Annotated in this window: 46 protein-coding genes (2 of these 46 cut by a window edge); 17 read left to right on the plus strand and 29 right to left on the minus strand. The window is 67.4% G+C overall.

What is annotated here, in order from left to right:
- From DB459_RS06660 to coxB, 6 genes are all read right to left on the minus strand, one after another.
- Positions 1-670, minus strand: the 5' portion of a protein-coding gene (locus DB459_RS06660; RefSeq protein WP_253712120.1) for a cytochrome c oxidase subunit 3. Its footprint begins 188 nt before the window's first position; the window shows 670 of its 858 coding nt (coding positions 1-670); it begins with the start codon at positions 668-670; its stop codon lies off the left edge, out of view.
- Positions 671-829: 159 nt separating this feature from the next.
- Positions 830-1,459: a cytochrome c oxidase assembly protein gene (locus DB459_RS06665; RefSeq protein WP_371926960.1), complete on the minus strand. Its 630-nt coding sequence runs from the start codon at positions 1,457-1,459 to the stop codon at positions 830-832.
- 15 nt (positions 1,460-1,474) lie between these two features.
- Positions 1,475-1,642 (minus strand): CoxF protein, encoded by a 168-nt coding sequence (locus DB459_RS06670; protein WP_253712122.1) that lies wholly within the window; start codon positions 1,640-1,642, stop codon positions 1,475-1,477.
- Between the two features lie 36 nt (positions 1,643-1,678).
- The gene (locus DB459_RS06675) at positions 1,679-2,617 is read right to left on the minus strand and encodes a heme o synthase (RefSeq protein ID WP_253712123.1); all 939 of its coding nucleotides are present in this window, start codon (positions 2,615-2,617) and stop codon (positions 1,679-1,681) included.
- Positions 2,618-2,686: 69 nt separating this feature from the next.
- Complete coding sequence (gene ctaD / locus DB459_RS06680) at positions 2,687-4,303, minus strand: cytochrome c oxidase subunit I (protein ID WP_253712124.1); 1,617 nt, start codon at positions 4,301-4,303, stop codon at positions 2,687-2,689.
- 84 nt (positions 4,304-4,387) lie between these two features.
- Positions 4,388-5,227 carry a cytochrome c oxidase subunit II gene (coxB, locus tag DB459_RS06685; RefSeq protein ID WP_253712125.1) on the minus strand — a complete coding sequence of 280 codons (840 nt, stop codon included), beginning with the start codon at positions 5,225-5,227 and terminating at the stop codon, positions 4,388-4,390.
- A gap of 616 nt (positions 5,228-5,843) precedes the next feature.
- Between coxB and DB459_RS06690 the strand changes: the two genes are divergently transcribed.
- The 3 genes from DB459_RS06690 (at position 5,844) to lepB (ending at position 8,757) form a co-directional block, all read left to right on the plus strand.
- A complete protein-coding gene (locus DB459_RS06690; protein WP_253713443.1) occupies positions 5,844-6,326 on the plus strand; it encodes an invasion associated locus B family protein in 483 nt (160 codons plus the stop codon).
- Positions 6,327-6,547: 221 nt separating this feature from the next.
- Positions 6,548-7,990, plus strand: coding sequence for a metalloprotease TldD (gene tldD / locus DB459_RS06695; protein ID WP_253712126.1), 1,443 nt, complete (start codon positions 6,548-6,550; stop codon positions 7,988-7,990).
- A 59-nt stretch (positions 7,991-8,049) separates the two neighbouring features.
- On the plus strand, positions 8,050-8,757 hold the full coding sequence (gene lepB, locus DB459_RS06700) for a signal peptidase I (RefSeq protein WP_253713444.1): 708 nt from the start codon (positions 8,050-8,052) through the stop codon (positions 8,755-8,757).
- 33 nt (positions 8,758-8,790) lie between these two features.
- Here the strand turns inward: lepB and DB459_RS06705 are convergent, their stop codons facing one another.
- From DB459_RS06705 to DB459_RS06715, 3 genes are all read right to left on the minus strand, one after another.
- Entirely contained in the window at positions 8,791-9,318 is a 528-nt protein-coding gene (locus DB459_RS06705; RefSeq protein WP_253712127.1) for a PAN domain-containing protein, read from the minus strand.
- A gap of 303 nt (positions 9,319-9,621) precedes the next feature.
- Complete coding sequence (locus DB459_RS06710) at positions 9,622-10,992, minus strand: glutamate--cysteine ligase (protein ID WP_253712128.1); 1,371 nt, start codon at positions 10,990-10,992, stop codon at positions 9,622-9,624.
- 90 nt (positions 10,993-11,082) lie between these two features.
- Positions 11,083-11,571: a MarR family winged helix-turn-helix transcriptional regulator gene (locus DB459_RS06715; protein ID WP_253712129.1), complete on the minus strand. Its 489-nt coding sequence runs from the start codon at positions 11,569-11,571 to the stop codon at positions 11,083-11,085.
- Positions 11,572-11,733: 162 nt separating this feature from the next.
- Here DB459_RS06715 and gstA point away from each other — a divergent pair, with 162 nt between their 5' ends.
- Positions 11,734-12,333 carry a glutathione transferase GstA gene (gene gstA, locus DB459_RS06720; RefSeq protein WP_253712130.1) on the plus strand — a complete coding sequence of 200 codons (600 nt, stop codon included), beginning with the start codon at positions 11,734-11,736 and terminating at the stop codon, positions 12,331-12,333.
- 168 nt (positions 12,334-12,501) lie between these two features.
- On the opposite strand, the gene DB459_RS06725 is transcribed toward gstA, so the two are convergent.
- The 3 genes from DB459_RS06725 to DB459_RS06735 all read right to left on the minus strand — a co-directional run bounded on the left by DB459_RS06725 (position 12,502) and on the right by DB459_RS06735 (position 17,869).
- Positions 12,502-14,715 carry a 3-hydroxyacyl-CoA dehydrogenase NAD-binding domain-containing protein gene (locus tag DB459_RS06725; protein ID WP_253712131.1) on the minus strand — a complete coding sequence of 738 codons (2,214 nt, stop codon included), beginning with the start codon at positions 14,713-14,715 and terminating at the stop codon, positions 12,502-12,504.
- Between the two features lie 71 nt (positions 14,716-14,786).
- On the minus strand, positions 14,787-15,995 hold the full coding sequence (locus DB459_RS06730) for an acetyl-CoA C-acetyltransferase (protein ID WP_253712132.1): 1,209 nt from the start codon (positions 15,993-15,995) through the stop codon (positions 14,787-14,789).
- Positions 15,996-16,078: 83 nt separating this feature from the next.
- Positions 16,079-17,869 carry an acyl-CoA dehydrogenase C-terminal domain-containing protein gene (locus DB459_RS06735; protein WP_253712133.1) on the minus strand — a complete coding sequence of 597 codons (1,791 nt, stop codon included), beginning with the start codon at positions 17,867-17,869 and terminating at the stop codon, positions 16,079-16,081.
- 344 nt (positions 17,870-18,213) lie between these two features.
- On the opposite strand from DB459_RS06735, the gene DB459_RS06740 reads away from it, so the two are divergent.
- The 3 genes from DB459_RS06740 (at position 18,214) to DB459_RS06750 (ending at position 23,557) form a co-directional block, all read left to right on the plus strand.
- The gene (locus tag DB459_RS06740; RefSeq protein WP_253712134.1) at positions 18,214-21,699 is read left to right on the plus strand and encodes a hypothetical protein; all 3,486 of its coding nucleotides are present in this window, start codon (positions 18,214-18,216) and stop codon (positions 21,697-21,699) included.
- Between the two features lie 158 nt (positions 21,700-21,857).
- The gene (locus tag DB459_RS06745; protein ID WP_253712135.1) at positions 21,858-22,784 is read left to right on the plus strand and encodes a sulfite exporter TauE/SafE family protein; all 927 of its coding nucleotides are present in this window, start codon (positions 21,858-21,860) and stop codon (positions 22,782-22,784) included.
- Positions 22,781-23,557, plus strand: coding sequence for a TIGR02186 family protein (locus DB459_RS06750; protein WP_253712136.1), 777 nt, complete (start codon positions 22,781-22,783; stop codon positions 23,555-23,557). Before DB459_RS06745 ends, DB459_RS06750 begins: the two co-directional genes overlap by 4 nt.
- 49 nt (positions 23,558-23,606) lie before the next feature.
- On the opposite strand, the gene DB459_RS06755 is transcribed toward DB459_RS06750, so the two are convergent.
- Together DB459_RS06755 and DB459_RS06765 are read right to left on the minus strand one after the other, a co-directional pair.
- Positions 23,607-24,947, minus strand: a complete 1,341-nt coding sequence (locus DB459_RS06755) for an NRAMP family divalent metal transporter (RefSeq protein WP_253712137.1) — start codon at positions 24,945-24,947, stop codon at positions 23,607-23,609.
- A gap of 371 nt (positions 24,948-25,318) precedes the next feature.
- A complete protein-coding gene (locus DB459_RS06765) occupies positions 25,319-26,275 on the minus strand; it encodes a DMT family transporter (RefSeq protein WP_253712138.1) in 957 nt (318 codons plus the stop codon).
- A gap of 172 nt (positions 26,276-26,447) precedes the next feature.
- On the opposite strand from DB459_RS06765, the gene DB459_RS06770 reads away from it, so the two are divergent.
- Entirely contained in the window at positions 26,448-27,326 is an 879-nt protein-coding gene (locus DB459_RS06770) for a LysR substrate-binding domain-containing protein (protein ID WP_253712139.1), read from the plus strand.
- 3 nt (positions 27,327-27,329) lie between these two features.
- On the opposite strand, the gene pdeM is transcribed toward DB459_RS06770, so the two are convergent.
- Both pdeM and DB459_RS06780 read right to left on the minus strand, forming a co-directional pair.
- On the minus strand, positions 27,330-28,043 hold the full coding sequence (gene pdeM / locus DB459_RS06775) for a ligase-associated DNA damage response endonuclease PdeM (RefSeq protein WP_253712140.1): 714 nt from the start codon (positions 28,041-28,043) through the stop codon (positions 27,330-27,332).
- Positions 28,044-28,113: 70 nt separating this feature from the next.
- Positions 28,114-30,672 (minus strand): ligase-associated DNA damage response DEXH box helicase, encoded by a 2,559-nt coding sequence (locus DB459_RS06780; RefSeq protein ID WP_253712141.1) that lies wholly within the window; start codon positions 30,670-30,672, stop codon positions 28,114-28,116.
- A 233-nt stretch (positions 30,673-30,905) separates the two neighbouring features.
- Here DB459_RS06780 and DB459_RS06785 point away from each other — a divergent pair, with 233 nt between their 5' ends.
- Positions 30,906-32,339: an outer membrane protein gene (locus tag DB459_RS06785; RefSeq protein ID WP_253712142.1), complete on the plus strand. Its 1,434-nt coding sequence runs from the start codon at positions 30,906-30,908 to the stop codon at positions 32,337-32,339.
- A gap of 441 nt (positions 32,340-32,780) precedes the next feature.
- Entirely contained in the window at positions 32,781-34,160 is a 1,380-nt protein-coding gene (gene ltrA / locus DB459_RS06790; protein WP_253711515.1) for a group II intron reverse transcriptase/maturase, read from the plus strand.
- A gap of 382 nt (positions 34,161-34,542) precedes the next feature.
- On the opposite strand, the gene DB459_RS06795 is transcribed toward ltrA, so the two are convergent.
- Positions 34,543-35,466, minus strand: coding sequence for a class I SAM-dependent methyltransferase (locus DB459_RS06795; RefSeq protein WP_253712143.1), 924 nt, complete (start codon positions 35,464-35,466; stop codon positions 34,543-34,545).
- 55 nt (positions 35,467-35,521) lie between these two features.
- Between DB459_RS06795 and DB459_RS06800 the strand changes: the two genes are divergently transcribed.
- Both DB459_RS06800 and DB459_RS06805 read left to right on the plus strand, forming a co-directional pair.
- Positions 35,522-36,571 carry a ligase-associated DNA damage response exonuclease gene (locus DB459_RS06800; protein ID WP_253712144.1) on the plus strand — a complete coding sequence of 350 codons (1,050 nt, stop codon included), beginning with the start codon at positions 35,522-35,524 and terminating at the stop codon, positions 36,569-36,571.
- Positions 36,568-38,241, plus strand: coding sequence for a cisplatin damage response ATP-dependent DNA ligase (locus DB459_RS06805; protein ID WP_253712145.1), 1,674 nt, complete (start codon positions 36,568-36,570; stop codon positions 38,239-38,241). The genes DB459_RS06800 and DB459_RS06805 overlap by 4 nt, the downstream gene beginning before the upstream one ends.
- Positions 38,242-38,245: 4 nt before the next feature.
- Here the strand turns inward: DB459_RS06805 and DB459_RS06810 are convergent, their stop codons facing one another.
- Both DB459_RS06810 and DB459_RS06815 read right to left on the minus strand, forming a co-directional pair.
- Positions 38,246-38,572, minus strand: a complete 327-nt coding sequence (locus DB459_RS06810; RefSeq protein ID WP_256519311.1) for an acetate--CoA ligase family protein — start codon at positions 38,570-38,572, stop codon at positions 38,246-38,248.
- A gap of 28 nt (positions 38,573-38,600) precedes the next feature.
- The gene (locus tag DB459_RS06815; protein WP_253712147.1) at positions 38,601-39,389 is read right to left on the minus strand and encodes an enoyl-CoA hydratase; all 789 of its coding nucleotides are present in this window, start codon (positions 39,387-39,389) and stop codon (positions 38,601-38,603) included.
- Between the two features lie 132 nt (positions 39,390-39,521).
- On the opposite strand from DB459_RS06815, the gene DB459_RS06820 reads away from it, so the two are divergent.
- Together DB459_RS06820 and DB459_RS06825 are read left to right on the plus strand one after the other, a co-directional pair.
- Positions 39,522-40,562 carry a thermonuclease family protein gene (locus DB459_RS06820; protein WP_253712148.1) on the plus strand — a complete coding sequence of 347 codons (1,041 nt, stop codon included), beginning with the start codon at positions 39,522-39,524 and terminating at the stop codon, positions 40,560-40,562.
- A 122-nt stretch (positions 40,563-40,684) separates the two neighbouring features.
- On the plus strand, positions 40,685-42,184 hold the full coding sequence (locus DB459_RS06825) for a M48 family metalloprotease (RefSeq protein WP_253712149.1): 1,500 nt from the start codon (positions 40,685-40,687) through the stop codon (positions 42,182-42,184).
- A gap of 161 nt (positions 42,185-42,345) precedes the next feature.
- Here DB459_RS06825 and DB459_RS06830 read toward each other — a convergent pair whose 3' ends face one another.
- From DB459_RS06830 to DB459_RS06850, 5 genes are all read right to left on the minus strand, one after another.
- Positions 42,346-43,194 carry a CarD family transcriptional regulator gene (locus tag DB459_RS06830; protein WP_371926882.1) on the minus strand — a complete coding sequence of 283 codons (849 nt, stop codon included), beginning with the start codon at positions 43,192-43,194 and terminating at the stop codon, positions 42,346-42,348.
- A 440-nt stretch (positions 43,195-43,634) separates the two neighbouring features.
- On the minus strand, positions 43,635-43,973 hold the full coding sequence (gene fdxA / locus DB459_RS06835) for a ferredoxin FdxA (RefSeq protein WP_253712151.1): 339 nt from the start codon (positions 43,971-43,973) through the stop codon (positions 43,635-43,637).
- 110 nt (positions 43,974-44,083) lie between these two features.
- Positions 44,084-44,362, minus strand: a complete 279-nt coding sequence (locus DB459_RS06840; RefSeq protein ID WP_253712152.1) for an RNA-binding S4 domain-containing protein — start codon at positions 44,360-44,362, stop codon at positions 44,084-44,086.
- A gap of 27 nt (positions 44,363-44,389) precedes the next feature.
- Complete coding sequence (locus DB459_RS06845; protein ID WP_253712153.1) at positions 44,390-47,692, minus strand: helicase-related protein; 3,303 nt, start codon at positions 47,690-47,692, stop codon at positions 44,390-44,392.
- 354 nt (positions 47,693-48,046) lie between these two features.
- A complete protein-coding gene (locus DB459_RS06850; RefSeq protein ID WP_371926883.1) occupies positions 48,047-48,913 on the minus strand; it encodes a DUF3108 domain-containing protein in 867 nt (288 codons plus the stop codon).
- A 636-nt stretch (positions 48,914-49,549) separates the two neighbouring features.
- Between DB459_RS06850 and rpmB the strand changes: the two genes are divergently transcribed.
- Positions 49,550-49,840, plus strand: a complete 291-nt coding sequence (gene rpmB, locus DB459_RS06855; protein WP_253712154.1) for a 50S ribosomal protein L28 — start codon at positions 49,550-49,552, stop codon at positions 49,838-49,840.
- A gap of 97 nt (positions 49,841-49,937) precedes the next feature.
- Here rpmB and DB459_RS06860 read toward each other — a convergent pair whose 3' ends face one another.
- The 3 genes from DB459_RS06860 to cobS all read right to left on the minus strand — a co-directional run bounded on the left by DB459_RS06860 (position 49,938) and on the right by cobS (position 54,101).
- Positions 49,938-51,014 (minus strand): esterase-like activity of phytase family protein, encoded by a 1,077-nt coding sequence (locus DB459_RS06860; protein ID WP_371926884.1) that lies wholly within the window; start codon positions 51,012-51,014, stop codon positions 49,938-49,940.
- A gap of 121 nt (positions 51,015-51,135) precedes the next feature.
- Positions 51,136-53,037 (minus strand): cobaltochelatase subunit CobT, encoded by a 1,902-nt coding sequence (gene cobT / locus DB459_RS06865; RefSeq protein WP_253712155.1) that lies wholly within the window; start codon positions 53,035-53,037, stop codon positions 51,136-51,138.
- Positions 53,038-53,102: 65 nt separating this feature from the next.
- On the minus strand, positions 53,103-54,101 hold the full coding sequence (gene cobS / locus DB459_RS06870) for a cobaltochelatase subunit CobS (protein ID WP_253712156.1): 999 nt from the start codon (positions 54,099-54,101) through the stop codon (positions 53,103-53,105).
- A gap of 269 nt (positions 54,102-54,370) precedes the next feature.
- Here cobS and DB459_RS06875 point away from each other — a divergent pair, with 269 nt between their 5' ends.
- Positions 54,371-55,012: a DedA family protein gene (locus DB459_RS06875; RefSeq protein WP_253712157.1), complete on the plus strand. Its 642-nt coding sequence runs from the start codon at positions 54,371-54,373 to the stop codon at positions 55,010-55,012.
- A 5-nt stretch (positions 55,013-55,017) separates the two neighbouring features.
- Here the strand turns inward: DB459_RS06875 and DB459_RS06880 are convergent, their stop codons facing one another.
- On the minus strand, positions 55,018-56,244 hold the full coding sequence (locus DB459_RS06880) for a citrate synthase family protein (protein ID WP_253712158.1): 1,227 nt from the start codon (positions 56,242-56,244) through the stop codon (positions 55,018-55,020).
- Positions 56,245-56,319: 75 nt separating this feature from the next.
- Here DB459_RS06880 and DB459_RS06885 point away from each other — a divergent pair, with 75 nt between their 5' ends.
- A complete protein-coding gene (locus tag DB459_RS06885; protein WP_253712159.1) occupies positions 56,320-57,465 on the plus strand; it encodes a citrate synthase/methylcitrate synthase in 1,146 nt (381 codons plus the stop codon).
- Here DB459_RS06885 and DB459_RS06890 read toward each other — a convergent pair.
- On the minus strand, positions 57,438-57,671 hold the end of the coding sequence (locus tag DB459_RS06890) for a J domain-containing protein (protein ID WP_253712160.1). The gene runs 402 nt beyond the window's last position; 234 of the gene's 636 nt are visible here — the last part of the coding sequence; its start codon lies off the right edge, out of view; the stop codon is at positions 57,438-57,440. The two genes, DB459_RS06885 and DB459_RS06890, sit on opposite strands and share 28 nt — an antisense overlap.

Genomic DNA, 57,671 nt, shown 5'->3' on the forward strand with positions numbered 1-57,671 from the left:
CGAGCACGTGGAAGCCGTGAAAGCCGGTGGCCATGAAGAAGGTCGAGCCGTAGATGTGGCCGGCGAAGCTGAAGGTCGCGTGGCTGTATTCGTAGGCCTGCACGCAGGTGAAGGCGGCGCCGAGCACGATGGTCAGCAGCAACCCCTGCTTGACCGCGTTGCGGTCGTTCTCGAGCATCGCGTGGTGGGCCCAGGTCACCGTGGTGCCCGAGGTCAGCAGGATCAGCGTGTTGAGCAGCGGCAGATGCCAGGGATCGAAAGTCTCGATGCCCTTGGGCGGCCACACGCCGCCGAACAGCGCCTCGCGGGAGAAGTGGACCGGGTCGGCCGGGAACAGGGCGGAATTGAAATAGGCCCAGAACCAGGCGACGAAGAACATCGCCTCGGAGGCGATGAACAGAATCATGCCGTAGCGGTGATGGAGCTGAACCACCCGGGTGTGATCACCCTTGTACTGCGCCTCGCGGATGACGTCGCCCCACCAGCTGGCCATGGTGTAGAGCACCCCGATGAAGCCGACGCCGAAGACGATCGGTGCGCCGGCGAACATGTGGTGCATCCACGCCACCGCGCCGAATGCCGTGATGAAGGCCGCGAGCGACCCCACCGCCGGCCATGGGCTCGGATCGACGAGATGGTAATCGTGATGCTTCACATGCCCCGTGGCCATTGCCTCTCTCCATTCGCGGGCCGCGGTCGTCGGCCCATGTTGCTCAGTCGATCAAGTGGACGCGTCCCCCGCGGCCGCGCCAAGTCCATCCCAAGTCCAGTCCGTCTCAAGTCCAGTCCGTCTCAAGTCCAGTCCGTCTCAAGTCCAGGTCCGGCCGCCCTACAGATTGCCCCGCCGCGCACCCTGCTCGCTGGCCGCGACCGGCTGCGCCTCGCTCTCGCGCACCGGATAGAAGGTGTAGGACAGCGTGATGGTGCCGATATCCTTGTTGTCGGCGTCCTCGGCGATCTTCGGATCGACATAGAACACCACCGGCATTTCGCGGCGCTCGCCCGGCGCCAGCGTCTGTTCGGTGAAGCAGAAACAGTTGATCTTCTGGAAATACGATCCGACGGTCAGCGGTGCGACGTTGTAGGCGGCCTGCCCGGTGGTGCGCCGCGCCGACTGGTTGGTGACGGTGTAATAGGCCGTCACGACCTCGCCGATCCGGACATTGATCTCGGTGGCTTCGGGCTCGAACTTCCACGGCAGCCCGCCGCCGACATTGGCGTCGAAGCGAATCGCGATGCTGCGACCGAGAGCGCCCTCCGGCGCCGATGTGGCGACCTGGGTCGTGCCGTTGAAGCCGGTGGCGCGGCAGAACCAGTTGTAGAACGGCACCGCGGCGTAGGAGGCGCCGATCATCAGGGCCACGACGCCGCCGCAGATCGCCGCCACAGCGGCGTCGCGGCCGAGCCCGCGCGCGGATTGCGGCTTGGGCGACGACGATGGCTGGGGCTCGGTCACGATCAGATCCCTTCCCGGCTACAGCGGACGGTGCAGCACCGCCGGCCCCTTGACCAGGGTGACGGCGAAAAACAGCAGCACCAGGATGCCGAGCGTCCAGGCGATCGCCAGCGAGCGCTCGCGGCGGCGGCGCTTCTGCTGCTCGGTGAGCACGATGCCCTCTTCCGGCTGGTCGCGATCGTCCATCGGCGCGCTATGCATCCTTTACCAGAGACCTAAGTTCTACCAGCCGTGCGCCATCAGCGGCCGCAGCAGAGCCTCGACCAGAAGCGTCGCGAACAGGGCGAACAGGTAGATGATCGAGAAGCCGAACAGCCGCCGCGGCCCGCGCAAGGCGCCCCGCCCGGTGCGAACGCGATAGACGTCGATGGCGAGCCACAGCATCCAGGCGCCGAGCGCCAGCGACACCACGCCATAACCGGCGCCGAAATAGCCGAGCGGCCAGGGCGCGGCGGCCACGGCCACCAGCAGGATCGTGTAGAGCAGGATCTGAAGCCGCGTCGCATCGGCGCCGGCGACCACCGGCAGCATCGGGACTTGCGCGCGGGCATAGTCGTCGGTGCGGAACAGCGCCAGCGCCCAGAAGTGCGGCGGCGTCCAGAAGAAGATGATCAGGAAGAGCAGAGCGGGCTCGACCGCCAGCGATCCGGTCGCCGCCGCCCAGGCGACCACCGGCGGCAGGGCGCCGGCGGCGCCGCCGATGACGATGTTCTGCGCCGTCGAGCGCTTGAGCCACATCGTATAGACGACGACATAGAAGAAGATGGTGAAGGCGAGCAGCGACGCGGCGATCCAGTTGACCAGGATGCCGAGCACCATCACCGAGAAGAAGGCCAGCGTCATGCCGAAGGCCAGCGCCTCCTGCGGCGTCACCCGGCCTTGCGGAATCGGACGCAGTGCCGTGCGCGACATCAGCGCATCGATATCGCGGTCGTACCACATGTTGAGGGCGCCCGAGGCGCCGGCGCCGACCGCGATGCACAGGATCGAAGTGATCGCCAGCACCGGATGCACGCCGCCCGGCGCCAGCATCAGCCCGACCAGCGCCGTGAAGACGACCAGCGACATCACCCGCGGCTTGAGCAGGGCGACATAGTCGTGAACCCCCGCCTCCGAAATGTGCGGTGTCAGTTGCAGCGAAGTGTGGTCGACGATGGACAACTGGGCTTTTCCTCGACGCTCCCGGTCAGCACGGCCGCAGGCGCAAGCGTGCGGCCGTGCTGATTGCTCTTACTGGATCCGCGGCAGAACCTCGAACTGGTGGAACGGCGGCGGCGACGACAGGGTCCATTCCAGCGTGGTCGCGCCGGCACCCCACGGATTGTTGGCCGCCTGCCGCTTCTTCATGAAGGCCTCGATGACGCCGTAGAAGAACACGACGACGCCGAAGGCCGCGATATAGGACCCGATCGAGGAGACCAGATTCCAGCCGGCGAAGGCGTCGGGGTAGTCGACATAGCGGCGCGGCATGCCCGACAGGCCGAGGAAGTGCTGCGGGAAGAACACCAGGTTGACGCCGACGAAGGTCACCCAGAAGTGCAGCTTGGCGATGCCCTCGTTGTACATGTAGCCGAACATCTTCGGGAACCAGTAGTACCAGCCGGCGAAGATGGCGAACACGGCGCCGAGCGACAGCACGTAATGGAAGTGCGCCACGACGTAATAGGTGTCCTGCAGCACGCGGTCGACGCCGGCATTGGCCAGCACCACGCCGGTGACGCCGCCGACGGTGAACAGGAAGATGAAGCCGATAGCCCAGATCATCGGCGCGCGGAATTCGATCGAACCGCCCCACATCGTGGCGATCCAGGAGAAGATCTTCACCCCGGTCGGAACGGCGATCACCATGGTTGCGGCGACGAAATAGGCCTGCGTCGCCGACGACATGCCGACCGTGTACATGTGATGGGCCCAGACCACGAAGCCGATGCCGCCGATCGCCACCATCGCATAGGCCATGCCGAGATAACCGAACACCGGCTTGCGCGAGAAGGTCGAGACGATCTGGCTGATCATGCCGAAGCCCGGCAGAATCAGGATGTAGACCTCGGGGTGGCCGAAGAACCAGAACAGGTGCTGGAACAGCACCGGATCGCCGCCGCCTTCCGCCGAGAAGAAGGTGGTGCCGAAGTTGCGGTCGGTCAGCAGCATGGTGATGGCGCCGGCGAGCACGGGCAGCGACAGCAGCAGCAGGAACACCGTCACCAGCACCGACCACACGAACAGCGGCATCTTGTGCAGCGTCATGCCGGGCGCGCGCATGTTGAAGATGGTGGTGATGAAGTTGATCGAGCCGAGGATCGACGACGCGCCGGCGAGGTGGAGCGAGAGGATCGCGAAGTCCACCGCCGGACCGGGATGGCCGGAGGTCGAGAGCGGCGCATACATGGTCCAGCCGGCGCCGACGCCGTTACCGCCGGGCTCGCCCTCGACGAAGACCGAGATCAGCAGCAGCGCGAAGGAGGCCGGCAGCAGCCAGAACGAAATGTTGTTCATGCGCGGAAAGGCCATGTCCGGCGCACCGATCATCAACGGCACCATCCAGTTGCCGAACCCGCCGATCATCGCCGGCATCACCATGAAGAAGATCATGATCAGGCCGTGCGAGGTGACGAAGACGTTGTAGGTGTGGCTCTCGTGGAACAGCTGGACGCCCGGATACATCAGCTCGATCCGGATCGCGATCGACATCGCCGCACCGATCACGCCGGCGATGAGCGCGAACACCAGGTACATCGTGCCGATGTCCTTGTGGTTGGTCGAATAGACGTAGCGGCGCCAACCGGTCGGATGATCGTGGGCGTGGTCGTCGTGGGCGGTATGTGCGTTCGATGCAGCGGTGGCCATTGTCGTCAGATCCTTTGAACCCGAATGGTTCTGAACCCTGGTGCGGTTCGTCGCCCTTGTTCCGAGATTGCGGGCGCCGCGCGCTTACTGCGCGGCGGCGCCAACCGAGGCATATGCGTTGGTGCCGGCCGAAGCGTACTTCTTCTTGGCTTCCTCGACCCAGCTCGCGAATTCCTTGTCGCTGACGACGCGGATCGCGATCGGCATGAAGGCGTGGTCCTTGCCGCAGAGCTCGGAGCACTGGCCGTAATACATGCCGACCTTGGTGGCCTTGAACCAGGTCTCGTTGAGACGACCCGGAATGGCATCGATCTTGATGCCGAAGGAGGGGATGGCGAAGGAATGGATGACGTCGGCGCCGGTGGTCTGGACCCGGATCACCTTGTTGACCGGCACCACCATCTCGTTGTCGACGGCGAGCAGGCGCGGCTGCTTGTCGGTCGCCATCAGCGAATCATATTCGAACTTGCCGTTGTCCGGATAGGCGTAGCTCCAGTACCACTGCTTGCCGGTCGCCTTCACGGTCAGATCGGCCTTCGGCACGTCGAGCTCGAGGAAGAGCAGCCGGAACGACGGCACGGCGATCGCCACCAGGATCAGCACCGGAACGATGGTCCACACCACCTCGATCAGGGTGTTGTGCGTCGTCCGGGACGGCGTCGGATTGGAGCGGGCGTTGAACTTGATGACAACCGTCACCAGCAGCGCCAGCACGAACAGCGTGATGGTGACGATGATCCAGAGCAGGAAATTGTGAAACCAGGTGATGTTCTCCATCACCGGGGAGCCGGACGGCTGCAGCGAATATTCCCAGTTCGACGGCTGCCCGACCTCGGCCATGGCCGAACTCGCGAACGCCAACCCACATGCGGCAACCGCCAGACCCAGAATTCGGCGGCCCCACCGTCCCCTCGACATCTTCATGTCGCCTGCGCTCCTGTCCAAGACCTCGATCCGACACTTCCTCCGGCCGCCGCGTCGTTCGAACGGCCTCGCGCGATCTGCATCGGTCGATTCCGTGTCGGTCGATCATCGGCGAGAGGGCGCCGGTAGCTCGCTTGCGCTCAGCCACCCGCCAATGCAGGTAGGAACGCCTCGAGTTTGCAGTGTTCACAAATCATAATTCTCCGGCCATCGCAATGCAGGAAAGTGCAGCGGCGAGGTGATCGCCCCTGCCTCGGCGCGAAGCCATGGCCTCGAGGCCAGCCGGCATCAACCGCCAGTTAACGAGCAACAACCATTACGCGCGCTTGACAGGCGCGGGCCGCGATGTACCCACGCTGACGATCAACGCCGCGCAGGCGATTCGGGCCCCATCCGGCTCCTGGCGAAGCGAGGGTGTTTTCACCGGCTGCCGCCTTCAAGGTGCCGTCATTGCCCTGTCAGCCTGCGGGGAAGATCGCCATTTTGTTGCCAAGGATCGACCCTGATGGGCGCTTCGAGACCTCACCACCCCGATGCCAACCGCCCGGCCGCGACGGGGCCTGCCGCTCCGACACCGACCCGCCGGCGGCGCGGTTCGCCGGCCTTCTGGCTGGTCATGGCCGGCCTGATCGCCCTCAGCTTCGGTTTCACCACTGGAACCGCCCTCGCCCAGGGCGCGGTCCGCTCCGTTCATGGCGACTGGCAGATCCGCTGCGATACCCCGCCGGGAGCCCAGGCGGAACAATGTGCCCTGATCCAGAGCGTGGTGGCGGAAGACAGGTCCAATGCCGGCCTGACCGTCATCATCCTCAAGACCGCCGACCAGAAGAGCCGGCTGATGCGGGTGGTGGCACCGCTCGGGGTGCTTCTGCCCTCCGGCCTCGGCCTCAAGCTCGACAATAATGATGTCGGCCGCGCCGGGTTCGTCCGCTGCCTGCCCAATGGCTGTGTCGCCGAAGTGGTGCTGGACGAAAACCTCCTGAACCAGCTCAAGACCGCCAAGACGGCGACATTCATCATCTTCGAGACGCCGGAGGAAGGCATCGGCTTTCCGCTCAGCCTCAAGGGCCTCGGCGAGGGCTTCGACAAGCTGCCCTGAATAACCGCTTCATTTGCCGCACAGTCATAAATTTTCTAGTGGATTGAACGACTTGACGTTCGCTTCCCGAGCCCGCGACCGGGGAACGGCGAACACGGGATCTTGCGCGGCTTCCGCTGGTTCTCGACCGCGGCAATCCCTATGTTGGTGGGCAAGACCCTGACCGCCAACGCTGCGACCGCCGCGCCGCCCGGGCGTTCCCCGCTGCAATCGGAGTTTCCATGACTCAGCAGACCGACAGCCCCGCCTCCCTCAGTTCCCTGCTCGATCGCGCCGGTCTCGATCGCGACGCGGTGCGCGGCGAGATGACCCGCGGCCTCGACGGCGCCGACGACGGCGAACTGTTCCTCGAATACAGGCAGTCGGAAGGGCTGATGTTCGACAACGGCCGCCTCAAGCAGGCGACCTACGACACCGCCCAGGGCTTCGGCCTGCGCGCCGTCAAGGGCGATGCGGTCGGTTACGCCCATGCCTCGGACATGTCGATGCCGGCGCTCGCCCGCGCCGCCGATGCCGTCCGCGCGGTGCGTGGCGGCTACAGCGGCAACTTCGCGGCAGCGCCGGCGCACAGCAATGCCAGGCTTTATGGCGACGACAATCCGCTCGACGGCGAGGCCTTCGAAAGCAAGGTCAAATTGCTCGCCGAGATCGACGCCTATGTCCGCGACAAGGACCCGCGGGTGCGGCAGGTCTCGGTGAGTCTCGGCGCCACCTGGCAGGTGGTGGAGATCTTCCGTCCCGACGGCGAAAGCTATCGCGACATCCGCCCGCTGGTGCGGATCAACGTTTCGGTGGTGGTCGGCTCCGGCGATCGGCAGGAGACCGGCAGCCACGGCTATGGCGGCCGCGAGGCCTATGCCCGCTTCATCGAAACCAAGGCCTGGCGCGATGCCGCCGACGGCGCGTTGCGCCAGGCCCTGGTCAATCTCGAATCGGTGCCTGCGCCGGCCGGCGAGATGGACGTGGTGCTCGGCCCGGGCTGGCCGGGCGTGATGCTGCACGAGGCCGTCGGCCACGGCCTCGAAGGCGATTTCAACCGCAAGCAGACCTCCGCCTTCGCCGGACTGCTGGGCCAGCAGGTCGCCGCCAAAGGCGTCACGGTGGTCGATGACGGCACCATCGCCGCGCGCCGTGGTTCGCTGTCGATCGACGACGAGGGCACGCCGACCAGCCGCACGGTGCTGATCGAGGACGGCATCCTGGTCGGCTACATGCAGGACCGCCAGAACGCCCGGCTGATGAACATGAAGCCGACCGGCAACGGCCGGCGCGAAAGCTACGCCCACATGCCGATGCCGCGCATGACCAACACCTACATGCCCGCCGGGCCGCACGACCCGGCGGCGATCATCGCCTCGGTCAAGAACGGCATCTACGCCGTCAATTTCGGCGGCGGCCAGGTCGACATCACCTCGGGCAAATACGTCTTCCAGTGCACCGAGGCCTATCGCATCGAGAACGGCAAGATCGGCGCCCCGGTCAAAGGCGCCATGCTGATCGGCAACGGCCCCACCGACCTGCACCGCATCACCATGGTGGGCAACGACCTCGAGCTCGACGCCGGCATCGGCACCTGCGGCAAGAACGGCCAGGGCGTGCCGGTCGGCGTCGGCCAGCCGACCTTGCGCATGGACCGCATCACCGTCGGAGGAACCGGGGCGTGAGCAGCGAGACGACGACGACCGCCAGGACCGTGCGTAACTGGACCGGCGCCGCCGCCCAGATGGTCTCGGTGTTCCTGCTGGTGATGGCGGCAAAGGGCGCCATCGCCGAGCCGTTCTATGTCCCGTCCGGTTCGATGGAGCCGACGCTGCTGATCGGCGATGCGCTGCTCGCCAGCAAATATCCCTACGGCTACAGCGCCGCCTCGGTGCCGCTGAACGTCTCGCTGCCCTCGACCTCGCGGGTGCTCGGCGCCCTGCCGGAGCGCGGCGACGTCGTGGTGTTTCGCTGGCCGGGCGACCATTCGCAGGTCTGGGTCAAGCGCGTGGTTGGCCTGCCGGGCGATCGCATCCAGATGAAGCAGGGCGAACTGTTCATCAACGGCACGCCGGCGACGCTCAAGCCCGACGGCACCGGCGAGGCCGAGAACGACGACGGCTCCAAGGCCGCCGCGCCGCGCTATGTCGAAATCCTGCCCGGCGGCCGCAGCCATCCGATCCTCAAGCTGCGCGCCCACGGCTTCCTCGACAACACGCCCGAAATCACCGTGCCGGCCGGGCGCCTGTTCGTGCTCGGCGACAACCGCGACAACTCCGCCGACAGCCGGGTGCCGCTGGCCGAGGGCGGCGTCGGACTGTTGCCGGTGGACAATCTCGTCGGCCGCGTCGAGACCGTGCTCGGCTCCTGGGACATCGCCCAGCACCATCGCTCGCCGGCGACCTGGCTCGACGCGCTGCGGGGCTCGCGCTTCCTGACCATCGTGCGGTAAGCGTCATCGGAGCGAGGGTGCGAACGACCTCGCTCAGCGCACCACGCCGGATGTGAAGCCCGGCTTGCGGCGCGGCGGCTTGATCTGGTTCTTCAGGAAGCACCGCGGCTCCCGACCGAGATAGCCCGGCCGCGCATAGGTCCAGGCCCGACACTTGTTGTCGCCGACACAGGCGGCCCGGCAGGCCTCGTCCTTGTCGCTCGCCTTCATCTCGAAACTGCGATAGTCGCCGCCGAAGCGATCGGTCGACATCTCGACTGCGCCGGTCCGCTGTTCGACCACGCCCGCGCCGCGCACGCCCGAGACGCAGCAATTGCTCTCGATCCGCGGCGGCACCGCGCTCTTCAGCCAGCAGGTCGCCTCGGCCGCAGCGTAGGTCGGATAGTTGAAGCTCCAGGCGCGACAACGCCGGTCGCGCTCGCATTGAAGCGCGCAATCCGCCGGATCGCCCGACAGCACCGGAGAATGCGCATAGTCGCTACCCGGCCGGTCGTAATTGACCTGGGCGAAGCTTGCCGGCGCTACAACCGCCACAATCAACGCCGTCAGCATGGCGCGCATCAGCGGCCGCACTCCTCCGAGCGACGGCCGGCGCGCGCGACAGCGTTGGGGGCGGACCATTCCGGACTCTCTCGGCGAGGGCGACAAACCGGCAAGCGGGTGTTGAAGCAGGGATCGACGTCGGATCGTCTTCGCGGGCCTGGGCTCGCAAGCGATCCGCTTCATTAAGACGCCAGCTTTCTGTACGCCAGATGAACGGGCCCGCCGCAACGGCGGCACCGTCATTCAGGATGTTCGTTTCAGGACATGTTCGTTTCAGGACTTTGCCGATCGGCGGCACGCCGATTGCGGCAGCTGCCCGGTTCAGAAGGCGAACTCCTCATAGGCCGGGTCGACCGAACCGCCCCATGCCCCATGATATTTCAACAGCATCTCCTCGGCGGGGGTCCTGCCGGCAGCGATGATCTGATCGAGCGGCTCGAGATAGCGGGATTCGTCGCGCCCGGTCTGGTCGACTTGGCCGCGGCGGCGCAGTCCGGCATGGGCCAGCACCAGGCATTCCTTCGCGATCTCGAATAGATAGCGATCGCCGATCCTGGCCTTGAAGCCGAGCCGCGGCACCTCGTCGCGCAATTGCTGGCGCTGCGCCGCGCTCCACGGGCGCACCAGGTCCCAGGCAGCCGAGAGGCTGTCGTCGTCGTAAAGCAATCCGACCCAGAAGGCAGACAAGCCGGGCAGACGGCCCCACGGCGCGCCGTCGGCGCCGCGCATTTCGAGATAGCGCTTGAGCCTCACCTCGGGGAAGATCGTGGACAGATGGTTGGCCCAGTCGGACAGGGTCGGCCGTTCACCGGGCAGTTTCTCGTTACGGCCTTCGAAAAAGGCGCGGAAGGAATCCCCGGCGACGTCGATATAGGAATCGCCGCGCTTGATGAAATACATCGGCACGTCGAGGGCATAATCGACCCAGCGCTCGAACCCCATGCCGTCCTCGAACGCCCAGGGCAGCATGCCGGAGCGATCCGCATCGGTGTCGCGCCAGATCTCCGAGCGGAACGACAGGAAGCCGTTGGGCTTGCCCTCGGTGAAGGGCGAGTTGGCGAAGAGGGCGGTGGCGACCGGCTGCAGCGCCAACGAGACCCGCAGCTTCTTCACCATGTCGGCTTCCGAGGAGAAGTCGAGATTGGTCTGCACCGTGCAGGTCCGGTACATCATGTCGAGCCCGAGACTGCCGACCTTCGGCATGTAGCTGGTCATGATCTGGTAGCGGCCCTTGGGCATTTTCGGAATCTCGCCGCGCGACCAGGACGGCGTCATGCCGAGGCCGAGAAAGCCGATGCCGAGCGGGGTCGCGACCTCGCGCACCTGGGCGAGATGCGCCATCAGCTCGCCGGCGGTCTGGTGCACGGTCTCCACCGGCGCGCCGGAGAGTTCGAACTGGCCGCCGGGCTCGAGCGAAATGGCGCCGCCGCCGGTGACATCGAGCAGGCCGATGATGTTGCCCTGCTCCATGATCGGTTCCCAGCCGAGCAGATCCTCCATGCCCCGGAGCAGCGCCTCGATGCCACGGCCGCCGGCATAAGGCACCGGGCGGTGTCCATCCAGCGTGAAGGGCGTCTTTTCGTGCTCCGTGCCGATGCGGAATTCGGCGGCGGGCTTGCAGCCGGCCTCGAGCCACGCGACGAGATCGTCGCGGCTCTGGAGCGGGGTCATGTCGATCTGGTCACGAGCCATGGAAAGTCCGGTCGAGAACCGCGGCAGCGTCGCAGGCGCGCGGTCGGGAATGGGGACCGCCTGCGCCGGCGGCCAAGGGTGAATAAAAGCTCATCGGACGCCCGCGGCGTCTTTGCCGGGCAGGAGCGCGGCATCGTTGCAGGAGCAGCCCAGGCGGTCGAGCAGATCGCAGAGTCTCAGCGCGTCGCCGTCGGAGAGCTTGGAACCGATGTGGCGCTCGATGGCCGCCGAATAGGCCTGCCACATCTTCTTCTGCAGCTCGCGGCCGGCCTCGGTGATCTCGATGAACTGGCCGCGCTTGTCCATCTTGCATTCGCGGCGGACGGCGAGTCCCTCGTCGACCAGACGGTCGATCAGCCGCGACGTCGAATATTGCGGAATCAGCATCTGCCGCTCGAGTTCGACGGGACGCATCTCGCCGCGCGGCGAGCGCGACAGCTCGAACAGCGCGTCATACCAGGCGAGCGGCGGAAACCCGGCCTTCTTCAGGTCATGCTCGACGGCGTCGAGCACCCGGCTCTGCACCCGCATCAGGCGGATCCAGGCGGCTGTCGCTTCGCTCGAGGGTTTACGCTTCATGATCCCGTCATGGTGGTTCGCCGCGACTATAGCCCGGTCAATGCAGCTGCATCAATATTGACAGTTCCGTGCAGGCATTTAAACGCATGCGGCAACGAACCCATTTCTCCGGTGGAGTGGATTTGCCACTCGCCACCTTCGGACCATCCAGGGAGGCCCATGATGAAACTTTATTATACGCCCGGCGCCTGCTCGCTGTCGCCCCATATCGCCCTCAAGGAGGCCGGCCTGCCGCACGAACTGGTCAAAGTCGATCTCAGGGCCAAGAAGCTCGCCAATGGCGAGGATTTCACCAAGATCAATCCAAAAGGCCAGGTGCCGGCCCTGCAGCTCGATAACGGCGAGTTGCTGACCGAGGGGCCCGTCATCGTCCAGATGATCGCCGATCATGTGCCGGAGAAGAAACTGGCACCGGCGAACGGCACACCCGAGCGCTATCGTCTGCAGGAATGGCTGAACTTCATCGGCACCGAGATCCACAAGACCTTCAGCCCGCTATTCAACCCCACCCTGGCGGACGAGGCCAAGGCAGTGTTCCGGAACCGGCTCGCCATCCGCCTCGGCCATGTCGACAGCGCCCTCGCCGGCCGCGACTACCTGATGGGCAAGGAATTCACCGTCGCCGACGGCTATCTCTACACCATGCTGCGCTGGGCCGAAAACATGAAGATCGACCTTGCGGCAATGCCGAACCTGATCGCCTACCAGGCACGGGTCGCGGCGCGGCCGCAGGTCCAGGCGGCACTGGCGGCGGAGACGTAACGCCTCGCACTGCCGATCGGCCGGCGCTGAGCTCCCCCATTTCCACCATGACGACAGGGCCGGATCGACGATCCGGCCCTTGATGTTTGCAGACGCGCCTGGTGGCAAACGCTTTACGCGCCTGCGGCGAGGCGGTTGGCGAATGTCAAATCCACTCCAGTAGGCCCGTCAGGCCGCGGTCTTCTTCGGCGGGAAACGGCCGTAGAAGGTCTCGCCCTTGGCCGCCATCTCGACCAGCAGCTTCGGCGGAGTGAAGCGCGAGCCATACTTGGCTTCGAGCTTGTGGCAGAGTTCGACGAAGGCTTTCGTGCCCATGAAGTCGATATAGGACAGCGTGCCGCCGGTGAACGGTGCGAAGCCGAAACCGAGGATCGAGCCGACATCGGCCTCGCGCGGATCGGTGATGACGTGATCCTCCACCGTGCGCGCCGCCTCGACGGCCTGCACCACCAGGAAGCGCTGCTTGAGCTCCTCGACGTCGAGGGTGTCGGGATCGAGCTTCCTCGGCAGCAGTTCGCCGAGACCGGCCCACAGCCGCTTCTGGCCCTTGCCCTTCTCGGGATACTCGTAGAAGCCCTTGCCGTTCTTGCGGCCGAGACGGCCGAGCTTCTCCACCAGTTCGACCATCAGCTTCTTCTGCTGCTGGTCGACGGCGTTGGCGCCGAGATCGGCCTCGGTCGCCTTCATGATCTTGAGCACGAGGTCGAGGGCGATCTCGTCGCTCAGCGACAGCGGCCCGACCGGCATGCCGGCCATCTTCGCGGTGGTCTCGATCATCGCCGGCGGCACGCCCTCCATCAGCATCTCGAGGCCTTCGGCGGTGAAGCGCAGCACGCAGCGATTGGCGAAGAAGCCGCGCGAATCGTTGACCACGATCGGCGTCTTGCCGATCTGGCGGACGTAATCGAGCGCGGTGGCGAGCGCCAGGTCGCCGGTCTCCCTGCCGACGATGATCTCCACCAGCAGCATCTTCTCGACCGGCGAGAAGAAGTGGATGCCGATGAACTTCGCCTTGTCCTTGAACTCCTCGGCCAGCGAGTTGATCGGCAGCGTCGAGGTGTTGGAGGCGAAGATCGCTCCGTCCTTGAGCAGCGGCTCGGCCTTGGCGTAGGTGTCCGCCTTGATCTTGCGATCCTCGAACACCGCCTCGATCACGAGATCGCAGTCGCGGATCGCGTCATAGTCGGCGGTGGCGGTGATCCGGCCGAGCAGCGCGTCGCGATCGGCCTCCTTGGCGCGGCCCTTGGCGACGAGGCCGTCGATCATCGACTTGGCGTGGGCCTTGCCCTTGTCGGCGCTGTCCTGGTCGCGGTCGATCAGCACGACCTCGATGCCGGCCTGGGCCGAGACGTAGCCGACACTCGCGCCCATGAAGCCGGCGCCGATCACGGCAAGCTTCCTGACCTTGGTCGGCGGCACGTTCTGCGGCCGGCGGGCGCCCTTGTTGAGCTCCTGCATCGAGACGAACAGGCTGCGGATCATCGCCGCCGCCTCCTTGGAGCGCAGAACATTGGCGAAGTAGCGCGATTCGACGCGCAGTGCCGCATCCATCGGCAGCTGCAGGCCCTCATAGACGCACTGCATCACCGCACGAGCCGCCGGATAGTTGTCGTAGGTCTCCCGGCGGAAGATGGCGTTGGCCGGCGGGAAGGTCGACACGCCGGCCTTGGAATAGACCGGGCCGTTCGGCAGCCTGAAGCCCTTCTCGTCCCACGGCGCCACCGCCTTGCCGCCGCCCTTGATCCAGTCCTTGGCGGTCGTGATCAGGTCGGCCGCGGGCACCACGGCGTCGACCAGCTTGGCCGCCCTGGCCTTGGCGAGATTGAGCGCCTCGCCCTTGAGCAGCAATTGCAGCGCGTCCTGGAGCTGCATGATGCGCGGCAGCCGCTGGGTGCCGCCGGCGCCGGGGAACAGGCCGACCTTGATTTCGGGCAGGCCGAGCCGGGTCTTCGGATTCTCGGCCGCGACACGGTGGTGGCAGGCCAGCGTCAGCTCGAAGGCGCCACCGAGGGCGAGGCCGTTGATGGCCGCGACCCACGGCTTGCCCGAGGTCTCGATGGCGCGGAACGCCAGCGACAGCTTGCGGCTCTCGTCGAACAGCAGCTGATTGGCGGCTTGCTCGCCCTTGCCTTTCAGGGTTTCGAGATAGCTGCGGTTCATCGTCTCGAGCATGGTGAGGTCGGCGCCGGCGGCCATCGCCTCCTTGCCCGAGGTCACCACCACGCCCTTGACCGCGGCGTCCGCCGAGGTCTCGCGCACGATGGCGCCGAGTTCCTCGATGGTAGTGGCGTCGAACACGTTCATCGACCGCCCGGGGCTGTCCCAGGTGACCAGCGCGATGCCGTCGGCGTCGGTTTCGACCTTGAAGTTCTTGTAAGCCATTTGTCGGTTCCTCGAATGTGGGCCGTCGCCGGGCGGCCGCGGGAAGCGGCGCCGCGGGCGAGGCGGGACGATCAGACGCGTTCGATGATGGTGGCGGTGCCCATGCCGCCGCCGATGCACAGGGTCACCAGCGCGGTCGACAGGTTGCGGCGCTCCAGCTCGTCGAGCACCGTGCCGAGGATCATGGCGCCGGTGGCGCCGAGCGGATGGCCGAGCGCGATGGCACCGCCATTGACGTTGACCTTGTCGTTGTCGATCTCGAACGCCTGCATGTAGCGCAGCACCACCGAGGCGAAGGCCTCGTTGAGCTCGAACAGGTCGATGTCGGACAGCTTCATGCCGGAGCGGGCCAGCACCTTCCGGGTGACGTCGATCGGGCCGGTCAGCATCATCGCCGGCTCGGAGCCGATATTGGCGAAGGCGCGGATCTTCGCCCGCGGCTTGAGGTCGTGCTTCTTGCCGGCCTCCTGGCTGCCGATCAGCACCGCGCCGGCGCCGTCGACGATGCCGGAGGAGTTGCCGGCATGATGGACGTAATTGACCGCCTCGATCTCCGGGTGGGACTGGATGGCGACGGCCTCGAAGCCGCCCATCGCGCCCATGACCGCGAAGGAGGGCTGCAGCTGCGCCAGCGACTGCATCGTCGTCTGCGGCCGCATGTGCTCGTCCTTGTCGAGGATGGTGAGGCCGTTGATGTCCTTGACCGCGATCACCGATTTCTTGAAACGCCCTTCGTCCCAGGCCTTGCCGGCACGCTGCTGGCTCTGCACCGCGTAGGCGTCGACGTCATCGCGCGAGAAACCGTATTTGGTCGCGATCAGGTCGGCCGCGACGCCCTGGGGCATGAAATAGGACGGCACCGCCATCGACGGGTCCATCGGCCACGACGCGCCGGACGACAGGATGCCGACACGGCTCATGGATTCGGCGCCGCCGCCGATCGTCAGCTCATGCTGGCCCGCGATCACCTGCGCCGCGGCGAAATTCACCGCGTCGAGGCCCGAGGCGCAGAAGCGGCTGACCTGGATGCCGGGCACCGCGGTGCCGAGGCCGGCCTTCATCGCCGCAAAGCGCGCGATGTCGCCGCCCGCCTCGCCGATCGGATCGACGACGCCGAGAATGACGTCGTCGACGCTGTCGACGGCAAGGTTGTTGCGCTCCTTGAGCGCCTGCAGCGGCGCGGTGGCAAGAGCGAGCGCGGTCACCTCGTGCAGCGCGCCGTCCGGCTTGCCGCGACCGCGCGGGGTGCGGACGTGATCGTAGATGAATGCTTCAGCCATTGATGGCCTCCCTCGACCTGACGTTCTGAATTGGCTCTGATTGATCATATCGGATGGACTGCGACCGCGGCGAGACGGCGCGTTCAGAACGCGTCCGCCGCCAGCTCCATGGTGGTGGCGGCGCCGCTCTGGATGCGGGCGAGATGCGCGGCGGTTTCCGGCAGCACGCGCTCCATGAAGAACTTGCCGGTCACCAGCTTGGTCCTGAGATGCTGCGCGCCGTCGCCGGCCGCGATCTTGTCGCTCGCCACCTTGGCCATGCGCGCCCACATGTAGCCGAGCACGACGAGGCCGAAGAGATGCATGTAGTCGGTCGAGGCGGCGCCGGCATTGTCCGGCTTGGCCATGGCGTTCTGCATCAGCCACATGGTGGCCTGCTGCAGATGGCCGAGCGCGGTGCTGAGCGGCGCCACATAGGGCTTCATCGCCTCGTCGCCGCCGTGCTCTTTGGCGAAGGCGCCGACCTCGTTGAAGAAGGCCATCGCGGCGCGACCGCCGTCCTTGGGCAGCTTGCGGCCGACCAGGTCGAGCGCCTGGATGCCGTTGGCGCCTTCATAGATCATGGCGATACGGGCATCGCGGACGAACTGCTCCATGCCCCATTCTGCGATGTAGCCGTGACCGCCGAACATCTGCTGGGCCGCCACCGCGTTGGAAAAGCCGAGATCGGTCATCACGCCCTTCATCACCGGCGTCAGCAGGCCGAGATGATCCTCGGCCTCCTGCCGCTCCTTGGCGTCGCTCGACTTGCGCGCGACGTCGGCCTTGAGCGAGGTCCAGATCATCATGGCGCGCGAGGCTTCGTTGAAGGCGCGGATGGTGAGCAGGGTGCGGCGCACGTCGGGATGGACGATGATCGGATCGGCGGCCTTGTCCGGGGCCTTCGGCCCCGACAGCGAACGGCCCTGCAGGCGCTCCTTCGCGTAGGCGACCGCGTTCTGGTAGGCCACTTCGGACTGCGCGAGGCCCTGCGCCGCAACCCCGAGCCGCGCCTCGTTCATCATCACGAACATGGCGTTGAGACCCTTGTTCTCCTCGCCGACCAGCCAGCCCGTGGCGTTGTCGTAGTTCATGACGCAGGTGGCATTGCCGTGAATGCCCATCTTGTGCTCGATCGAGCCGCAGCTCACGCCGTTCCTGGCGCCGAGGCTGCCGTCCGCATTGACGAGGAATTTCGGCACCACGAACAGCGAAATGCCCTTGGTGCCGGCCGGCGCGCCTTCGATGCGGGCAATCACCAGGTGGACGATATTCTCGGTGATGTCCTGGTCGCCGCCGGAGATGAAGATCTTGGTGCCGGAGATCTTGAAGCTGCCGTCCGCCTGCCGCGCCGCCTTGGTGCGCAGCAGTCCGAGATCGGTGCCGCAATGCGGCTCGGTCAGATTCATCGTGCCGGCCCATTTGCCGGCGAGCATGTTCGGAATGTAGGTCTGCTTGATGCCGTCGTCGGCGTGCGCCACCAGCGCCGCCACGGCGCCAAGCGTCAGGCCGTGATACATCGAGAACGCCATGTTGGCGGAGATCATGAACTCGCCGATGGTCTGCGCCAGCGTCTGCGGCAGTCCCTGGCCGCCATATTCCACCGGGCCGGCGAGACCGATCCAGCCGCCCTCGCCCATCTGGCGGAACGCCTCCTTGAAACCCTTGGGGGTGGTGACGCGGCCGTCGTCGTCACGCTTGCAGCCCTCGAGATCGCCGACCCGGTTGAGCGGCTGCAGGACTTCCTCGCTGAACTTGGCCGCCTCCGACAGAATCGCGTCGCGCACATCCGCGGAGGCGTCGCTGAACCCTGGCAGATTGTTGTAGCGGTCGAAGTGGAAGACGTCGTCCAGCAGAAATTTGACGTCTTCGAGGGGGGCCCTGTAGCTCGGCATCTGGTCGTTCTCCCAAGAATTTCGGTGTTGGCCGGTGGGCCGGCCTTGAACCGTCTCCCTTAGGACGCTTCCTGCATTGCAGCAATGCTGCTTTGGAACATCGAGAACCAAAATTCGCGGTTGGGGCTCCGGGGTTCGACATCATGGTTAGCCCCGGGGGACGCGCCCGAGGCACCGCCAACCGACAGTTGGTGAGGTTAAAGTTTTGCGCTCCCCAGCGCTTTGCTTAACCGCCTGTTTACCGTAACGCGAAAAAGTCGGCTCCGAACAGTCCCGCCGCGTTCCCAGACGGGCGTGGCGGTTGATGGCGCTGGCTGACAGCGCGGGCAGATACCGGACCGGGCATGACATCGCGCGTATCGTGGAGTGTTGAAGGGATCGAGCCGTCCGTCCGGGATCGGGCCGAGGCCGCGGCGCAGCGTGCCGGGATGAGCCTGAGCGACTGGATCAGCTCGACGCTGGGCGACTCGCGGCCACGCGACAGCGCCGACGTCAGCGAAATCCACCAGCGGCTCGACGCCATCACCCGGCACATCGAACAGATTTCGCAGGTCACGCCGAGGCGCGAGGGCGGCGGCGTGGCGCGCCAGCTGAACGAGGCGATATCGCGCCTCGATGCCCGCCTTGCCCAGATCTCCCAGCCGCCGCGCTCGGAACCGGCCGCGGCGGCGCGACCCCCGGCAAGGCCGGACCATACCATGGCACCGCGCGAGGAGTTCCGGCGCGAGGAGCCCGCGCGGCGGCCGAGCGCCACGACCCTGCCCGAACTGCTCGAATTCGACGTCGCCGAAATCCAGGCGCGCCAGCGCCAGCTGCTGGCTGAAACCGCGCGGCCGGCGATATTCGCGTCACCGCCGCCGTCGCCCCCGCCGGCGCCGAGGGAAGCCGCCCCCGATCTGTCAGGCTTCGAAAAGCAGCTGCAATACCTCACCAGCCAGATCGAAAGCCTGCGCCGGTCCGACGGCGTCGAGGAGGCGATCGCCACCTTCCGCAGCGAGCTCGCCGAGATGCGCGCCGCGATCAGCGAGGCCCTGCCGCGCCATGCGCTGGAAGGGCTGGAAGCGGAGATCCGCACCGTGGCGCGCCGGATCGACGAGAGCCACCAGAGCGGCGTCGACAGCAAGGCCCTGCAGAGCATCGAGCAGGCGCTGCGCGACATCTACGACACCTTGCGCACGCTCACGCCGGCCGAGCAGCTCGCCGGCTTCGACGAGGCGATCCGCAATCTCTCCGGCAGGATCGACGCCCTCATCCGCACCAGTCCCGATGCCGGGGCGATGCAGCAGCTCGAAGGCACCATCGGCGCGCTTCGCGAGATCGTCGGCAACGTCGCCTCGGGGGATACCCTGGCGCGGCTCAGCGACGACGTGCACAACCTCGGCGCTCGCCTCGAGGAGCTCGCCGCCGCCGGGGCGTTTTCCGCCTCGCTGGGCGCCCTGGAAGAGCGCATCGCGGCGCTGACCGAAAGCCTGCAGACGCGCGATCGCCCGTCCGGCGACGGCGATTCGCTGGAGACGGCCGTCCGCACGCTGTCGGAGCGCATCGACCGGCTTTCGGTCGGCAGCGACGCGCCCGCCGCCTTCGCCCATCTCGAGCAGCGCGTCGTCCAACTGCTCGAACGGCTCGAGCAGGTCGAAGCCCGGCCCGCCGCGCTCGGCCGCGTCGAGGACGGCCTCAACGACATCCTGGGCCATCTCGAGCAGCAGCGCGCGAGCTTCGCCCGCCTGAGCGAGGCGGCGGCGCCCCAGCCGGCCATGGACCAGGACGTCGTCGACGCCATCCGCCGCGAACTGTCCGGCCTGCGGCTCAGCTGCGACGAGAACGACCGCAACACCCAGGATGCCCTGGAGAGCGTGCACACGACACTTGGCCACGTGGTCGACCGCCTCGCCGCCATCGAGGGCGACCTGCGCGATGCCCGCACCGAGCGTGCGGCCGCCGAGGTCTCCGCGCGGCCGCTTCAGCCCGAACGTTTCGCTCCGATCATTCCCGAGGCGCCCCCGATCATCTCCTCGACCGCGCTGTCGGCGCCAATGCCGGCGCCGAGGCGCAACGCCAGTCCGCGGCTGGAGCTACCGAATCCGGCGGTGGCCGCCGCACCGATGGCGGCGCGCGATATCGACACCCAGGCATCGAACACCATCAGCGACATCCTCCAGGCGGCCCGCGGCCCGGTGCCGCTGCGCGAGGTGTTCGAACCGCGGGCCCCGCTCGCGCCCGAACTGCCTCCGGACTTTCCGCTGGAGCCCGGCACGCGCATGGAGCCGCGCGACTTCGCGCCGTCCTCGCCCTCGGAGCGGATCGCCGCGTCCGAGCAGGTGCTGAGCGAAATTCCGGCGAGCGCGCCGCAGCCCGCCACCACATCCAACTTCATCGCTGCTGCAAGACGCGCGGCCCAGGCGGCTGCCAGCCATCCGGGGGCGGCCGCCAAGGACCAGCCGGCGCGCAGCTCCTTCCTCGGCGGCCTGCTCAAGAAGACCGGGGCCAAGGCGGCGAGCAGGACCAAGCCGGAGACCAGGGTCGCACCCAAGGTCGAGGCCAAGATCGGTGCCAAGATCGGTGCCAAGATCGGCGCCAAGGCCCGAACCAAGGTCGAGCCCCCGGCGGAACCCAACAAGTCCGAGTTCAAGGCCGATCCCAGGGCCGAGTTCAAGGTCCGGCCCAAGCCGGCGCCGGCCGCCCCGGCGCACGCCGCGCCCCCCGCCAACGGATTGACCATCAGCTCGAAGATTCGTTCGCTGCTGGTCGGCGCCAGCGTCGTCGTGATCGTTCTGTCCGGCTTCAAGATGGCCGTAAACCTGCTCGACGGCGGCGATCACGCCGCGGTCGAGCGCTCCGTCGGAAATTCGAGCGAGGCGATGCTGCCGCTGACGTCGATGACCGCGCCGGCGAGGTCCGCCGCCGAGCTCACGCTACCGTCCGTGACCGCGCCGACGCCGATGACCCATCAGGTCCCGGTGCCGGCCGACGACGCCCCCGCCGCGCCGAAACCGGCCGACGTCACCGGATCGATCGCCCCGGCGCCGGCGTCCGAGAGCCGCGCGGCCACCGCCGCGCCGACGCTGTCGCCGCCCGGCTCGATCACGCGCGCCCCGGTCTCCGACACCATCCCGGAGTCGATCGGCGGACCGGTGCTGCGGTCGGCCGCGCTCAAGGGCGATCCCGCCGCCGCCTATGAAATCGGCGTGCGCTATGCCGAAGGCCGTGGCGTGGCGGTGAACTACGAGGAAGCGGCCAAATGGTACGATCGTGCCGCCGATGGCGGCATTGTTCCGGCCATGTTCCGCCTCGGCACGCTCTATGAGAAGGGCCTCGGCGGCCGCAAGGATGTCGACGCCGCGCGACGCTACTACATTCGCGCCGCCGAGCGGGGCAACGCCAAGGCGATGCACAACCTCGCGGTGCTCGAAGCCGATGGCGGCGCGCGGGGCCCGAACTACAAGCTCGCGGCGCAATGGTTCCTCAAGGCGGCCGAGCGCGGTGTCGGTGACAGCCAGTTCAATCTCGGCATCCTTTACGCCCGCGGCATCGGCGTCGATCAGAACCTCGCCGAATCCTACAAATGGTTCAGCCTGGCCGCTGCCCAGGGCGATGCCGACGCCGGTCGCAAGCGCGACGACGTCGCCAAGCGCCTCGATGCCCAGTCGCTCGCCGCGGCCAAGCTCGCGATCCAGACCTTCAGTGCCGAGGCGCAGCCCGCGGACGCCACCACCGTCGCCGCCCCGGCGGGCGGCTGGGACGCCGTGCCGCCGCCGGCGCCCACCACGACGCGGCGCCCGGCCAGGCCGGCCGCTGGCAAGACGCCCGGCCCCAGCGCCTCGGCGCGGTAACGGACCGGCGATCTATCCAGGCGAGCGCCGAAGTAACCCTTCCGTCACCCCGCTGCAGCCGGCGGTGAAAACTTCTGTTCGCTGCGCCGCAAATCCGGTTAAGCAGATCATGATCCGGCGCGGCGAGCGCGCCGGACGGACCGCGGCAGGGCACAAACGTGCAGATCTATCTTCCGGTCGCCGATCTTCCGGTCAACATCCTGCTGGTACTGGCGATGGGCATCGCCGTCGGCTTCGTCTCCGGCATGTTCGGCATCGGCGGCGGTTTCCTGATGACGCCGCTGCTGATCTTCATCGGCATCTCGCCGGCGGTCGCGGTGGCCTCGGTCTCCAGCCACATCGCCGCATCCTCCTTCTCCGGCGCTCTGTCCTATTGGCGACGACAGGCGGTCGATCCGGCACTGGCGGCGGTCCTGCTGGTCGGCGGCATCATGGGCACCGCGCTCGGCGTCTGGCTGTTTTCCTTCCTGCGCTCGCTCGGCCAGCTCGACCTCACCATCGCGCTGTCCTACGTGGTGCTGCTGTCCGCCGTCGGCGGCCTGATGCTGTGGGAGGGCGTCTCTGCCATCCGGCGCGCCCGCCGCGGCGAGGCGGCGATGCCGCGCCGGCCGGGCAGCCATGTCTGGATCCACGGCCTGCCGCTGAAGATGCGCTTCAAGCGCTCCAAGATCTACCTGTCGGCCATTCCGGTCGTGACGGTCGGCGCGCTGATCGGCTTCGTCGGCGCCGTGATGGGCATCGGCGGCGCCTTCCTGCTGATTCCGATCATGATCTATCTGCTGCGGGTGCCGACCGGCGTCGTCATCGGCACGGCGCAGGTCCTGACCCTCACCACCATGGCGATGGCGACGCTGCTGCACGCCACCACCAATCATCTGGTCGACGCGGTGCTGGCGCTGATCCTGATGGTCGGCGGCGTCACCGGCGCCCAGTTCGGGGCCCGCGCCGGCCAGCGCATTCGCGGCGAGCACCTGCGCCTGCTGCTCGGGCTGCTGATCCTGTCGGTCGGCATCCGTTTCGCGGTCGAACTGGTGATCCCGCCGCAGGAAATCTTCACGCTGCGCGAAACGGGGACCTCGCCATGAGGCTCCGGTCCCCTCTCGCCGCCCTGCTCGTCCTCGCCACCATCCTGGTCGCGCCAGCGGCGCGGGCCGAGCGGCTGATCGTTTCGGTCTCCAACGATCGCGTCACCGTCACCTCGAATTACGACGGCGAGGAGCTGGTGCTGTTCGGCGCCATCGAACGCGATGGCGCGCCCGACGGCCGGACCTATGACCTTGTGGTCACCGTCAGCGGTCCGCCGGCCGATCTCGTGACGCGGCGCAAGGAGCGCAAACTCGGTATCTGGGTCAACGTCGATTCGCGGCAATTCATCAACGTGCCGTCCTACCTCGCGGTGTTCGCCAATCGGCCCTTCGACGCCGTCGCCACGCCGGAGCTGCGGCGCAATCTGCAGATCGGTCTCGATCACATCCTTCTCACCCAGCGGGTCGGCACCGATTATGCCGACGTGGTGGCGAGCGATCCGTTCCGGCGGGCCTTCCTGCGGCTGCGCAGCGACCACGGCCTCTACCGCGAGAACGCCGGCGCGGTGACCTTCCTGACCCCGACGCTGTTCCGCACCAGCATTCCGCTGCCTGCCCAGGTGCCGATCGGCGACTACGCGGTCGATATCAAGCTGCTTTCCGACGGCGTGCTGGTCGGGCGCACCGTCACCCGCTTCGAGATCGTCAAGGTCGGTTTCGAACAGTTCGTCGCCACCGCCGCGCGCCAGCAGCCGCTGCTCTACGGCCTCGTCACGGTGATGATGGCACTGATCACCGGCTGGTTCGCCTCGATCATCTTCCGGCGGGATTGAAGGCGCGCTGGTCGGGCGTGGCCGCGTCCACGCCGGCTTCATCCGCCCCTTAGAGCACCGCCGCCACCCCCATGGCGACGACGCAGACCGCCATGGCCGCGGTCGAGAGCCAGCCGAGCCAGCGCAGCGGCCCGGTCACCACGAACTTGTCCATGATGTCGTGGCGCGCCGAAATCAGCATCAGGAGCACCATCACCGGCACCGCCAGGACGCCGTTGATCACCGCGCTCCAGTACAGCGCAGCGATCGGGCTGATCGGAGTGAAATTCAAGGCGATGCCGAGACCGGCGGAGAGCGCCAGCGTGGCATAGAAGGCGATGGCCTCGCGCGGCTTGCGGGCAAGACCCACTCGCCAGCGCCGGCCCTCGCCGATGGCATAGGCGGCGGAGCCCGCCAGCACCGGCACGGCGAGCATGCCCGTGCCGATGATGCCGATGGCGAAGATGTATTCGGCGAAGGCGCCGGCGATCGGCCGCAGCGCCTCGGCGGCCTGCGACGAGGTTGCGATATCGGTCCGTCCCGACGCATGCAGCGTCGCCGCCGCCGTGATGATGATCGACAGCGCGATCAGGTTCGAGAAGGCCATGCCGGCCACCGTATCGGTACGGATGCGGTGGAATTCGCTGGCGGCGCCGGCGGGGTGCGCCACCAAAGGATGCTTGCGCGGATCGACGCGCTGATCCTCGGCCTCCTGCGACGCCTGCCAGAAGAACAGATAGGGCGAGATGGTGGTGCCGAGGATCGCGACCAGCGTCGTCAGGAAACCCGAACTCCATTCGATGCGCGGCAGCAGCACGCCCATGATCGCCTCGCTCCAATGCACCTTGGCGAAGCCGAGCGCGGCGACATAGGCGAACAGGCTGAGCGTCAGCCATTTCAGCACGGCACTGTAGCGGCGATAGTCGAGAAAGATCTGCGCCAGTGTCGACGAAATGCCGAACACGAGAACGTATAAGAAACCAGGGCCGCCGATCAGCAGCTTGAGCGCGTCGGCCATCGCGGCGAGATCGGCGCCGATATTGATCGTGTTCGCGACGAACAGCAGCACCACGACGAGATTGAGCACCGCGGGGGAATAATGGCGGGAGGCATTGCCGGCGATGCCGTGGCCGGTGACCCGGCCGACGCGAGCGGAGACTTCCTGGATCGCCGCCATCAGCGGGAATGTCAGCGGCATGGTCCAGCCGATGCCGTAACCGAGCTGCGCGCCGGCCTGGCTGTAGGTGCCGATGCCGGACGGATCGTCGTCCGAGGCCCCGGTGACGAGGCCCGGCCCCAGCGTCTTGAGAAAGCGGCGGACCCGAGAGGGCTCCTGCGCAGGCGGCGGCGCGGGATGGCGATGCGCGCCGGCCCGGCCTGCCTGGTAGTCGGATCGCGCGTGTTGCGTCATGCGGGAGGTGTTCCTGGCCGGGAAGAACCACCAGATGCAGCGGGGGTTCCGCGCCTCACCCCGCAGACTACAGCGTGAAGCGCGGTCGGCGCAAAGTCCCGCACCGAACTGCCGCTTATGGCAATTCGATCTCCGTCGCCTCGCCGGCCAGGTTGTCGCTGAGCCGGTCATGGCTGAGCAGCACCGCGTCGATCGGACCGATGTCGCCGGCCGCAAGCGCCGGCCCGGCGGTCTTGGTCAGCTCGACGTGGGGCAGATCATAATCGCCCCCGGGGGGGGGGGATCTAAGGTCGGGTCGGTGAGCAGACGTCGAAATCGACGGCTTTCGAGCAGCGCGGTCGGGCCGTCGATCAGGGGGATGCGCAACTGGCTCATTCGTCGTCTCCAAGGTTCGAAAGACTGCTCGAAGGACGGCTCGAAGCGGACGAAGGCCTGGCGGCCCGCGTCACCAGATAGATGCCGAGCGCCACCGGGACGATCCCGAGCAGATCGTGCGGCGCCAGCCGTTCGCCGAGAATCGCCCAGCCGAACAGCATGCCGAGCGGCGGCATCAGGAAATGCAGCGCGCTGGCGCCGGTGGCGCCATAGGTCGTGAGCAGGCGGAACCACAACAGATAGGCCACGATCGAGCCGCCGAGGATGAGATAGGTCCAGGCGGCGAACAGCCGCGCGCTCGGCACGATCTCGGCGTAATCGGAAAACATCAGCGCGAACGGCGCCACCGCGAGGCCGCCGGCGAGATTCTGGATGCCGTTGCCGATCCACAGGCTGCCCTGCGGGGCGAGGCGCTTGAACAGGATGGTGCCACCGACGATCGCCGCCAGCGCGCCGACCGAGAACGCGACGCCGACCGGACTGTCGCCGCCGCCATGAACCCGATCGGCGACGACGAGGGCGACGCCGAGAACACCGAGCACGAGGCCTGTCACCTTGCGCGCGGTGATGCGCTCACCGAGCAGCCGCGCCGCGAGCACCGCGGTGAAGACCGGATTGGCGCTGACGATCAGGGCGTTCAGCCCGGACGAGATGCTGCGCAGCCCGACATAGCCGAGCCCGAGATAGAGCGCGTTGTTGAAGATTCCGATCAGCGCGAAGGCCACGATGTCGCGGCGGCGCAGATCGAGACGCTCGCCGCGCAGCGCCGCAAGGCCGAGGATCAGCACGCCGGCGGCGAGGAAGCGTACGGTCAGGAAGATCAGCGGCGGACAGTCGGTGACGCCGATCTTGCCGGCGACGAAGGCGCTGCTCCACAGCAGGCAGAACAGCGGAATGGCGAGCGCGCCGAGCCGCGCAGAACGGGATGGGACGGACGAGGCGACGACGGACATTGACTGCTCCTGGCAAGTCTTCCCGTTTCCGACAATGGCGCCGGAAGGCGCCGCCGCTGTCCTGCGAACGCCGGCACGAGAGGGACTGGCTCGTCGGTCTAGGCGCTCGCCTTGGCATTCGGAAATTAAATGATAGAATGGACTTCAGTGAAAATGTGAATGGTTCAGTGCCATGATCCGGAACGCAGCCTTCGACCTCGATCTGTTGCGCAGCTTCGTCTCCGTGGTCGACGCCGGCGGCTTCACCCGCGCCGGGGAACGCGTCCACCGCACCCAGTCCACCGTCAGCCAGCAGATCCGTCGGCTCGAGGACTATGTCGGCCGGCCGCTGCTCAACCGCGTCGGCAAGCGCGTGACCCTGACCGACGACGGCGAGCGGCTGTTGTCCTATGCCCGGCGGATCCTGGCGCTGGCCGAAGAGGCGCGGGACGTGCTGGCGCGCCCCTGCGGCGAAGGCGCGGTGCGGCTCGGGCTACCGGAGGATTTCGCGGCCTATCGGCTGACGCGGCTGCTGGCCAGCTTCGTGCGATCGCGGCCGGGTCTGCGGCTCGACGTGCGCACCGAGCAGAGCGTCAACCTGCGCCGCGACCTCGAACGTGGCGAACTCGACCTCGCCCTGGTCAAGCGCGAGGCCGGCAGCGGCGAGGCCATCGCGGTCTGGCCGGAGCGGCTGCACTGGGTCACCAGCAAGGCGAACCCGGTGGTGCGCGACCTGCCGTCGCTGCCGCTGGTGTTCTTTCCGACCGGCTGCCTCTACCGGACGCGGGCAATCCACGCCATCGAGAGCATGGGGCGCGCCTGGCACATGGCCTATGCCTCTTCGTCGCTGGCCGGCATCCAGGCCGCAGTGGCCGCCGGCCTCGGGCTGAGCGTGTTGCCCGACATCGCGGTCCGCCCCGAGCATCGGCTGCTGACGGCGCGCGACGGCTTTCCGCCGATCGACCGCACCGAAGTGGCGCTGATCTCCCAGCCGGGCGCCAGCGCGGCGACGCTGCGGCTCGCCGAAAGGCTGGTCGCCTATTGCAACACCGTTCAGGCCAGGGCGGCTTAGCGTTCAATAGCAGCGCGAGGCGGCGATGGCATGCATCCGCCTGTCGCCGAGCACATGGGCGGTAAAGCCGAGCGTGCCGAAGATCGCCGAAAACGCTGCATCGCGGATGCTGAGGCCGCCGGCATAGGCGCCGAACGCCGGCATGACCGCGCGGCCGTCGTCGCAGGCGAAGCAGCGCCGGTCGAAGGAGCGGCCACGGCGCGCAATGCGCGCCTTGGGGTGGAGATGGCCGGCGATCTCGCCGCGCGCCCCCGTCGGTTCGTGGCGGAAGGTCAGCGGCCCGATCGTGATTGCGCTGCGCACCTCGCCGCCGAGATCATCCGGCAGGTCCGGATCGTGATTGCCGGCGATCCAGATCCAGTCGCGACCGGCCTGCAGCGCGCCGAGTGCGGCGCGCTCCGCGGCGCCGAGCCGCTCATGGGCATCGGCATCGTGGAAACTGTCGCCCAGGGCGATGACCGTGCGGGGATCATGGCGCGCGACGATCGCGGCGAGGCGCGACAGCGTCGCGGCGCTGTCATAGGGCGGCAGCAACACGCCGCGCCGCGCGAAGCTGGACCCCTTTTCCAGGTGCAGGTCGGAGACCACGACGACGCGCTCGGCCGCCCAGACGAAGGCGCCGGAGAGGTCGGCGAGGAGGTCGATACCGACGATGCGTACGCACGAGGCCGAATGCGACCCCGCTAAATCAGCCGGCGCAGAGGAGAGTGCGATCATGCCACCTTAGTACTGGCCGCAGGCAGGAGCCGCAAGCAGACGGGGGTCTCTCCGCGTCAGCTTGGTGCAGTTACGACATCGCCTCCTCGACGAGACCGGCGGCGGCCTCGGCCAGCAGTTCGTCGGAGGCCTCGCCGTAGACCGCCTCGCGGCCGATTTCGAGCATCACCGGGACCGCCAGCGGCGAGATCTTGTCGAGTTCCCGATGGGTGACGTGATGACGGATGCGCGCCAGCATGTCGCCGAGGCGGCGCAGGTCGAGCAGGCCGGTCGCGGCATCGGCCCGCGCGGCGCGCAGCAGCACGTGGTCGGGCTGATGACGGCGCAGCACGTCGTAGACGAGGTCGGTCGAGAACAGCACCTGGCGCCGCGTCTTCTCCTCGCCGGTGAAGCGACGCGGAATGAGCCCCGAGATGATCGCGCAGCTGCGGAAGGTACGCTTCATCAGCGCCGATTCGGCGAGCCAGGCCTCGAGGTCGTCGCCGAGCATGTCGGCGTCGAACAGCGCGTCGAGATCGAGGCGCCGCTGCCGGATCATGGCGGAGAGATCGCCGAGGCACCACACCGCCAGGGCATATTCGTTGGCGACGAAGCCGAGCGGGCGGGCACGGGCGCGCTCGAGACGGCGCGTCAGCAGCATGCCGAGCGTCTGATGGGCGAGCCGGCCTTCGAATGGATAGCAGACGAGGTAGTGCTTGTCGGCGCGCGGGAAGGTCTCGACCACGAGTTCACGCGGTCCCGGCACCCGCGAGTGGCGCGCTTGCAGCTTGAGCCAGTCGCGCACCTGGTCGGGCAGCACGGCCCAGGCGCGCGGCTCGGCGAGCAGATGACGGACGCGCTCAGCGAGATAGGTCGACAGCGGAAACTTGCCCCCCATATACGACGGCACCCTGGGATCGGCGTCATGGGCGCGGGAGACATAGGCCTCGTCCTCGACGAGCGCCTCGAACCGCACGATCTCGCCGCCGAACACGAAGGTGTCGCCGACGCTCAGCGCCTCGATGAAATACTCCTCGATCTCGCCGAGCAGGCGGCCGCCGCGCCCGACCGGGCCGGTGGCGCCGCTGCCGCCGCGGCGTGCGCGCACCAGCCGCACCTTGAGCATCTGCTCTTCGACGATGGTGCCGACATTGAGACGATAGCTCTGGCGCACGGCCGGATTGGCCACCCGCCAGCGACCTTCCTTGTCGAGACGGATGCGGGCGAAACGCTCGTAGCTCTTCAAGGCGTAGCCGCCGGTGGCGACGAAATCGATGACGTCGTCGAAATCGCTGCGTGCCAGCGCGGCATAGGGCGCCGCGGCGCGCACCTCGTCGTAGAGCGCATCGGCGAGGAAAGGCTCGGCACAGGCGCAGCCGAGGACATGCTGGGCGAGGACGTCGAGGGCGCCGCGGCGCGGCGGCGGCGTATCCTGGGCGTTCTCCGCGACGGCATCGATGGCGGCGCGGCATTCGAGCACCTCGAAGCGGTTGGCCGGCACCAGGACCGCCCGCGAAGGTTCATCGAGGCGATGATTGGCGCGTCCGATCCGCTGCATCAGCCGCGAGGCGCCCTTGGGCGCGCCGACGTTGACGACGAGATCGATGTCGCCCCAATCGATGCCGAGATCGAGCGAGGAGGTGCAGACCACGGCGCGCAGCCGGCCGGCCGCCATGGCGTCCTCGACCTTGCGACGCTGGGCGACATCGAGCGAGCCGTGGTGCAGGGCGATGGCGAGGCCGTCGTCGTTCATTCGCCACAACTCCTGGAACAGCATCTCGGCCTGGCTGCGGGTGTTGACGAAGACCAGTGTCGTCTTGTGGCGGCGGATGAGTTCGTAGATCTCGCCCAGCGCATGGCGCGCCGAATGCCCCGCCCAGGGCAGCCGCTCGCGGCTGTCCAGCATGTCGACGATCGGCTGCGCCCCGCCCTCGGCGACGACGAGATCGGCCATGCAGGCGTCGCCGTCGCGCTGCGGCACCAGGAAGCGGCGCAGGGCATCCGGATCCGCAACGGTGGCGGAGAGGCCGACGGCGGAACAGCGTGGCGCCAGCCGGTGGAGCCGCGCCAGACCGAGCGACAGGAGATCGCCGCGCTTGGAGGTGACCAGGGCATGGAGCTCGTCGAGCACGATCCGCCGCAGCGAGCCGAACAGGAAGGGCGCATCGTCGGAGGCCAGCAGCAAAGCGAGTTGCTCGGGCGTCGTCAGCAGGATGTCGGGCGGGTATCTGCGCTGGCGGGCGCGGCGCGACACCGGCGTGTCGCCGGTGCGGGTCTCGAGCCGGACCGGCAGCTTCATGCCTTCGATCGGCGCCTCCAGATTGCGGGCGATATCGACGGCCAGCGCCTTCAGCGGTGAAATATACAGCGTATGCAGGCCGTTGCTCTGTCCCGCGCCGTCCTGTCCGGACACCCGACGGCCTTTGCCAGCGGCGGCGCCGGACAGCTCGACCAGGCTCGGCAGGAAGCCGGCGAGGGTCTTGCCGGCTCCGGTCGGGGCGATCAGCAGCGCCGAGCGCCCCTGTCCCGCCGTCTCGAGCAGCGCCAGCTGGTGCGCGCGCGGCGTCCAGCCCCGCGCCAAAAACCATTGCGAAAACAACGGCGGCAGAAGGGGCGACGACGCCGGCTCAGCGGTCGGGCGAGAGCTCATCTGGGCGGCCCCAGCCCGCCGCGCCGGCTTGGTCGGGACCGCCGCGCCACAGTTCCATTCCAGCCTCGCGGAAAATGCAAAAAGCTCAAAATCTACGCCCCGTTAGCCTTGGTGATCCGACGGATTCCCGGCCGCTGTGTCGCTCCCGCTACAGCCGTTCCGGCGGGAAAAAGTTATCATTTCGTCCGAATTCGATTCCTTGCCCTTTCCGCAAGCTAAACGCTGGGGTTGTCATGAAGAAGATTTTGATCGCGGCGGCGCTGGTCGGCACCGGGGTGAGCGCGCAGGCTGCCGATTTGGCCACCAAGGCGCCGATCTACAAGGCGCCGGTGCTCGCCGCCTACAACTGGACCGGCTTTTATCTCGGCGTGAATGCCGGCGTCGGTTTCGGCCGCAGCTACACCCAGCTGAGCAATTCGATCGCTGGCGCCGGTGCCGACTCGCAGAACCGGCTCGGCGGCCTCGGTGCCCTGGGCGGCGGTCAGATCGGCTACAACTGGCAATACGGCAACATCCTCGGCTTCAACAATGTGGTGTTCGGCCTCGAGGCCGACATCCAGGGCACGAGCTTCCGTGACGACCGTACCTGCGCCATTGAATGCGTCGGCGCTCTGGGCGTCGCCTACGACCAGAAGCTCGACTGGTTCGGCACCGTCCGCGGCCGCGTCGGTCTCGCCTCGGGCCCGGTGCTGACCTACTTCACCGGCGGCTTCGCCTATGGCGGCGTCAAGACCACGATCACCGACTTCGCGGCGCCGGCGCTCGCCACCACCTTCAGCGACACCCGCACCGGCTGGACCATCGGCTCCGGCGTCGAGGCGGCGCTGGGCGGCAACTGGACCGGCAAGATCGAATATCTCTATTTGGATCTCGGCACCCAGACCGGCACCGCCCTGCTGCCGAATTCCTACGTCTACGCCTCCGAGATCCGCGAGCACATCTTCCGCCTCGGCCTGAACTACCGCATCGGCGGCACCGGGCTGTACGCGCCGGAGCCGGTGGCCAACTGGGCCGGCTGGTATATCGGCGGCAACTTCGGCGGCGCCACCGCGCTCAACCGCAGCAGCCTGGTCAGTCAGCCGACCCCGCCGCTGTTGGTCAATGAGCAATTCAACCTGACGCCGGACGGTTGGCTCGGCGGCGGCCAGGTCGGCTACAACTGGCAGGCGGCGAACTGGGTGTTCGGCCTCGAAGCCGACATCCAGGGCTCGACCCAGAAGGACGACAAGGTCTGCGCCGTCGTTTGCGCAGCCCCCATCACCTTCGCGGCCTTCGACCAGAAGATGCAGTGGTTCGGCACCGTGCGCGGCCGCATCGGCTACTCGGTCGGTTCGACCCTGTTCTATGCCACCGGCGGTTTCGCCTATGGCGGCGTGAAGACCCACGTTGCCGGGGTGTTCGGCGTGCCTTTCGACCAGACCTTCAGCCGGACCCGCACCGGCTACACAGTCGGCGGCGGCATCGAATCGCCCTTCGACGTCTTCGGCCTGTTCGGCAGGAACTGGACCGCCAAGACCGAATACCTCTTCATCGACCTCGGCCGTGCCGACGACTTCGTCTCGGTCGCCGGCGCGACCGGTTTTGCCTTCTCGACCAAGGTCCAGGAGCACGTCATGCGGACCGGCCTGAGCTATCACTTCAACTCGCCGGTCATCGCGAAGTACTGATCAACTCTTCGATCGAAACCACAAAAACCCCGGCCTCGTGCCGGGGTTTTTCATTGGTGCGCCCAGCATGGGCGCCCTCTTATGGGTGCAAGTCCCATCGTGAGTTGATCACAACGAGCGAAGCGAAGCGCAACCGCATGAGGGCGACCGAGTGTGGGGAGGAAGCGTGGAGCGAAGCTGCGGGCCGATGAATAAGAAGCGGATAGAAGGCGTTGCCGACCAGGGCGAGCGGGCCAGTAATCGCGAAGCTCTCGTGATCAAGGGGAAGCGGCGTAGATCCGGCGGTCGTGCAGTGAAGGAGTGCGTTCTTACCTGGGGAGGTCTCGCCTCATGCCCGAAAGGGCGACGGTGTCGAGCCGGAGCGAGAAGTCAGCCGAGGTCGTAGTAGCCGGTGGGAAGGCTGCGAAGCCGTCCCGCAGGCGAAGGGCCGAACGAGAGGGAGTGTTCGAGGCCATGTCGATGTGGCGAGCATTGCATCAGATGCCTGCGCAAGCAGGGCGGTCCGGGGTAGGACGCGGTGAAGCCGCGTGTGGCTCGGGCAGCGATGAAGCTCGTCGCCCGCGGCATGAACCGAAGGGCACAGGGTCGGCGCTGCTTTTGGCGGCTCTGGCGAGAGAGAACCTGCAACGGGCGTGGAAGCGGGTGCGGGCCAACAAAGGCGTAGCCGGTGTGGACGGTCTGGACATTGACCAGACCGCCGCGCAGCTGCGTACGGCGTGGCCGGCGATCCGCGAGCAACTGTTGTCGGGGGCGTACCGGCCCAGTCCGGTGCGACGGGTGGCGATCCCCAAGCCCGAGGGCGGCGAGCGTGAGCTCGGCATCCCGACGGTGACGGATCGTCTGATCCAGCAGGCGCTGCTGCAAGTGCTGCAGCCCATTCTTGATCCGACCTTCAGCGAGCACAGCTACGGCTTCCGGCCGGGCCGAAGCGCGCATGACGCCGTCCTTGCGGCGCAGTCATACGTGCAATCGGGCCGCCGGATCGTGGTGGACGTCGACCTGGAAAAGTTCTTTGACCGGGTCGATCACGACATCCTCATCGACCGCCTTCAGAAACGGATCGGGGACACCGGGGTCATCCGGCTGATCCGGGCGTATCTGAACAGCGGGATCATGGGCGATGGCGTGGTCCGGAAGCGAACGATGGGGACGCCGCAAGGCGGGCCGCTATCGCCGCTGCTGGCCAACGTTCTGCTCGATGAAGTGGACAAGGCGCTGGAACGTCGGGGCCATTGCTTCGTGCGCTACGCCGACGATGCGAACGTCTACGTTCGCAGCCGCCGGGCGGGTGACCGGGTGATGGCGCTGCTTCGGCGGCTCTACGGCAAGCTGCACTTGACGGTCAACGAGACCAAAAGCACAGTGGCCAGCGTGTTTGGTCGCAAGTTCCTGGGCTACAGCCTTTGGGTAGCCCCGGGCGGCGTGATCAAACGCAAGGTCGCCGACAAGCCGCTGAGGACGTTCAAGCAGCGCATCCGGCAACTGACCTGCCGCAGTGGCGGGCGCAGCATGCAGGATGTGGTGGATCGTCTGCGGCCCTATGTCCTGGGTTGGAAGGCGTACTTCCGGCTGGCGCAAACCCCACGGGTCTGGCGAGAGCTGGACCAGTGGCTGCGTCACCGGCTGCGCGCCATCCAGCTCAAGCAGTGGAAGCGCGGTACGACCATGCACAGGGAACTGCTGGCGCTGGGAGCCAAGCCTGACGTTGCACGGCAGGTGGCGGCCAACAGCCGTCGCTGGTGGCGCAACAGCGGCATGCTCCTCAACGCCGTGCTAACCCTGAACTGGTCGGACCGGTTGGGACTGCCCCGTCTCTCATGACCTCAACTTCTCGAACCGCCCGGTGCGGACCCGCATGCCGGGTGGTGTGGCAGGGGAGCGACCCAAAAGGTCGCCCCCTATGCCGATCGCGATCGAACGTCGCCGGGTGCAGAAGTCGCCGATGCAGAAGGGGCGCTCCGCTCACGCGAGGCGCCCCTTCCTTTCTTGACGTCGAATCTCGCTGGTCCAGGCGCGGGAGCGCCCGTCTGCCAGTCTCAAATGGCCGCCACCTCACGTGGCGGCCGCTCGAAGACTCAGCGGGCGATCCCAGCGAGGTGACAGCGCTTCGAATGAGACACTGGATCACCTCCTTTTCTTTGTTGACGGAAACCCCGATATAGGCGGGCCGCGGCGCAATCCAAGATACGGCACCGCAACAAGATCACGGCCGTTCAGCGACCCCGACCAGACCCGCCACCGGAACCCCGGCGTCGATCCGGGTCGACACCGGCGACAGTTCGACGAGGCGCAGGCCGGCAGCATCCACGACGCTCTTCAGATAGGCCGCGCTGTGGGTGTAGCGCAGCGCGGTTCCGAGGCCGTAGCCGCTCTCGCAGGATTCCACCGTAAAGGCAAAAAGGCCGCCCGGCATCAGCACCCTGGCGATCTCGGCGAAGAGCGGCTGCAGGTCGCCGACATAGACCAGGGCGTCGGCGGCGAGCACCAGATCGAGACTGCCGTCCGGCTCGGCCGAGACCGCCGCCAGCATGTCGGCGACCGCAAGGCGGGCATAGACCGCCCTCGCTTCGGCCTGGGCAATCATGGCCGGCGACAGATCGACCCCGTCGATCGTCTCGACCAGCGAGGCGAAGGCCTGCCCCGCCAGCCCGGTGCCGCAGCCGAGGTCGAGGGCGCGGCGGAACCGGACCGGCTTGCGCGCGCGAAGGCGAACGCCATGGACGGCCTGCAGCAGGATCTCCGGGCCGCGGTAGCGCAATTCGCCGCGCAACGCGTTGTCGAACTTCGGGGCGTACTGATCGAACAGCGCCCGCACATACCCCGCCGACATTTCCCCGAGCGGCTCGGCGCCGAGCCGGATCAGCCGCAGCCGCGCCCCATGGCGATCCTCGGCATCGGCGGCAACGGCCTGGCGATAGGCCTCGATGGCGCGCTCGTTCTGCCCGAGCTCTTCGCGCATGTCGCCAAGCGCGAACCAGCCCGAGGCGAAACGCGGCGCCAGTTCCACCGCCTGCTCCATCAGCTCGGCGGCGGCCTCGAGTTCGCCCCGCAGCTGCAGATCGCGGGCGAAGTCGAAGCGGCGGTCGGCGATCAAGTCGCCGGAGGACATCATCAGGCGGAACGGCATGGCAGGCGGCTTGACGGCTCTCCAAGACGACGGGTTCCCGGCCTATATAACGCAAATGCGCCCGCAGGATATTCTCTCCCCCCAGCCTGAAGGCCTGTTCTGCAAGCCCGGCGGCTTTCATATCGACCCGGTGCGGCCGGTGGCGCGCGCCCTCATCACCCATGGTCACTCCGACCACGCCCGCGCCGGTCATGGCGCGGTGCTGGCAACCCGCGAAACCCTCGACCTGATGGCGCTGCGCTATGGCGAAAATTTCGCCGGCAGCACCCAGGCCATCCGCTACGGCGAAACCTTGAAGCTCGGGGAGGTCAGCGTCAGCTTCCATCCGGCCGGCCACGTGCTCGGTTCGGCGCAGATCCTGGTGAGCTGCGGTGCCATCCGGATCGTCGCCTCGGGCGACTACAAGGACGCGCCGGACCCGACCTGCGCGTCCCTCGAGATCGTCCCCTGCGACATCTTCATCACCGAGGCGACCTTCGGCCTGCCGGTGTTCCGCCTCGGACCCGCCAGCGGCGAGATTGCCAAGCTGCTCGACTCCGTCCGGCTGTTTCCCGAGCGCGCCCATCTCGTCGGCGCCTACTCGCTCGGCAAGGCCCAGCGCGTCATCGCGCTGCTGCGCGAGGCCGGCTATGACGCGCCAATCCATCTGCACGGCGCGATGGAGACGATCACGCGCTATTACCAGAGCCGCGGCGTCGCGCTCGGCGAATTGCACCCGGCCCGCGAAACCAGCAAGGCGGAGCTCGCCGGCACCATCACGGTCGCGCCGCCCTCGGCGACCACGGACCTGTGGACCCGCCGCTTTCCCGATCCGGTCACCGCCTTCGCCTCCGGCTGGATGCGGGTGCGCGCCCGCGCCCGGCAGCGAGGAGGCCAACTGCCGCTGGTCATTTCCGATCATGCCGACTGGGACGGATTATGCGCGACCATCGGCGCGACCGGCGCCGGCGAGATCTGGGTCACTCATGGCCAGGAGGACGCGCTGGTGCACTGGTGCAAGACCAAAGGGCTTGCCGCCCGGCCGCTCGACCTCGTCGGCTATGGCGAAGAGGAGGCCGCGACGGCAGTGGCGGAGACGGCGGATCCCGCCGACGGCGCGCCATGAACCGCTTCGCCCATCTGCTCGACCGCCTCGCCTACGAACCCGGCCGCACCAACAAGCTGCGCCTGCTCACCGACTATTTCCGCGAGGTCGAGGACCCCGATCGCGGCTGGGCGCTGGCGGCGATCACCGGCGCGCTGTCCTTCCGTCACGCCAAGCCTTCCCTGATCCGCGACCTGATCATCGCGCGCAGCGACCCGGCGCTATTCGCCCTGTCCTACGATTACGTCGGCGACCTGTCGGAAACGGTGGCGCTGATGTGGCCGCGCGATCCGCGCGCCACCAACGCGCCGCCGCCGCCGAACCTGACCGAAGTGGTGCTCCTGCTGGGTAATCTGTCGAAGGCTGAGCTGCCGGCGCAGCTCGCCAGCTGGCTCGATGAGCTCGACGAGAGCGGCCGCTGGGCGCTGCTCAAGCTCGTCACCGGCGCCATGCGCATCGGCGTCTCCGCGCGTCTCGCCAAGACCGCCGTCGCCGCGCTCGGCGACAAGGACGCCCATGAGGTCGAGCTGCTGTGGCCCGGCCTGTCGCCGCCCTATCCGGACCTGTTCGCCTGGCTCGAGGGACGCGCCGACAAGCCGGTGACGCGCGACCCTGCGCCGTTCCGCCCGGTGATGCTGGCGCACGCCATCGACGACAGCGATTTCGACAAGCTCGATCCGGCCGAATTCAGCGCCGAATGGAAATGGGACGGCATCCGCGTCCAGGCCGTGACCGGCCGCGGCGAGGACGGGGCTGCGGTGACGCGGCTCTATTCGCGGACCGGCGAGGACGTCACGCGCAGCTTCCCCGATCTCCTGCCCGCGCTGCATCGACCGGGCGCCATCGACGGCGAGTTGCTGGTGGTGCGTGACGGCCGGGTGCAGTCCTTCAACGTCCTGCAGCAGCGGCTCGACCGCAAGAGCGTGACGCCGAAGCTGATGAAGGACTATCCGATTCATCTGCGCGCCTACGACCTGCTCGGCGAAGGTCCCGACGATCTGCGCGCCCTGCCGTTTCTGGCCCGTCGCGCCCGCCTCGAGCATTTCGTCGCGAGCCTCGACACCAGCCGCGTCGACCTGTCGCCGCTGGTGCCGTTCTCGACCTGGCAGCAGCTCGCCACCGCGCGCGCCGACCCGGCCGGCGCCGGACCGGACGCCGAGGCGGTGGAAGGGGTGATGCTCAAGCGCCGTGATGCCGAATACATGCCCGGCCGGCCGAAGGGGCCGTGGTGGAAATGGAAACGCGACCCGCACGTCATCGATGCGGTGCTGATGTATGCCCAGCGCGGTCATGGCAAACGCTCGTCCTACTACTCCGACTGCACCTTCGGCGTCTGGACCAATGGCGGGGACGGCGAACAGCTGGTGCCGGTGGGCAAGGCCTATTTCGGTTTCACCGATGAGGAGCTCGAGGAGATCGACCGCTTCGTCCGCCGCCACACCATCGAACGTTTCGGTCCGGTACGCGAAGTGGTGCATGATCCCGACAAGGGGCTGGTGCTGGAAGTCGCCTTCGAGGGGCTGCAGCCCTCCGGCCGGCACAAGTCCGGCGTCGCCATGCGTTTTCCCCGCATCAGCCGTCTGCGCTGGGACAAACCGCCGCGCGAGGCCGACCGGCTCGAGACCCTCGAGCGCATGCTCAGGCGGGGGAATGCCGACGAGGAGCCCGGTTCGGCGATCGCGTCGGGCTGAAAAGCTACTCCGCCACCTGCTCGAGGGCTGCGACGACCAGCGCATCGATGATCGAGACGCCGTCGCCGTCGCTGTGGACCATCACCGGGTTGAGGTCGATCTCCGCCACCACATGGTTCACCGCCATTGCCACCTGCGAGGAGAGTTGCACGATCAGCTCGGCGAGCGCAGCGCGGTCCGCCTGCGCAGCGCCGCGGAAGCCGTCGAGCCGCGCGGCTGCCTTGAGCTGATCGATCATCTCCCCGGCCTGCGCCACGGTGACCGGCGCGGGACGAAAGACTACGTCCTGGTAGATCTCCGCGGCGACACCGCCGAAGCCGACCATCACCATCGGCCCGAAGCGGCCGGCGGCGGCATCGTCAGCGACCGTTGAAGACGGCGGCGCGCTTCTCGACGAAGGCTTTGGCAGCCTCCTTGTGGTCCTCGGTTTCCGAACAGCGCGAGTGATGCAGCGCCTCGGCGTCGAAGCAGGCCTCCAGCGGCAGCGTTTCCGCATTGTTGATGTTCTTCTTGATATAGCCGAGGGTCACCGACGGACCCTGGGCCAGAGACAGCGCCAGTTCGTGAGCGGCGCGGTCGATCTCGGCATCGGGCACGACCCGCGTCACCATGCCGAGCGCGAGCGCTTCCTCGGCCGTCAGCACCGGCGAGAGCAGGTAGAGTTCGCGCGCCTTGGCGCTGCCGAGCATGCGGGTGAGGAAATAGGTGCCGCCGTAGTCGCCGGAGTAGCCGACCTTGGCGAAGGCGGTGGTGATCTTCGCCGAGGCGGAGGCAATGCGCAGGTCGCAGGCCAGCGCCATCGACAGCCCGGCGCCGGCGGCGGCGCCGTCGATCTGGGCGATCACCGGCTTCTGCATCACGTGCAGGATGCGCGACACCTCCATGGCGCGGCGCAGCTGCGTCACCTTGGCCTCCAGCGACAGCGGCGCGCCGCCCGCCGCCATCACCTTGACGTCGCCGCCGACGCAGAAGGTGCCGCCGGCGCCCCTGAGAAGCACGGCGCGCACTTCACCGTCTTCCGCGGCCCGTCGCGCCGCCTCGACGAGCGCGCGCGTCATTTCGGGATTGAGCGCATTGCGCCGGTCCGGCCGATTCATGGTGATGGTCAGAAGTCCGCGGTCGAAATGCTGAAGGACGATATCGGTCATTGAGGCTTCCTGCTTGTGAGGACCGCACTGCGGGCCCGTCGAACGGCCCGCGCTACCGCTCCCGATTGATTATTTCTTGACGAGCGGACAGCGCGATTCCGACAACGGCTGGAAGAGCCCGAGCATGAGGGGATGGTTGTCTGCGACGATCTTGCCGCATGGGCCAGCAAGCGGCAAGACCATGGAATTCAACAAGGTTTTCCGTTGAACGGAATGGCCTTCGTCGAGGATGCCGCGTCGCCGATCGGTCGCACGGCGCAGAGGTCGAGAGCTCAGACGCACACAATCCAAGCATGCCGTGCAGGAAATTTGCGCTATAATGGGATAGCGGCCGGAGCCAGCACGATGTTCGCTCGGATGTCAGCGGTTTCTGCTTTTCGCGTCGTGTCGAGCCTCGCACTTTCGACATTGGCGTTATCGACATTGGCGTTATCGACGTTCGCCCTTTCGACGTTCGCCCTGCGGACGGCCACGGCGGCGACAGCGGCCTGCAACTTTGCGGTGCTGGGCGAAGGCCGGGTTGAGGCCGCGATCGACGGCCGCGGCCTGCGCCTTGACGACGGGCGGGAGGTCCGTCTCGCCGCGATCGAGCTTCCGTTCGCCAGGATCGAGGAGACGGCCGCCCTCGCCGCCCTGTCCGAAGGACGCAACGTTCGCCTCGAAGGCGGCGATGACGCCCCCGATCGCTACGGCCGGCAGGTCACCTTCGTCCGCGCCGACGGCGCCGATACATCTCTTCAGGCGGCGTTGCTCGACCGCGGCGCGGCACTTTACGACGGTTCCATCACCGAGGCGGGCTGTGCCGGGGAACTGCGCGGCGCGGAAGCCGGCGCGAGAAAAGCGCACCGAGGACTCTGGGCCGACCCGACCGCCATAAAAGATGCTGAAAAGCCCGAGGATATTGCGGCAGCAGTGGGGCAATTCGCGGTGGTCGAGGGCAAGGCGCAGTCGGTCAGACAGTCCGGAACGACATTTTATGTCAATTTTGGCCGCCGATGGACAGAAGGCTTTGCGGCGATTATTTCAAGGCGCATGATTGCGGCGATGGAAGCCGCGGGAATGGCGCCCAAGACGCTGGAGGGGCGGCGATTACGGGTGCGCGGCGTGGTCGAGCGGCGCATCGGCCCGCGGATCGACATCGTCCGCGTGGGGCAGATCGAACTGGCCGATTGAGACCGGCCGGGTTGAACAGACCGATCGAGAGCAATTGCGGCGCGGCTTGCCGGTGGATGCCGTCAACCGGACCGGTCGGGCGAGGGTGCCGACGAAGGGTGGTGCGGGGATCACGGGTGACGATGGACGCGCGAGCGGACCAGACGAGGAAGCAGCAAGGCAGACGGCTGACGCCGGTGCCGCAGCTGGCGGCTGCGCTCCTCGCTGCCGCCCTCCTTGCTGCCTGCGGCGACACGATCCGGCTTCAAAGCGCACCGCCCCAGACCGCCGCGGCGGCAAAATTCCCCAAGCCGGTGGTTCAGACGCCGGCGAACGAGCGCGAGCATGAACGCATCCTCGCCTCCTATGGCGGCGTTTATACCGACCCACGGCTCGAGGCGCTGATCAACAAGACGGTGGAGCGGCTGGTGGCCGCGTCGGAGCGCCCCGACCTCTCCTACAAGGTGACAATCCTCAACTCCGGCGCGGTCAATGCCTTCGCCTTGCCGACGGGTCAGCTCTACGTCACCCGCGGATTGATCGCGCTGGCGAGCGACACCTCCGAACTGTCGTCGGTGCTGTCCCACGAGATGGCCCATGTCATCGCCAAGCATGCCGCGATCCGCGAGGACCAGGCGCGTCAGGCGGCGCTGGTGACGCGCGTCGTCGCCGACATGGGCGACGATCCCGACCTCACCGCCCTGGCGCTGGCCAAGACCAAGCTTACCATGGCGAGCTTTTCGCGGTCCCAGGAGTTCGAGGCCGATGCCATCGGCGTCGGAATCTCCGCACGGGCCAAGTTCGATCCCTATGGCGCGTCGCGCTTCCTGACCGCCATGGAGCGCAACGCCGAACTCAAGGCGCCGCGAGCCATGATCGATCCCCGCTCCCGGGATTTCCTGTCGTCGCATCCGGCAACCCCGGAGCGCGTCCAGAACGCCCAGGCAGCGGCGCGCCAGTATACCGCGCCGCAGACCAGCGAGCGTGATCGCGACGACTATCTCAGCGCCATCGACAGCATCGTCTATGGCGAGGACCCCAGCGAAGGCTTCGTGCGCGGCCGGCGCTTCCTCCATCCCAAGCTCGGCTTCACCTTCCAGGCGCCCGAAGGCTTCACTCTGGAGAACACCGCCCAGGCGGTGGTCGGCGTCCGCGAGGGCGGAACCCAGGCCATGCGCTTCGACGTGGTGCGGGTGCCGTCGGAGCAATCGCTCGGCGACTATCTCAATTCCGGCTGGATGGAGAATGTCGACAAGGCGTCGACCGAGGACGTCACGATCAATGGCTTCCCGGCGGCGACGGCGACCGCCCGCGGCGACCAATGGCAGTTCCGGGTCTACGCCCTGCGTTTCGGCAGCGACGTCTACCGCTTCATCTTCGCCGCCCGCCAGCGCAGCGGCGAAACCGACCGCAGCTTCCGCGATACCGTCAACTCGTTCCGGCGCCTCAGCCTCGCCGAGATCCAGGATGCGCGGCCGCTGCGCATCAAGGTCATCAATGTGCAGCCGGGCGACACCGTTGAATCGCTGTCCCATCGCATGGCCGGCGTCGACCGCCAGGTCGAACGCTTCCGCCTGCTCAACGGCCTCGACGCCCACGCCACGATCAAGGCGCGCGACCGGGTCAAGATCGTCGTCGACTGACACCCGTCTTTCTGATTGATGCGGCGCTGACGCGAGCATGATCCGGAAAAGCGGGTTCCGATCCTGCAATAAGATCATGCCCATCCATCAGAGCGCGATGGCGAAAAGCCCGGCGCGATGCGCCGGGCTTTCGTAACACGCTCTGCGATGCGGAGCTGGCCTCAGGCCGCCTCGTCCTCGGCGACGGAATCCTCACCGTCGTTATCGTCGGCATCGCTCTCGCCGTCGGATTCGGCCTCCGCCTTGGCGGCCCCGCGGCGCGGGCTCTTGGCGAGCGAGGCCTCGATCTCCTTGATCGCCTCGGTCTCGGTGACGTGCTGCACCACCGCGATCTCGCGCGACAGCCGGTCGAGCGCCGCTTCATAGAGCTGGCGTTCGCTGTAGGACTGCTCGGGCTGCGATTCAGAACGATACAGGTCGCGGACCACCTCGGCGATGGCGACGATGTCGCCGGAGTTGATCTTCGCCTCGTATTCCTGGGCCCGGCGCGACCACATCGTGCGCTTGATGCGGGCGCGGCCCTTGAGGGTCTCGAGCGCCTTCTTCACCAGTGCCGGCTCGGACAGCTTGCGCATGCCCACCTGGGCGACCTTGGCGGTCGGCACGCGCAGCGTCATCTTGTCCTTGATGAAGTTGATGACGAACAGCTCGAGCTTGGCCCCCGCGATCTCCTGCTCCTCGATGGAGAGGATCTGGCCGACACCATGGGCCGGATAGACCACGAATTCGTTGGTCTTGAAGCCCTGGCGCTGGGTCAACGGCTTTTTCGGTTCCTCGACCCGCGGCGCAGCAGGAGCCTTGGCGACGGGCTTGGCCGCCACGGCCGGCTTGACGGCGGGAGCCTTGCTGGCCACCGGCGCCTTGGCAACCGGAGCCTTCGCCACCGGGGCCTTGGCCTCTTGCACCTTGTGCTCCTGAACCTTGGTCACGGGCGCCTTGGTCGCAGTCACCTTGGTGGCCGGAGCCTTCGTCCCAGCGGCCTTGGCAGTCTTGGCAGTGGTTTTTGGCATTTCACTTCTTGATTTCGAGGACTTGGGAGGCGCCGCCTTGACTGGCGCCCTATGAGCGGTCGTCTTCGAGGCCGACGCCCGGGGCGCCTTGTGGCTACCCTTGGCATGGCTCTTTGCGGCGCCGCGGACCGGTGCAGACGCCTTCTTGGCGGATTTGGTACTCTGGTTACGCGTTTTGCTGGCCACAACTTGCGCGTGGAACCGCCACGCCCCTGTTAATGATTTTCGCAACCCCAGGGGACCAAACAGCGGGCGACACAGGGGTCCGGCTTATTGAATGTGACTATAATAGCACATTTTCCGCAAAAATCAATGGTTTAAGCCGCCCGCGCCCGCTGTGGGCCCGGTCGGCGAAATGCATTCCCGCAGTTACGGTTAAAAACAAAGCCACTACGGCCGGTTTCGGACCGGCCGAGAAATCCCGTCAGCCGCCGCCCCTCTCAGTCGCCCGAGCCGGGATTCGGCGAGAAATACTTGTCGAACTTGCCCTCGACGCCGTCGAACTCCTTGGCCTCGGGCAGTTGCTCCTTCTTCTGGGTGATGTTCGGCCAGGTCTTGGCGTATTCGGAGTTCAGCCCCAGCCACTTCTCCAGACCCGGTTCGGTGTCCGGCTTGATCGCATCCGCCGGGCATTCCGGCTCGCAGACGCCGCAATCGATGCATTCGTCCGGATGGATCACCAGCATGTTCTCGCCCTCGTAGAAACAGTCGACGGGGCAGACCTCGACGCAGTCGGTATACTTACACTTGATGCAATTGTCGGTGACGACGTAGGTCATCGAGGTCTCCGGAAGGCGATCGTAACGCGGCCGTTGGGTAGCGCAGCTCGTCCGCCACTGCAACCCGGCCGCTGCATAGCAGTAAGGCGAAAGCCAGTTCAAGCAATTGCTTACCCGCCGCCCGGCAATTCCACCTTCAGCTCCTGATAAAGCGTCCGCGCGACCTTGGCATCGCCGCGCCGCTCAGCGAACCCGACCACCCGCAAGACGCGGACGCTCCGATCGAGGGCAACCGTGAGAACGTCCTCGAACTTCACCGCGTGACCGGGCGCGGTCTGCCGCGCGCCGTTGACGCGGACGTGACCGGAGGCGACCAGCGCGGCGGCATCGCTGCGGGTTCGCACCACCCGCGCATGCCAGAGCCATTTATCCAGCCGCTGACGCTCCACCGATGCTGCGATCTCCCGCGACGGTGCTCAGCCGTCCTTGCGATTGGTCAACTGCTCCTTGAGGGCGGCAAGCTTGGCGAAGGGCGAATTCGGATCGATCGGCCGCTCCCGGGGCGGCGCGTTCTGACTATGCCGCTCATGGCGATGACCGTGCGGCGGCCGACCTTCGGGCCGCGAACCGTTCCGCGGCTTGCCCTTGAAACCGCCGCCCTTGCGCTCGTCGCGCTCGCGGGGCTCGCGCGCCTCGCCGGCGGTCGCGCCGGCGCCTTCGGCCCGCAATTTGCGGAATTCGTCGCGCCGGTCGCGCCGACCCTGACCATGGCCGTGACGCTGCTCACGCGCCTCGCCAGCCTCACCGGCAGCCGCCGGCGCACCGCCTTGACCACGACGGCCATGGGGACGTTCATGACGCGGCCGCCGCTCCTCGGAACGGCCGCCCGGACGCCACACTTCAACGAGCTGCGGCTCGACCGCAGCGGCTTCGCCGGCGGTCTCGGCCAAGGCCGCTTCGGCGGCGGACGCCTCAGCCGGCGGAGCGGCTTCCGCCGCCTCTGGTTCCGGCGCCCCCGCAACCTCGGCGGCGGCCGGCTCGACACCGGTTTCGGCCGGCGCTGCATCGACGACCTCGGCTTCGGCAGCCTCGCCGACAGACGTCTGCTCGGCGCCGCTTTCGACGACGGTGGTGGCGGACGCATCCCCGGTAGGCGCCGGTGTTTCCACTGCGGCCGATTCGGAAGCCGCCGATTCGGAGGCAATGGCTTCAGGAGCAACGGCTTCCGAAGCAATGGCTTCCGGAACAACAGCGGCTTCAGGAGCCGCCGCTTCTGTGGTTGACGGTTCAGGAACCGGCGCCGGTGCCGGCGGCGGGCGCTTCTCCATGCGATAGCCGAGCGCCCGCAGGATCGCGGCAAAATCCTCGCCGGCCGAACCGGTCAGCGAAGTCATCGCCTGGGTGACGGTAAAGCCACGGCCATCGAAGGCGCCGGGCGGCTTCGGCCCGGGCGACGCCTCGCGCCAGGCCAGCGCCGGGCGGATCAGATCGGCGAGGCGCTCGAGGATGTCGACGCGCACGGCGCGTTCGCCGCACTGCCGGTAGCCCAGCACCCGATAGGCGTCGCGGCTGAGCGAGTTATCGACCGGGAAGGACGTCCGGCCGCTGGCCGCCAGATGCTGCACGCTGGACAACGCCGACAGATCGACATTGTCCTGCTTGAGCGCCCACAGCAGCGACGCCATGGCGCGCGCCGCCGGCTTCAGCAGGCCGGGGACGTAGACGTGATAGGCACCGAAACGCACGCCGTATTTGCGCAGCGAAGCGCGCGACGGCTGATCGAGATCCTTCATTTCGGCGGCGATGCGCTGGCGCTCCAGCACGCCGAGCGCCTCGACGAGCTGGAAGGCAATGCCGCGAGCGATGCCGGTGATGTCCTCGGCCTTGGTGATCTCGAACAGCGGGCCGAGCAGTTTCTCGATGTGGGTCTTGAGCCACAGATCGAGCCGCGCCTGGACAGCGTCGCGGGGGGCCCCGGTAAGGCGCTCGTCGGCGATGATCCGCAACCGCGGATGCAGCATGTCGTCGGCGGCGACCAGCTTGGCCACGGCATCGCCGGTCCAGCGCAAGGTGCCGTCGGAAGCGAGCACAAACTGCTCGTCCGGGGCCTGCGACAGCCGCTCGGCGCGCGCATCGATTTCACCCGCCAGCGCCTTGAGGGCTGCGGCCTGCAGCGCCTTGGCTTCCGACCCCGCCTCGGCGGCATCCGGCGCAAACATGAAGCCGTCGAGGCGGCCGATGACATGGCCCTCGACGACGACCTCGCCGGTCTTTCCAATTTCCGTATTCAGCATCGTGTTTTCCCGCAAGCGGCGCATCAATACACTGGTCCGGCGATCAACGAAACGTTCAGTTAGCCGTTCGTGCAGGGCATCGGACAATTTATCCTCGACCGCCCGGGAGATCCCCTGCCAATGTTCGGGGTCGGCGAGCCAGTCGGGGCGGTTGGCGGCGAAGGTCCAGGTCCGGATCTGGGCGATGCGGGCGGACAAGGTGTCGATACCACCGTCGGTCCGGTCCGCCAGCGCCACCTGGGCCGCGAACCAGTCGTCCGGGATGCGTCCCCGGCGCATCAGAAACCCGAACAGGGTGGTGACGAGCTCGGCATGGGCCGCCGGCGCCAGCTTGCGATAGTCCGGCACCTGGCAGGTTTCCCACAGCCGCTCCACCGCGACCGCGCCCTGGGCGAGGTCCCGCACCTCGGCGTCGCGCGCCGCGTGGTCGAGCACCCGCAGGTCCTCGGCGATGGGCGCGCGGGTCAGACATTCGTGGTTCGGCGCCTGGGCCAATGAGACCTGCAGCGCGCCGAGCGAGGACATGTCGAGCTTCGAATTGCGCCACTGCAGCAGCTTGACGCTGTCGAAGGCGTGGTTCTGCAGGGCATCCACCAACTCGGATTCGAACGGCTCGCACCGGCCCGTGGTGCCGAAGGTGCCGTCGCGGGTGGCGCGCCCTGCGCGACCCGCGATCTGGGCGAATTCCGACGGCGTCAGCCGGCGGAACTGGTAGCCGTCGTATTTGCGGTCCGAGGCGAAGGCGACGTGGTCGACGTCGAGATTGAGGCCCATGCCGATGGCATCGGTGGCGACGAGAAAATCGACGTCGCCCGACTGAAACAGGTCGACCTGGGCGTTGCGCGTGCGCGGCGACAGCGAGCCGAGCACGACGGCGGCGCCGCCATGCTGACGACGAATCAGCTCGGCGATGGCATAGACCTCATCGGCCGAGAAGGCGACGATGGCGGTGCGCCGCGGCTGCCGGGTGATCTTGCGGTCGCCGGCGAAGCTGAGCTGCGACAGCCGGGGCCTCGTGATGATATTGGCGCCCGGCAGCAGCTTCTCGATCACCGGCCGCATGGTCGCGGCCCCGAGCAGGAGCGTCTCGTCGCGGCCGCGGCGGTTGAGAAGGCGGTCGGTGAAGACATGGCCGCGTTCGAGATCGGCGCCGATCTGGATTTCATCCACGGCGAGAAAAGCGACGTCGAGCTCGCGCGGCATCGCCTCGACGGTGGAGACCCAGAACCGCGCATGCGGCGGCTTGATCTTCTCCTCGCCGGTGATCAGCGCCACATCGGCCGCCCCGACCCTGGCCACCACCTTGTTGTAGACCTCCCGCGCGAGCAGGCGCAGCGGCAGGCCGATGATGCCGGAGGAATGGCCGAGCATACGCTCGATGGCGAGATGGGTCTTGCCGGTATTGGTCGGGCCGAGGACGGCGGTGACGCCGGAGCCCGGCGCGCGACCGCTCGCGGCATGCGACTGGGAAAAGGAAACGGCCATGCTTCTTCGTGCTTCCAAACTCTGCGTCTCCACCCGGCTCATGCCGTCCACACGACGTCAAGATCAGCGCCCAAAGGCCTTATCAAGTGTCTCAGAATGCGACGCTTTGCGGCCTCGCAATTAAGTTCCGGAACGAGTCCGGAACGAACCGGGAGCGAATCGCTGACTCGCGGCGGCGAGACTGCACGAACATCAATATATCGCGGGCATGAGCGATGCCGCCCCACTACATGAAGACCGAGACCGAACCAACTCGGCTCCCGCCGCAGCCCGTCGTCAACCTTTCGCACGGACTCCGATGCGATCGAGAGTCAACAGGATTCCTGCCCACGGGGGCCGTGCCCGATCGGCGCTTCACTGGGTCTTGGCCGTGGTGCGGACCGCGGCCGTCGACACGAATTGGGTGGCTTCCAGGGCGGCCATACCGATCGGTGTCGGCACCAGCACCTTGAGCGGGACCAGCACGCGCGTTCCGGCGATCGGCGCCATCCAGACCTCCATGTCGCGCTGGGCGATCAGGTATTTGATGGCGGCGCGGTCCGGTACATAGCCCGCCAGCGGAGCGAAATAGATCGCGCAGACGACGACCGGGCCCTGGTAGCCCTTGGTCTTGGCGCGATCCATGCGCTTGAATTCGAGCCGCAGATCATAGCGCATCCGGCCGTCGAACACCGGGGTCGTCGTCTTGCAGGCGTCCGGCGTCAGCGGATCGCCATTGCCGCTGGCGCGCAGGAGCGAGCCGGTCATCGGATCGGTGACGCCCTTGCGATGCACGTCGGTCACCGGAATGCGATCGGGCTGCGGCTGCGGCTGCGGATCGATGCTCGATTCCTTGACATTGCCGGCAGCCAGCACGACTCGAATGACTTCCTTCGCCTTGCTGTCATAGGCGATCATGGCCTGATAGCTCGACGGCACCAACTGACCATTGACGATGCGGCCCTGGGACGCGCTGGTGCCGTGACCGCCGGAGAAAGCCTTGAGCAGGCCGGCCGATCCACCAACCGCGGTTGCCGAATACTGGTCGTCGCCGATGTCGATGACCCAGCTTCCCTTGCCCACCGGAATGCCGGCGAGCGACGCCTCGTAGCGGGCATCGAGCCGGCCCTGGGCCTGCACGGGATCGGTCGTGGCGATGCCGAGCGTCGCCACCGAGAGCACCACCAATGCCGACGTCGGCGCCAGCCGCCGCCAACCGGCTCCGTTCGATCCAAATTCCACTTGTGACGGCAAATCCTGCTCCGCACCCTTGAGCGGCAAATATAGCCCGGGCAGCCCGCGAACAAGGGCTAGAGCGCTTTCCCACGAAGTGGCTACCGGTTCGCGCGAAGAAAACGCGTCAAAACAAAAACCTGGAACCTCCGCTCCGACTCCAACGGAGGGGAGAAGGCTCTAATGCGGTGGATCTGACGCTCGCATCAGCATGCAGCGAATTCGTCGTGTCAGATCCAAAATCGCACTGGAATCATAATGATGCTGGTATCCCTTTGTTTCCAATGCTCGTGGAAACGCCTGCTGCAAAGGAATACGAACGTTGGAAACGGGACACTCGCCTTCCTGCCACCTCGGCGGCGTCTTCGCCGGCAGGCTCGATTGTCGAGCCGCAAACATGGGACGAAGACCAAGAAAGATCTTGCGGCGGGGATTACGTCGTTAATAAGTTGCAACGGGGTGCCGCCCGGATCGGTCAAATCCTCATAAAATCAGGGTTCCGGCGCATTTTCCGCCCGTCCGGCGCGATGCTCGGCTTGACCTTGACCGCCGCTCCCCCTATAGGTCCGCGGTTCCTGAAATGGACGCGATTTTAAACCCCCGCGGGGCCGCTCGGCCGCTTCGGGGATGACAGAGGATTTCGCCATGTCCCGGCGCTGTGAACTGACCGCAAAAGCTCCTCAGGTGGGTCACAAGGTGAGCCACTCGAACATCAAGACCAAGCGCCGGTTCCTGCCGAATCTGTGCAACGTCACGCTGATCTCGGACGCGCTTGGCCGCTCGGTGCGGCTGAAGGTCTCGACCAATGCGCTCAAGAGCGTCGATCATCGCGGCGGCCTCGATGCCTTCCTGCTCAAGGCCAAGGCCGACGAATTGTCGCCGCGCGCGCTGGTGCTCAAGCGCCAGATCCAGAAGAAGCTGCAGGCGACCGGCTGACGCCGCGACGCCGACCAATCGCATTTTGAAAAAGCCGGGCCCTGCGCCCGGCTTTTTTGTTGGCGCCATCGTACCTTTTTCGACGCCCCTTATTACGTTACGGCTCGATCAGCCGGAACTGCAGCAGCAGCGTACGCTGGATCGGCGAGAAATTGTCGTCCGACACCAATGTCAGGATAATGTCGCCGGCGGCATTGCGATGGGTCGCTAGCCCTTCGAAATTATCGATCTCGTTGCCGAGATCGGCCTCGAACAGGGCCACGCCGTCGGACACGGCGCCCGGGGCAATGGCGGCAAGAGCGATACGCCGGATGCGGATGCCGACGCCGTTGAGCAACGAGAACTTACGCTCCAGCAGCAACAGGTCGCCGCCGGGCAGCAGTGCGGCATCGCTGATGTCATAGCCGTCGCTGCGGCGAACCGTGAAAGCGCCGGGGGTCGGCCCGCCGATCAGGAATCCCATGATGTTGCCGGAGGCGTCGAGCCCGCGCTCAGAGATCGCGATCAACGTGCCACCGAGCGGCGCGCCGCGCGGCACGAAGACCAGCGTCTCCAGTCCCTTGTTATAGGGCAGCCGGCGCAGTGACGCCGGCACACCGCCAACCGCTTCGCCCTTCGCCTCGATGCCGTCGCGGCCGAAATCGGCAAAGCGCAGGATCTGGTTGACCCGCTCGAGCCCGACATAGGCGATGCTGCCGTCGAAGGTCAGGGATTCGGCATCGAACCAGCCATGGGCCGTGATCGGCCGCCCGTCCGGCCCGCGGATCGGCGCCGTCTCGACGTCGCTGACGCCGACGATCCGGCCCGCCTGATAGACGATGCGGCCGGCGAACCATGTGCCCTTGTCGCTGACCGCGGTGAAGCGCTCGCCTCTGGCATCGAGCTTCAGGCCGGACAGACCGCCGAAGCGGCCGAAAGACGAGGTCAGACTGACGCCGCCGGCATATTCCAGCGCGCCGAAGCGCAGCCGCGACGGATCGCGCTGGGCAAAATGGGGAACCGGCCGGGCGTTGACCGTGATGGCAAGCCGCCGCGCGTCAATCGCGACGCTCTGCGCCTGCGCCCACGGCGCCGTCGAGGCGCAGACGAGCGAGACGCCAAGGGCGACGACAAGCCCGCGCAGAACGCGCCCGCCGAGCGGCCAGACCCCAGCATGATGGACGGTGCGAGTCACGCCCCCCTCGTCGCCCCGCGGCATGGATTGTCCCCGCTCGACGTCGTTCCGCGGCCGCCATGACCGCGGACACGCGTATTGCAGGACCGCCCTCACCGCCGGCCACGCCCCATTCAAGGAATTACGAATGCAGCCGACGCGGTGGCCGCGCCGGCGCGCGGGCCGGTGCGATCTCGGTCTCGCTGAACAGCTCGGCGAGCTTTTCGGTGATGGCGCCGCCGAGTTCCTCGGCATCGACGATGGTGACCGCGCGCCGATAATAGCGCGTGACATCGTGGCCGATCCCGATGGCGATCAGTTCGACCGGCGAGTGCGTCTCGATCTCCTCGATGATGTAGCGCAGGTGGCGTTCGAGATAGTTGCCCGGATTGACTGACAAAGTGGAATCGTCCACCGGCGCGCCGTCCGAGATCATCATCAGGATCTTGCGCTGCTCCGGCCGGGCCAACAGGCGCTTGTGCGCCCAGTCCAGCGCCTCGCCGTCGATATTCTCCTTGAGCAGGCCCTCGCGCATCATCAGGCCGAGATTCTTGCGGGCGCGCCGCCAGGGCGCATCCGCCGCCTTGTAGATGATGTGACGCAGGTCGTTGAGGCGGCCCGGATTGGCCGGCTTGCCCGCGGCGAGCCAGGCCTCGCGGGACTGGCCGCCCTTCCAGGCGCGGGTGGTGAAGCCGAGAATCTCGACCTTGACGCCGCAGCGCTCCAGCGTGCGCGCCAGAATGTCGGCGCAGGTCGCCGCCACGGTGATCGGCCGGCCGCGCATCGAACCGGAATTGTCGAGCAGCAGCGTCACCACCGTGTCGCGGAAGGTCGCCTGCTTCTCGTGCATGAAGGACAGGGGATGGAAGGGATCGGTGACGACGCGCGACAGCCGCGCCGGATCGAGGATGCCCTCCTCCAGGTCGAATTCCCAGGCGCGGTTCTGTTGCGCCATCAGCTTGCGCTGCAGGCGGTTGGCGAGTCGGGCGACGATGCCCTGCAGGTGCGCGAGCTGCTTGTCGAGATAGCTGCGCAGCCGCTCCAGTTCGTCGTGCTCGCAGAGGTCCTCGGCATTGACCACTTCGTCGAAACGCGGCGCGAAGGCATGATATTCCGGCCCGCGCGGCTCGTTGGCGCCGCGGCCCTGCGGTCGCGAGGTCTCGCCCGGCGTCTCGTCGTCGCCCATCTCGCCGTCGTCGAAACTGTCGCTGGCGGACGCCTGGGCACTTTCCATGGCGCTTTCCGACAGCTCCTCGCTCGCGGTCTGGGCCTCGTCGGCGCTCATTTCCTGGGCCGCTTCGGTTTCCGGCGAGCCTTCGGCGCCGGACTGGTCCTTCTCGCCCTCGCGCTCTTCGTCCTGCTGGTCGTCCTCGTCATGGTCGGCATTGCGATCGTCGCCGAGCTCGAGCGCGTGGAGCAGGTCGTGAATGGCGTCGCCGAACCGCGCCTGATCGTCGGCGTACTGATCGAGCCGGTCCAGCCGCGCGCCGATCTTGTCCTCGAGAACCGGCCGCCACAGATCGACCAGCTTGCGCGCGGCCGCGGGCGGCGCCTGCCCGGTCAGGCGCTCGCGCACCAGCATGGCCAGCGCCTCCGACAGCGGCGCATCGGCGCGGTCGGTGATCTCGTCGTATTTGCCGCGATGGAAATGATCGTCGAGCATCGCGGTCAGGTTCTTCGCCACGCCCGCCATGCGGCGGGCGCCGATCGCCTCGACGCGGGCCTGCTCCATCGCGTCGAAGACGCTGCGCGCCTGCGGATTGGCCGGCATCAGCTTGCGATGGACCTTGGGATCGTGACAGGCGAGCCGCAGCGCGATCGAATCGGCATGGCCGCGCACCACCGCGGCGTCGCGCCGGCTCATCTTGCGCGCCGGCTCCGGCAGGCGCGCCTTGCCCGGCGCGAGCCCCGGCCGCTCGGCGGCGAAGCTCACCTCGAGTTCGGGCTGCTTGGCAATGGCGCGCAGGCAGGCCGTCACCGCGCGCTTGAACGGCTCGGTCGGCGCTTCCTTGGCGGCGGGCTTGAACTTGATGTTGGTGGTCATCGCCTTGATATCGCCTTGGCGTCCGCGGGCATTTGCCGGATCGGCAGCAGTAATCGACGCCGCGCTCAGCTGAGCGCGACGTTCACCGCGGATTCGGGCAGCTCGGCATTGAAGCAGCGCTGGTAGAACTCCGCCACCAGCGGCCGCTCCAGCTCGTCGCACTTGTTGAGGAAGGTGACGCGGAAGGCGAAGCCGATATCGCCGAAGATGTCCGCGTTCTCCGCCCAGGTGATCACGGTCCGCGGGCTCATCACCGTGGAGAGATCGCCATTGGCGAAGGCGTTGCGGGTCAGGTCGGCGAGCCGCACCATCTTGTTGACGATGTCGCGGCCCTCGGCGGTGCGGTAGTGGCGCGCCTTGGCGAGCACGATCTCGACTTCCTCGTCATGCGGCAGGTAGTTCAGCGTGGTGACGATCGACCAGCGGTCCATCTGGCCCTGGTTGATCTGCTGGGTGCCGTGATAGAGGCCCGAAGTGTCGCCGAGGCCGATGGTGTTGGCGGTGGCGAACAGGCGGAAGGCCGGATGCGGTTTGATCACCTTGTTCTGGTCGAGCAGCGTCAGCCGGCCGGAGACCTCGAGCACGCGCTGGATCACGAACATCACATCGGGACGGCCGGCGTCGTACTCGTCGAACACCAGGGCGACGTTGTGCTGCAGCGCCCAGGGCAGGATGCCGTCGCGGAATTCGGTGACCTGCTTGCCGTCGCGCACCACGATCGAATCCTTGCCGACGAGATCGATGCGGCTGATGTGGCTGTCGAGATTGACGCGCACGCAGGGCCAGTTCAGGCGGGCCGCGACCTGTTCGATGTGGGTCGACTTTCCGGTGCCGTGATAGCCGGTGACCATGACGCGGCGGTTCCTGGCGAAGCCGGCGAGAATGGCGAGGGTGGTGGCGCGGTCGAAGCGATAATCCGGATCGGTCTCCGGTACGTGGGGATCCGTGGCCGAATAGGCCGGCACTTCGAGATCGCTGTCGATGCCGAAAACCTGGCGGACCGAGACCTTCATATCGGGCAGGTTGGTCATGTCGGGCACGGTTTGGGGGGCGGCGGCGGTCATCAATCCTCCAGGGTTTCGGGCAGTCCCGAAGCCAGGCTTGTCAAACGTCTTGATCGAGCTTGCTGCGTGGGATGCGGCGCAGCGTAGCAGAGCCGAGCGAGCGGCAGAAGCCCGACCTGCGACATAAGTTCCTCTGCGTTTTCATTTAGATAGTCTCGAACCGCAGGATTGGAAGGCAGCCTTGCGAAAGCCTGGGGGCCGATCCACCTCAGCTTGAGGCGCCTCCGGCGCCCTGGCGCCGATACCGGGGCCGGAGCCTTGAGGCGCTGATGAGAACGGCAATCGATTCCCTGCTGGCCCTGGTGGCCGCCCACCCGGTCTGGGCCTATGGCGCCACCTTCCTGGCCGCCCTGCTCGAGGCGGTGCCGGTGCTCGGCTCGTTCGTGCCGGGGTCGACCCTCATTCTCGGCCTCGGCACCATGGTGATCTCGGGCGGGCTCAACCTCGCCACCATGGTCGCCAGTGCCGCCGCCGGCGCCGTGCTCGGGGATGGCGCCGCCTTCCTGACCGGCCATCGCGCCAAAGGCCGGATTCTGCAGACCTGGCCGCTGTCCGACCACCCCGAAGTGGTGGCGCGCAGCAAGGGCTTCTTCATCCGCCACGGCCTGCTGGCGGTGTTCTTCGCCCGTTTCGTCGCCCCGGTGCGCGCGGTGGTGCCGGTGACCGCCGGGGCGCTCGGCATGTCGTTGCCGCGATTTTTCGCCGTCAACATCGCCGCGGTGCTGCTGTGGGCGCCGCTTCATGTAATGCCGGGGGCGGTGGCCGGCGCCGCGCTGCAACGCGTCGACGAAGCGGCGCCGCGCCATCCCTGGCTGATCGCGGCGCTGGTCATCGTCGCTGGCCTGCTCGCCGTCTCGCTGTGGCAGCACCTGCGCCATCACACCATGATCAGGAAGAGCGGAACGGGTTAGGCACATCAACCCGCCGAGCGCGAGACCCGCGCCGACGCCGGTGCCGGCCCGACATAGCGGGCGCGCGGCCGGATCAGGCCGCCGCCGCGCAGCTGCTCGGCGGCATGGGCGATCCAACCGATGGTGCGGGCCATGGCGAACAGCGGCAGTTCGCTGCCCGGCGGCAGCTTCAACGTTCTCGTCAGCACCGCCAGGGCGTAATCGATATTGGCGAATTCACCCGTCGCCTCGAGCACCTTGGCCGGCACTTCCACGGTGAAGCGCGGCGGCGCGCCGGCGCGGGCCAAGGCCTGAAGCAGGGCGTAGGCGCGCGGATCGCCGCGCCGGTAGACGCCGTGACCGAAGCCGGCGAAGCGCTCGCCCAGCGCCACCCGCTCGCGAATCAGCGCCGCGACGTCGCCCTCGGCGAGGTTGCGGACCCACTGCGCGGCGAGCACGCCGGCGCCGCCGTGCCGCGGCCCCTTGAGCGCGGCGAGCCCGGCGATGGTGGCATCATAGAGGTTGAGGCCGGTCGAGGCGGCGCAGCGCACGGTGAAGGTCGAGGCGTTGAGTTCGTGGTCGGCCAGCAGCACCAGGGCGCGGCGGATCAGGTCGGGCGCATCGGGCTGGCCGGGGGCCCAGCGATTGGCGATCTGCAGATGGAGCGGCGCCGCGGACGGCACGACATCGAGCATGGTCGCGACCACGAGACGGGCGATGCGGCCGCCGACCAGGGCTCGGCCGTCGGCGGCGCGGGTGAAGGCCTGCGGGTCGGCGCCGGCGGCAAGCGCCAGCACGGCGATGGTCCGGTCGATCGGCGGCGCCTCGCGCGTCGCTGCGGCGACCGCCGCCATGGCTTCGGAGACCGCCGGGCAATTGTCGGCGGCGAAGGGATCGACCTCGGTCGCGTCCCAGAGCAGCGTCGCGGCGTGCTCCAGGGTGTCGGCCTCGGCCAGCGCGATGCAGTTCACACCGCGATAGACCGGTCCGTCCTCGGTGATGGTGGACACCGCAGTGTCGAGCACCGGCAGGTCGGCATCGAAACTACGCAGCCCGCGCGGCTCCGGCGGCGGAGTGCGCCGCTCCTTCAGCGCCCGGACGTCCTCGGCGCGATAGCGCCGGCTGCGGGGATCGGCGCCGGGTTCGGAACGGATCAGGCCGCGGCTGACATAGGCGTAGAGCGTCGCCGGCGAGATCGCGAGCTCGGCCGAAGCCTCACGGGCCGACAGATAGAGCGAAGCGGATTTTTTCATATTGATTTACGTAATCAAGATTGATCAATCTGTCGAGCCGCCCCAACCTGACCGGACCATAGGAGGTCCTGTCTCATGAATATCCTGCTCAGCCGCAGCCCCACCGGCCTCGACGGCGTGCCCGCGGCCGAAACCGTGCTCAGCCATGTCGACGGCGAGCGCGGCGAATTGATCATCGCCGGCGAACGCGTCGACGACCTCGCCCGCGGTTGCAGTTTCGAAGGGGTCACCGCTCGGCTGTGGAGCGGCGGCAGCGGCCAGGCGATCGGCGAGGCCGAGGTCCGCGCCGCCCTCGGCGCCGGCCGGCAGCGCGCCTTCGCCCGCCTGCCGCAGCTCCTTGCCGCCACCCCGTCGCTGCCGATCGTCGACGGCCTGCGCGCCGCCATCGCCGCCCTCCATGCGGAGGGCGGCCTTGCCGACGAGGCGACCATCGTCGGCGCCCTGCCGGTGATTACCGGCGCGCTGGTCCGGCGCAGCCAGGGGACATCGCCGGTGCCGCCCGACGCCACGCTCGGTCACGCCGCCGACACGCTGGCGATGATTCACGGACGGCGGCCGGACGACCGCGAGGCCGCGGCGCTCGACGCCTATCTCGTCACGGTCAGCGACCACGGCATGAATGCGTCGACCTTCGCCACCCGCGTCGTCGCCTCGACGAAGGCCGACCTGTTCGCGGCGGTAACCGCCGGCTACTGCGCGCTGACCGGGCCGCTCCACGGCGGCGCGCCCGAACCGGTGCTGGAAATGCTCGACGCCATCGGCGACGCCTCCCGCATCAGGCCCTGGATCGACGCGGCGCTCAGCCGCGGCGAGCGGCTGATGGGCTTCGGCCACCGCATCTATCGCGTGCGCGATCCGCGCGCCGACGTCCTCAAGGGCGCGATCAGCCGCCTCGCCGCGGGCACCGACCTGCCTTTCGCCGGCGAGGTCGAAGCCTACGCCCGCGATGCACTACGCCGCGCCAAGCCGAACCGGCCACTCGACACCAATGTGGAATTCTTCACCGCCATCCTGCTCGACGCGCTGAAAATTCCGCGCCAGGCCTTCACCCCGGTGTTCGCGGTGGCGCGCGCCGCCGGCTGGACCGCCCATGCCCGCGAACAGCAGCGCACCGGCCGCCTGCTGCGGCCGAGCTCGGCCTATGTCGGACCGATGCCGAAGGTCGGGTCAGACAAACCGCCAGTGCGCACCGCTCAGCTGCGCGGCAGCGTCTTGAGGTAGTTATAGGCCTTGATGATCTCGATCAGGCGGTCTTCGGTGGAGCGATCGCCGCCATTGGCGTCGGGATGATGCTGCTTGACCAGCATCTTGTATTTGCTCTTGATTTCTTCCGCGGTCGCGGAGGGGCCGAGCCCCATCACCTGCAGCGCCTTGCGCTCGGCATTGAAGATCTTGCGGCCTTCGGATTTGGCCTCGGTCTCCAGACC

It is taken from the genome of Bradyrhizobium sp. WD16 (genome assembly GCF_024181725.1).
Classification (GTDB): Bacteria; Pseudomonadota; Alphaproteobacteria; order Rhizobiales; family Xanthobacteraceae; genus Bradyrhizobium_A.

Bases quoted from the DNA above. Each gene is read 5' to 3' on its own strand.
- DB459_RS06670 (WP_253712122.1), bottom strand. From the start codon at position 1,642: ATGGACGATCGCGACCAGCCGGAAGAGGGCATCGTGCTCACCGAGCAG.
- ctaD (WP_253712124.1), bottom strand. From the start codon at position 4,303: ATGGCCACCGCTGCATCGAACGCACATACCGCCCACGACGACCACGCC.
- coxB (WP_253712125.1), bottom strand. From the start codon at position 5,227: ATGAAGATGTCGAGGGGACGGTGGGGCCGCCGAATTCTGGGTCTGGCG.
- DB459_RS06690 (WP_253713443.1), top strand. From the start codon at position 5,844: ATGGCCGGCCTGATCGCCCTCAGCTTCGGTTTCACCACTGGAACCGCC.
- tldD (WP_253712126.1), top strand. From the start codon at position 6,548: ATGACTCAGCAGACCGACAGCCCCGCCTCCCTCAGTTCCCTGCTCGAT.
- lepB (WP_253713444.1), top strand. From the start codon at position 8,050: ATGGTCTCGGTGTTCCTGCTGGTGATGGCGGCAAAGGGCGCCATCGCC.
- DB459_RS06705 (WP_253712127.1), bottom strand. From the start codon at position 9,318: ATGCGCGCCATGCTGACGGCGTTGATTGTGGCGGTTGTAGCGCCGGCA.
- DB459_RS06710 (WP_253712128.1), bottom strand. From the start codon at position 10,992: ATGGCTCGTGACCAGATCGACATGACCCCGCTCCAGAGCCGCGACGAT.
- DB459_RS06715 (WP_253712129.1), bottom strand. From the start codon at position 11,571: ATGAAGCGTAAACCCTCGAGCGAAGCGACAGCCGCCTGGATCCGCCTG.
- gstA (WP_253712130.1), top strand. From the start codon at position 11,734: ATGAAACTTTATTATACGCCCGGCGCCTGCTCGCTGTCGCCCCATATC.
- DB459_RS06725 (WP_253712131.1), bottom strand. From the start codon at position 14,715: ATGGCTTACAAGAACTTCAAGGTCGAAACCGACGCCGACGGCATCGCG.
- DB459_RS06730 (WP_253712132.1), bottom strand. From the start codon at position 15,995: ATGGCTGAAGCATTCATCTACGATCACGTCCGCACCCCGCGCGGTCGC.
- DB459_RS06735 (WP_253712133.1), bottom strand. From the start codon at position 17,869: ATGCCGAGCTACAGGGCCCCCCTCGAAGACGTCAAATTTCTGCTGGAC.
- DB459_RS06740 (WP_253712134.1), top strand. From the start codon at position 18,214: ATGACATCGCGCGTATCGTGGAGTGTTGAAGGGATCGAGCCGTCCGTC.
- DB459_RS06750 (WP_253712136.1), top strand. From the start codon at position 22,781: ATGAGGCTCCGGTCCCCTCTCGCCGCCCTGCTCGTCCTCGCCACCATC.
- DB459_RS06755 (WP_253712137.1), bottom strand. From the start codon at position 24,947: ATGACGCAACACGCGCGATCCGACTACCAGGCAGGCCGGGCCGGCGCG.
- DB459_RS06765 (WP_253712138.1), bottom strand. From the start codon at position 26,275: ATGTCCGTCGTCGCCTCGTCCGTCCCATCCCGTTCTGCGCGGCTCGGC.
- DB459_RS06770 (WP_253712139.1), top strand. From the start codon at position 26,448: ATGATCCGGAACGCAGCCTTCGACCTCGATCTGTTGCGCAGCTTCGTC.
- pdeM (WP_253712140.1), bottom strand. From the start codon at position 28,043: ATGATCGCACTCTCCTCTGCGCCGGCTGATTTAGCGGGGTCGCATTCG.
- DB459_RS06780 (WP_253712141.1), bottom strand. From the start codon at position 30,672: ATGAGCTCTCGCCCGACCGCTGAGCCGGCGTCGTCGCCCCTTCTGCCG.
- DB459_RS06785 (WP_253712142.1), top strand. From the start codon at position 30,906: ATGAAGAAGATTTTGATCGCGGCGGCGCTGGTCGGCACCGGGGTGAGC.
- DB459_RS06795 (WP_253712143.1), bottom strand. From the start codon at position 35,466: ATGCCGTTCCGCCTGATGATGTCCTCCGGCGACTTGATCGCCGACCGC.
- DB459_RS06800 (WP_253712144.1), top strand. From the start codon at position 35,522: ATGCGCCCGCAGGATATTCTCTCCCCCCAGCCTGAAGGCCTGTTCTGC.
- DB459_RS06805 (WP_253712145.1), top strand. From the start codon at position 36,568: ATGAACCGCTTCGCCCATCTGCTCGACCGCCTCGCCTACGAACCCGGC.
- DB459_RS06810 (WP_256519311.1), bottom strand. From the start codon at position 38,572: ATGGTGATGGTCGGCTTCGGCGGTGTCGCCGCGGAGATCTACCAGGAC.
- DB459_RS06815 (WP_253712147.1), bottom strand. From the start codon at position 39,389: ATGACCGATATCGTCCTTCAGCATTTCGACCGCGGACTTCTGACCATC.
- DB459_RS06820 (WP_253712148.1), top strand. From the start codon at position 39,522: ATGGTTGTCTGCGACGATCTTGCCGCATGGGCCAGCAAGCGGCAAGAC.
- DB459_RS06825 (WP_253712149.1), top strand. From the start codon at position 40,685: ATGGACGCGCGAGCGGACCAGACGAGGAAGCAGCAAGGCAGACGGCTG.
- DB459_RS06830 (WP_371926882.1), bottom strand. From the start codon at position 43,194: ATGCCAAAAACCACTGCCAAGACTGCCAAGGCCGCTGGGACGAAGGCT.
- fdxA (WP_253712151.1), bottom strand. From the start codon at position 43,973: ATGACCTACGTCGTCACCGACAATTGCATCAAGTGTAAGTATACCGAC.
- DB459_RS06845 (WP_253712153.1), bottom strand. From the start codon at position 47,692: ATGGCCGTTTCCTTTTCCCAGTCGCATGCCGCGAGCGGTCGCGCGCCG.
- rpmB (WP_253712154.1), top strand. From the start codon at position 49,550: ATGTCCCGGCGCTGTGAACTGACCGCAAAAGCTCCTCAGGTGGGTCAC.
- cobT (WP_253712155.1), bottom strand. From the start codon at position 53,037: ATGACCACCAACATCAAGTTCAAGCCCGCCGCCAAGGAAGCGCCGACC.
- cobS (WP_253712156.1), bottom strand. From the start codon at position 54,101: ATGACCGCCGCCGCCCCCCAAACCGTGCCCGACATGACCAACCTGCCC.
- DB459_RS06875 (WP_253712157.1), top strand. From the start codon at position 54,371: ATGAGAACGGCAATCGATTCCCTGCTGGCCCTGGTGGCCGCCCACCCG.
- DB459_RS06880 (WP_253712158.1), bottom strand. From the start codon at position 56,244: ATGAAAAAATCCGCTTCGCTCTATCTGTCGGCCCGTGAGGCTTCGGCC.
- DB459_RS06885 (WP_253712159.1), top strand. From the start codon at position 56,320: ATGAATATCCTGCTCAGCCGCAGCCCCACCGGCCTCGACGGCGTGCCC.